Source organism: Pseudomonas sp. 14P_8.1_Bac3 (assembly GCF_025466085.1).
GTDB lineage: Bacteria > Pseudomonadota > Gammaproteobacteria > Pseudomonadales > Pseudomonadaceae > Aquipseudomonas.
Genome location: NZ_JANLOD010000004.1, coordinates 57,135 through 112,713, shown reverse-complemented (window position 1 = coordinate 112,713; position 55,579 = coordinate 57,135). Strand labels below are relative to the sequence as shown.

Genomic DNA, 55,579 nt, shown 5'->3' with positions numbered 1-55,579 from the left:
GTAGCGAAATTTCCGGGCGAGGTCGTTGGAAGTTTTCCTGCTACCCCACCAGCAACCCATCCCCTCGACCCACCACCGCCAGACTGTCAATCACATGCACGCTATATCCCGGCACGTTCTTCGCGTGATGCTTGGCCTGGGAAGCCATTTCTGCCAACTGGCTGGCATCCAGCTGCGCGCAGGCCTGCGGATGCAAATGCACCACGCCGATCGACAGGGATAACAGCGGGAATTCCTGCCGTATTCCCTGGCGGTTTGAGGCGATAAAGCACCCGGCCTCAAGGTGTTCGCTGCGGTAAAAGCGCCGGCACTGGCTCTGGAAATCATCGAGTAATTGGTCCAAGCGCTTGCGCCAGTCGTCCGGCCCGAGCACCAGCAGGAAATCGTCCCCGCCGATATGGCCGACAAAGTCGCGGGACGGGTCGATGCGATCGTTCAGGCATTGCGCCAGGCACAGCAGGACTTCATCCCCGCGGCCGTAGCCGTAGATGTCGTTGAAGGGTTTGAAACTGTCGATGTCCACGTAGCAGATCACCGATTCCCGTTGCTGTTGCAGCAAGCGGGTCAGGCATTGCTGGATCGGCACGTTACCGGGCAGCAAGGTCAGCGGGTTGGCGTAGCGGGCTTGCTGGATCTTCAGTTCGGTAATCAGCTTCAGCACATCAATGACCCGGCCCAGGCCCAGGTAACCGCCGTTCAGGGTAATGATGAAGTCTTCCTCGATGCGTTGCCGGGCGCGGCTGGTGATGAGGCGGCTGACCTGCTGTAGCGATTGGCTCATCTCGACCGCAAGGAAGTCGTCATTCATCAGGCGGCTGATGGGTTTGCGGGCGAACAGGTCAGTGGCAAACGGCTTGAGCAACGCGTCCGAGAGCGAATGCCGATGAACGATGCCGCAGGGCTGGCCGTAGTGGTCGAGCACCGCCAGCGAGTTGAGGTTGGCCTGGCGACGGAAGGCTTCCAGGACGGTTGCCGTCGGCGTATCCCGAGCGACCGCGGGCTGATCATTGAGCAGAGCGCTGAGGTCGCAGCCTTCGTCGTTCAGCGCCACGGCGGAACTGTCCTGCTTGGGCATCAGGCTTCGCGCATCCCTCGGCGGATGTTCTTGCGGCCGGCACAGCAAATAACCCTGGACCAGATCGACGCCCATGTCGGTCAGCACCGCGAGTTCTTCCGGCAGCTCGATGCCTTCGGCAATTACCTGGGCCCGGGAGGCTTTGGCGATTTGCATGATCGATCCGACAAACTCGCGTTTCAGTGCGTCCTGATGGATGCCGTCGATGAAGTGCCGGTCGATTTTCACATAGTCAGGCCGCAGCTCCGACCAGAGGCGCAGGCTCGAATAACCGGCACCCAGATCATCCAGGGCAATGGAAAACCCCATCGCCCGATAGTGATGCAGGGCGTTCTGCAGCAGTTGGAAATCGTCAGTCGGCGTCTGTTCGGTGAGCTCGATGACGACCTGGCTGGGAGGAATGCCGAAATCCTGCAGCAATTGCAGGGTCCGACCCGGTTGGTGGGCCGCTTCGAGCAAAGATTCCGGTGACACGTTGAGAAAAAGTTTGCCCGGCAATTGCTGTTCGTTGAAACGCCGGCAGGCGCTTTCGCGGCAGGCAATTTCCAGCTCGTTGAGGCGGCCAGCCTGACGGGCCACGGCGAACAGGGCGATAGGCGAGTGCAGGGGGCTGTTGGAGGGGCCGCGACTGAGGGCTTCATAGCCGATGATTCGTCGTTCAGAAAGCGAAATGATGGGCTGGAACAGGCTGTGCAAACCGCTTTGAGTCAGTATTGAACTCAACGCACTCAGCTGTTCGGTAGTGGTCATGGCGATCTCTGGCGATAAAAAAAGGACCGGGAGCACTCTCGGCTAAAGAGGTGATCCCAATCCTTTATTTCACGACAGAATGATGACTGTTTGATGACGCTCCGGAGAGCGCCAGCATTAAATCGCTATCACCTTGCGTGCCACAACCTAGTGCTTGGCCACCGCAGTGTTGAGCTTCAGGTAGTCCAACAGAATCCGACCCGTCTCGCTCAAGTAAGCATCGTCTTCCGGTTTGGTCTTGTCTGGCTCGGCCGCGAGGGCGTCTTCGTCTTCTTTCTTCAGCTCTTTGAGCGGCTCTTCGCCTTTGGCCTTGCGACGGATGTTTTCCATCGCCAGTTGCTTGGCTTCGATATCGGCGTGCTGCGCACGACGATCCGCTTCATTGAGGCTGACGGTTTTTTCCGCCATCAGCTTTTGCGCCAGGGCCAGTTTGTCGCGGATGAACACGAACTCCGCATCCTTGGCCGTGCGCACGTCATGCTCGGATTTGAGCTGGGCGATGTACGGTTTGAACGGATCGACCGCAGGCTTGATCGCCGCCTTGATGGTGTCCCACGGCATGGCTTCCGGCAGGGCACTTTCGCCGATTTCCTTGGTGTCGATGATCGACGGGTAATCGATGTCCGGCAGTACGCCCTGATGCTGGGTGCTCTGGCCGGAAACCCGGTAGAACTTGGCCAGGGTCAGTTTCAGTTCGCCATGGTTCAGCGGCTGGATGGTCTGCACGGTGCCTTTGCCGAAGGTCTGGCCGCCGATGATCAGCGCACGATGATAGTCCTGCATGGCGCCGGCGAAAATTTCCGACGCCGAGGCGGACAAGCGGTTGACCAGCAACGCCATCGGGCCCTTGTAGAACGCACCCGGGTTTTCATCTTCCAGCACATCGACACGGCCATCGGCGTTACGCACCAGCACGGTCGGACCTTTGTCGATGAACAGACTGGTCAGTTCGGTGGCTTCCTGCAGGGAGCCGCCGCCGTTGTTGCGCAAGTCGATGACCACGCCGTCGACCTTGTCTTTCTGCAATTCGGTCAGCAATTTCTTGACGTCGCGAGTGGTGCTCTTGTAGTCCGGATCGCCAGCGCGGAACGCCTTGAAGTCCAGGTAGAAGGCCGGGATCTCGATGATGCCGAGCTTGTAGTCCTTGCCATCCTGTTTCAGGTTGAGGACCGACTTTTTCACTGCCTGATCTTCAAGCTTCACCGCTTCGCGGGTGATCGGAACGATCTTGCTGGTCTGGTCATTCGGCGCATTGCTGGCCGGGATGACTTCCAGGCGCACCACGGTGCCTTTCGGACCACGGATCAGTTTGACCACTTCGTCCAGACGCCAGCCGACCACGTCGACCATCTCTTTGTTGTCCTGGGCCACGCCAATGATCTTGTCGGCGGGCGCGACCAGCTTGGTCTTGTCGGCCGGGCCGGCAGGCACCAGACGCACGACTTTCACTTGATCGTTGTCGCTCTGCAACACGGCGCCGATGCCCTCGAGGGAAAGGCTCATGTTGATATCGAAGTTCTCCGCATTATCCGGCGACAGATAATTGGTGTGCGGGTCGTAGGACATGGCGAAGGTGTTGATGTACGCCTGGAAGATGTCTTCCGGACGGGTCTGGTCCAGGCGCGCGAGCTGATTCTTGTAACGCTTGGTCAGCGTTTCCTGAATCTGCTTGGGCTCCTTGCCAGCAATCTTCATCCGCAGCACTTCGTCCTTGACGCGTTTGCGCCACAGGTCGTCAAGTTCTGCGGTGGATTTGAGCCAAGGGGCGTCCTTGCGGTCGATCAGCAAGGTTTCCTTGGTGGTGAAGTCCATCTTGTCGACGCCTTTGTCCAGCTCCGCAAGGGCAAAGTCCAGACGCGCCTTGACGCGATCCAGATAGCGCTTGTAGATGGTGAACCCGGCGTTCAGGTCGCCGCTTTTGAGGAAGTCGTCAAACTGGGTTTTCCACTTGTCGAATTCGGCAATGTCGCTGGCCATGAAGTAGCTGCGCGACGGATCCAGCAGCTTGAGGTAGCTGTCGTAGATGATCACGGAGCGCGCGTCATCGAGCGGCGGCTTGCTGTAGTGGTGGCGTTTGAGCAACTCGACGACATTCAGACTGGCGATCACTTCGTCACGATCAGGCTGAAGCTTGTCCCAACTATTGGCTGCGAACGTATTGCTCGACATCGGCATCAGGCCGATACCAATAAATAGGGCGAGGGCGGTGCTGGGGAACAGATGCTTCATGCTGATTCGACGCGGGGACAATTGATAACGCATATTAGGCCGTCTTTGAAGTCGCCGGTTCCACAAGGGCCGGTCGCATAATGCAAAAAGCCCGGCGCTACAGCTACGGGCTCAGTCCAGACTCACTATGGAGGCACTGTGAAAGCAATGCAAGGCGTGGAAGGTCAAGTGGAGTGGCTTGAAGAGCCCAGTCCTACATGTGACGTAGGGCAAGTTCGCATTCGCGTGTCGGCAGCGGGCCTCAATCGCGCCGATTTGTTACAGAAAGCAGGTCTTTATCCGCCACCACCGGGGGCCAGTCAGGTGCTCGGTCTAGAGTGTTCGGGGGTGATCAGCGAGGTCGGTCCGGGCACGTCCTGGCAGGTCGGGGACCGGGTCTGTGCCTTGCTGGCCGGGGGCGGCATGGCCGAAGAGGTGGTTGTCGACGGACGGCATGTGCTGCCGGTGCCCGAAGGATTGTCCCTGATCGAGGCGGCAGCGCTACCGGAAGTCTATGCGACTGTTTGGCTGAATTTGTATCAATTGGCTGCGCTCAAACCGGGTGAGAAAGTTCTTCTGCATGCCGGAGCAAGTGGAATCGGTTCAGCTGCCATTCAGCTGTGCAAGGCGTTCGGTAACCCGTGCTGGGTCAGCGTCGGTTCTGCCGAGCGTCTGGCTTACTGCGAAGCCCTGGGCGCCCAGGGTGGCGTGGTTCGAAGTGGCGACCTGGACAGCTTGAGCGACCTGGGGCCGTTCGATGTGATTCTTGACCCGGTCGGCGGCAACTACGCCGAACTGAACTTGAAGCTGCTGGCTCGCGATGGCCGTTGGGTGCTGATCGGCTTGATGGGTGGCCGTGAGGCCAGGCTGGATCTGGCCCAGGTGCTGGCCAAGCGCGTGCAAGTGCTGGGCTCGACCTTGCGCAGTCGCAACGATCAGTTCAAGGCAGATTTGTTCAGTGATCTGAGCCAGCATGTCTGGCCGCTGTTTGCCGAAGGACGACTGAGCCCGCAAGTGGCCAGGACATTTGCGATCAAGGACGCCGAAGCGGCGTTTGCCGAGTTGGCGAGCAACAAGGTGGCGGGGAAGGTGGTGTTGGTGATTGATCCTGGCTTGATCTGAAAACACTGAGCGAGTGGGAGCGGGCTTGCTCGCGAAAGCGGTGTGTCAGTCAACCACGTGTTGAATGAAAGTCCGCTTTCGCGAGCAAGCCCGCTCCCACAGGGTGAATGTGTTTATTTCCAGATATGGATCGGCCAGCCGGCTTTTTCAGCCTGCTCGCGCAACACCGGATCCGGATTCACCACGTGTGGGAAATCGACCTTCAACAACAGCGGCAAATCGTTGAGCGAGTCCGAGTAGAAACTGGCGCCTTCGAGGTTTTCTTCTTCCGCGTCCAGCCACTCCAGCAGGCGCGTGATCTTGCCTTCGCGGTAGGTCAATGTGCCGACCGTGTTGCCGCTGTAAACCCCATGTACCACTTCCAGTTCGATGCCGAGAATCTCGTCGATGCCCAGTCGGTCGGCGATCGGCCTGACCAGGTGCGTACCCGACGCGGAGATCACCAGGATCCGGTCGCCTGCCTTGCGATGGGCGGCGATGGCTTTGGTGGCGTCGCTGAAGATGATTGGCTCGATGAAATCTTCCACCCACGGCCCGACCAAATGCTCGACCTCTTCGGGCGTGCGTCCGATCATCGGTTCGAGGCTGAAGGTCATGTAGTCCTCCATGCGCAGCTTGCCGTGGCTGTAGGCGTCCATCAGTTCGTTGTTCTGCCGCATGAACGACTCGGGATCGACCCAGCCCAGGCGGCCCATCTGCTCGCTCCAGAGGGTGGCGCAGTCGCCGTGGATCAGGGTTTCGTCCAGATCAAAAATTGCCAGGGCCATCAGTGCAGTTCTCTCTTCAACATCAGCAAAGGCATCAGGCTACCTCACACAGGGCCGTCGGATCGATGGAAAGCGCCAGACGCTGACCATCGGGATGCAAATCGGCCGCCGAGCGGTTAAGCACATCGACCACCAGTTCCACGCCACGGGCCTCGACCCGGTATCGAATTACGTTGCCCAGCAGGCTGTGGCTGCGCACCTGTGCATCCAACTCGCCATCAAGGCTCAGCTCGATGGCCTCGGGGCGAATGGCGATGCGATGGGTGACCGGGCGTTGCAACAGTTTCGTCGCGCTGTCGGCATCCAGCAGGTTGTAGTTGCCGATGAAGCCGGCAGCGAACACATCCACCGGCGCTGTGTACAGGGTTTCGGCGTCGCCGCTTTGTACGATCTTTCCCTGATTCATCAGGAAAATCCGGTCAGACATGGTCAGGGCTTCTTCCTGATCGTGTGTGACGAAGATCGTGGTCAGGCCGAGCTCGCGCTGGATCTGACGGATCTGTTCGCGCAAGTGTTTGCGAATCCGTGCATCGAGGGCCGATAACGGCTCATCCAGCAACAACAGCCGAGGCCGGGTGACCAGAGAGCGGGCGAGGGCGACACGCTGGCACTGGCCGCCGGACATCTGATGCGGATAACGGCCGGCGAAGTCATTGAGCTCCACCAGTCTCAGTACTTCGGCGACGCGCTTCTGGCTGTCGTCGCTGTTGACCTTTTGCATGCGCAAGCCAAACGCGACGTTCTGTTCGACGGTCATGTTGGGGAACAATGCGTAGCTCTGGAACACCATGCCAATTCCGCGTTTTTGCGGACTTAACGGCACGATATCGACACCATCCAGCAAAATCTTCCCGCCATCGACCGAAGTCAGCCCGGCGATGCAACGCAGCAACGTGGACTTGCCGCAACCGGACGGCCCCAGGAGGGTGACAAACTCACCTTTCTGAATTTCGCAGTTGATGTCGCTGAACACCGTGGTGCCCGCGTAATTTTTCTGCAGGTGTTGGACGCTGACATAGCTCATTCGCTTTTGTCCTTGTTCAAGATATTGGCCGCCCAGGTCAGAACCAGCACAAAGAAGAAGTAGGAAATCACCAGCGCACTGGTGAAATGGCCGCTGCTGTTACGCATGTTGTTGAGGTAGACCTGCAGGGTTTCGTAGCGGGTGCCGACGAGGATGTTGGCGAACACGAACTCGCCGAACAGGAACGAGAACGACAGCAACAGCGCCACCATCAAGCCTTTGCGCAGGTTCGGCAGCACCACCAGGATCGCCGCTTGCCAGGTGCTGGCGCCGAGCAGTTGGGCCGCGTCCATCAAGTCCCGCAAGTTGATCGCTTGCAGGTTGTTGGTGATCGCCCGGTACATGAACGGCAGCGCCACGGTGAAATAGCAGCCGATCAGAATCCACGGCGTGCCGACCATCGCGAACGGCCCTGAACCGTACAGTTGCAACAGCCCCACCGAAGACACCACCGGCGGGACCGCGAAGGGCAGCAGGATCAGGATGTTCATCAGTGCATCGAGTTTCGGGAAGTGGTAATGGACCACGAACAGCAGCGGCAGAATCAGCACCACCGAGAGCATCAGCGAGCCGACGCAGACCAGCAGCGATTGACCGAATGCATGGAGAAAGCGCGGATCGCTCCACAGCGCCACGTACCATTTGATCGTGAAGCCGCTGGGCAGAATGGTTGCCGACCAACTGCTGGCGATCGAATAGATCAGCGTGCCGAGCAGGGGCAGCAACAGGATGGCGAACAGCAGATAAACCACGACACGGTGATAGACACCGACCGGGCCCAGATCAGCGCGAGACATGGTAGCTCCTCTTCAACAGCAACTGATGCACGACGGTCACCAAAGTCATCAACGCCACCAGCACCACGGCCAGCGCACTGGCCAGGTTCGGGTCCAGGGAAATGTCGCCGGACACCATCGCCGCAATACGGATCGGTAGCACGTTGAAGTTACCGGTGGTCAGGGCGTACACCGTGGCGTAGGCGCCGAGGGCGTTGGCCAGCAGGATCACGAATGTGCCGAGCAGCGCCGGGGTCAGCACCGGCAGGCCGATGTGTCGCCAGAACTGCCAGCCGCTGGCGCCGAGCAGCTCGGCGGACTCGCGCCAGTCTTCACGCAGGGCGTCGAAGGCGGGGTAGAGCAGCAGCACGCCGAGGGGAATCTGAAAGTAGGTGTAAAGGATGATCAGCCCGGTTTTCGAGTACAGGTTGAAATCCTGAATGATCCCGGCCTGCTTCAACATGATGGTGAAGCTGCCGTTGAAACCCAGCAGGATGATGAACGCGAAGGCCAGGGGTACGCCGGCGAAGTTGCTGGTCATGTTGGCGAAGGCGTTGACGAAGTTGCGTAGTTTCGAGTCGACCCGGCGCAGGGAGTAAGCGCCGAGCACGGCGATGATGATGCCGAACACGCTCGACCAGAAGCTGATCTCGAGGCTGTACTGGATCGCCTGCAGATAGAACTTCGAGCTGAAGATTTTGGTGAAGTTGGCCAGGCCCCAGCCGTCCTCTTCCGATTGCAGACTGTTGATCATCACCCACACCAGCGGGGCAATTTCGAACACGATAAAAAACAGGGTGAAGGGCACCAGGCACAGCGCCGCCAGCCATTTTCCGCGGGTCATGGCATTCACTTGAGCAGCTCCCGGCACACGGGTTTGTCGTGGGCCACGCCCAGCAATTCGCAGACAGTGCCGCAGATTTCCGTCTGTTTCGGTGCGGCGTTTGCGTTGAAACTGAAGGCGTCGCCGAAGACGAACAGCGGCACTTCGCGTTCTTCCGGCAGCAGGCCATTGTGCGAGCGGTCGTTGTTCATGCCATGGTCGGCGGTCACCAGGACCTGATAGCCGGCGTCGAGCCAGCCTTGCAGGTAGTCGGCCAGGTAAATGTCTGCGAAACGCGCACTGTTGCGGTATTGCGGGGTGTCCAGGCCGTGCTTGTGCCCGGCGTCGTCGATGTTCATCGGGTGGATCAGCAGAAAGTTCGGCGCATGGCGCAAGCGCAGGCTTTCGGCGTCAGCCAACAGGTGCGAGTCGGGGTAGTGATCGCTCCAGTAGAAATGGCCGTGCTGGATCGGCAGTTCGGGGTTGTCGGTGTGACGATCCCGGGACGCCACGAAGGGCGAGCGGTTGTACAGCTCACTGACCCAGTGATAAGCCGCCGCGGCCGTTTTCAGCCCGGCGTCGGTGGCGTAGTGATAGATGCTGCGCTGATTGGACAGGCGCGAGACGTCGTTATGGACGATGCCGCTGTCGATTGGCGTGACACCGGTGAGGATGCATTCGTAAAGCGGTCGGGACAGGGCCGGCAACTCGCACTCCAGTTTGTAGAGCGCTGCGCGTCCTGCGCCGACGTACGCTTGCAAGTGCCCCATGGCGTGGCGCGCGACTTCGTAATTGAGGCCGTCGAGCACGACAAGGATGACGTTGTGCTTCATAGGGCAAACACTCCGCGAAGATAGAAAGCCGGAATTCAACAAAGCTCCACTGTGGGAGCGAGCCTGCTCGCGATAAGGGACCTTCAGTCAACAAATGTGTTGAATTTCAGTTCGCTATCGCGAGCAGGCTCGCTCCCAAAGGGATTTGCATCAGCCCTGGGGGCGTGTCACTTCATCTCGACGATGACTTCTTCGTTCCACTTCTGTGGCAGGGCCTTGGAAGTCTTCTCCCAAGCGTCTGCGTCCTTGATTGGCGTCACGCCCTTGTACTGCTCGTTTGGCAGCAGTTTGGCCTTGACGTCATCTGGCAGCGTCACGTGCTCGGCGCGGATCGGACGGGCGTTGCCGCGCGCCAGATTGATCTGGCCGGCGTCGCTGAAGATGTATTCGCGGGTCAGCTTGGCGGCGTTAGGGTTCTTGGCGTATTTGTTGATGATGGTGGTGTAGCCGGAAATCACCGAACCGTCCGATGGAATCAGCACGGTGTAGTCATCGGGATTGGCCATTTTTGCCCTGTAGCTCAGGCCGTTGAAATCCCAGACCACGCCGACTTCGATTTCACCCTTTTCCATCGTGGCGATGGTCGGGTTGGCCATGGACAGGCGACCTTGTTTGGCGATGTCTGCAAACAGTAACAGTGCAGGCTGCAGGTTTTTCTCGTCACCGCCGTTTGCGTAAGCCGCAGCGAGTACGCCGTTTGCGGCTTGGGCCGCCGTGCTCACGTCGCCGATCGAGACCTTGTATTTACCGGTTTTGAGGTCAGCCCATTTGGTCGGCGCTTCCGAACCGTGCAGCAGCTTTTTGTTGATGATGAACGCGATGGTGCCGGTGTAGGCCAGCGCCCAGTTGCCGTCCTTGTCCTTCGCCCAGGCAGGTACCTGATCCCAGGTGCTTGGTTTGTACGGTTGCACCACGCCTTGTTTGACCGCAATCGGGCCGAAGGCCGCGCCGACGTCGCCGATGTCGGCGCTGGCGTTGTCTTTTTCAGCGGCGAACTTGGCGATTTCCTGTGCCGAGCTCATGTCAGTGTCGATGTGTTTCAGGCCGTAGGTCTTGGCCAGGTCTTCCCAGGTGCCTTTCCAGTTGGCCCAGTCATCGGGCATGCCGACGCTATTGACCGCGCCTTCCGCTTTCGCAGCGGCTTCCAGGGTTTTCAAATCATCAGCGGCCATGGCGGCGGTACACAAGGCAATGGTCGAGCCTAACAGTGATGCCAGGAAAAGCTTTTTCATTCCGAAGCTCCTTTGGGCGTTTTCAACGCTGCGATTGCGGTGGTGTTGGTCTAGGTCAGCAATACCTGAGCCAATTTAAGTGGCCTGGATGACATTTTGATGTCGCCCTCCGGTCGCTCGCTATTTTTTATAGCGAAACGCTCAGGGTTCGAGATAAGCGTAGACCATGGCTAAAGACCTGAAACGAAAGGACTTGGCCGTCAAATTGCAGCGTTTTCAAGCAACCGTTCAGCGGCTTTGTCATCTGCCAGTCATAAGCAGTGCCTAGGCTTGCAGAAAGTTGATGGCGCCGATTTGAATGTCGGTTCCGCCCCGAAACAGTGCTGGTCTAGTCCAGATAGGTAACGTTGATGCGCGTCGAGACAACCAAGGCGGTGACAGCCATCGGACAGGTGCTTCAGGAGCAGCTCGATCATGGGCTGTTGGCGCCCGGCAGCAAGTTACCGGCCGAGCGCAAGCTCAGTGAGTTGTTTGGTACCACGCGTATCACGGTGCGTGAAGCGTTGTTGCAGTTGGAGGCACAGGGGCAGATTTATCGCGAGGAGCGCCGGGGATGGTTCGTGTCGCCACCGCGGCTGGCCTACAACCTGATGCAGCGCAGTCATTTTCACGCGATGGTTGCCGCGCAGGGGCGTGCAGCGTCTACCGAGGTGATTTCGGCACGGTTGCAGCCGGCGTCGGCAGCAGTGTGTGCCTGGTTGCAGTTGCCTGCTTTGTCGAGCGTGATTCAGATCTGCCGGGCGCGACGGATTGATGAGCGGCTGGTGTTGTACGTCGAGCATTACCTCAACCCGCAGTACTTCCCGGGAATTCTGGAGTTCGATCTGAATCAGTCGATTACCGAGCTGTACGCGCGGCACTACGACTTGCATTACGGCCGGGTGCGCTTTGAAATCGTGCCGACGGCGCTTTCGGTCGATGCCGCGGCGGCGTTACGGGTATCGGTCGGGAGCCCGGGATTGCGCATCGCCCGGGTTAATTACGATCAACACGAGCGGTTGATCGACTGTGACCTGGAATTTTGGCGGCACGATGCAATTCACGTCGGTGTCGACGTGGTCTGAACGTCCCGCCGCAGGTCTCTGATTAGCCGAAGCGGTAAATGTCCATGCCTAGGGCGCCCATGGTGAACCCTTTATGGCTTACGCTGAAGCGCCCGCCGGCCCCCCGCGCAAAGTACAACGGCAACAAGTGTTCATCGCTCGGATGGTTGCGCACCGCGTTCGGTGCTTGCTGACGGTAGTCGTGCAAAGCGGTTTCATCGTCGGCCTCAAGCTTTTCGATCATCCAATCGCGAAATTCCCTGGCCCACGGCTCGACGCTTTCCGGGCCGGCGTGCCAGTCCAGTTCGCGCAGGTTATGGGTGATGCTGCCGGAACCGATCAGCAGCACGCCTTGTTCGCGCAGAGTGCTCAAGGCATGACCGACGCGAGTCTGCAGGGCGGGGCCACCACGTGTCGGCAGCGAGACTTGCACCACCGGGATATCGGCTTGCGGGTACATCAACGACAACGGCACCCAGACCCCGTGGTCGAACGGGCGTTTGCTGTCGATACGTGCGGGCAGGTCACTGCTCATCAGCAGTTCGACGACCGTGTTGGCCAGCTGTGGATCGCCGGCGGCCGGGTATTGCACCTCGAACAGCGCCTTGGGAAAGCCACCGAAGTCATGCCAGGTTTCCGGCCGGGGATTGCCGCTGACCAGCAATTCATTGCTTTCCCAGTGCGCGGAAACGATCACGATGGCCTTGGGTTTCGGCAATTCGGCAGCGATGCGCGCCAGGGCCGGCCCGCTGGCACCGGGTTCCAGCGCCAGCATGGGGGAGCCATGGGATATATACAGGCTGGGGAACATGAAGGAGCTCCTGAGAGTAAGATGGCTCCATCTTCAGTCAGATCATTGATCTAAATCTAATATAAGTTTTAGCGTGTTTTGATCGAATTTTCGGAGATATTTATGCAGCCGGAGTTTTGGCACAAGCGGTGGCAGTCGAATCAGATCGGCTTCCATCTGCCTGAAGTGAACCCTTATCTGCAACGTTTCTGGCCGCAATTAGCGCTGGAAGAGGGCGCGCGCGTACTGGTGCCGTTGTGTGGGAAGAGTCTTGATTTGTTGTGGCTGGCGCACAAAGGCCACGAAGTTCTTGGGATCGAGCTGTCGGAGAAGGCCATTGAAGACTTCTTCGATGAGCATCAGTTTGACCCTGATGTCAGTGAGCAAGGGCCGTTCAAGGTCTACCGCGCCGGATCAATCGAGTTGTGGTGTGGTGATTTCTTCGAGTTGACTGCCGGCGATGTGGCCGATTGTGCGGGCCTGTACGACCGGGCTGCACTGATCGCGCTTCCGCCCGCCATGCGCGAACACTATGCCGCTCATCTGAACCGTATTCTGCCAAAGGAGGCGCTGGGGCTGTTGATCACCCTGGATTACGACCAAGCGCAAAAGGATGGACCGCCGTTTGCCGTGCTTGATGATGAGGTGCAGCGGTTGTTCGGGGCGGTATGGTCGTTGAAGGTTCTGGAAGACCAGGATGTGCTGGGTGAGAGCTGGAAGTTTATCGAGAGTGGAGTTACCCGGTTGGAAGAACGGGTTTATCGCGTTTCCAGTCGGTAGGTTTGGGTGGTTTTGCCAGCACCTTCGCGAGCAAGCCAACAATCAATCAGACAAAAAAAGGCCCGCATCACTGCGGGCCTTCTTTTTTAGTCCAGAGCCTCTCAGCCCCGACGACGCAATGCGTCGATACGCTCTTCCAGCGGCGGGTGGCTCATGAACATACGGGCGAACCCTTGTTTGATGCCACCGTTGATGCCAAACGCGTTCAAGGTGTCCGGCATGTGCACGGGTAACCCTTGTTCCGCACGCAGGCGTTGCAGGGCGCCGATCATGGCGCTGGTGCCGGCCAGGCGTGCACCGGCTTCGTCGGCGCGGAATTCGCGTTTACGCGAGAACCACATGACGATGGCACTGGCCAGAATGCCCAGGACCAGTTCGGCGAAGATGGTCGCCACGTAGTAGGCGATGCCCTGGCCTTCCTCGTTCTTGAAGATCACCTTGTCGACAAAATTGCCGATGATCCGCGCGAAGAACATGACGAAGGTGTTCACCACGCCCTGAATCAGCGCCAGGGTGACCATGTCGCCATTGGCAACGTGACCGATTTCGTGGGCCAGAACGGCTTTCACTTCATCCGGCGAGAAGCGTTCGAGCAAGCCCTGGCTGACCGCGACCAGTGCATCGTTCTTGTTCCAGCCGGTGGCGAAGGCGTTCGCCTCGTAGGCCGGGAAAATCCCGACTTCCGGCATCTTGATCCCGGCTTCGCGGGACAGTTGCTCGACCGTTTGCAGCAGCCATTGCTCGTGACGTGTGCGCGGCTGGGTGATGATCTGGGTGCTCGTGCTCATCTTCGCCATCCACTTGGAGATGAACAGCGAGAACAGCGAACCGGCAAAACCAAAGACCGCACAGAAAATCAGCAGCTGATTGAGGTTGAGGTCAACCCCGTTGGCCGCCATGAACCCGTTGAAGCCGAAAAGGCTCAGGGTGATGCTGGCAATCAGCACGACCGCCAGGTTAGTGGCCAAAAACAGCAGGATGCGCATCATGGTTGTAGAAATCTCCTTTTGCTAAAGATGTAGCGTACTGCGGGGTATATAAGGTGCTGCACCGGGCTATTCAACCGGGTGACTATTTCAAACTGTGTCCTACAGCCAGAGTCTAGCCGCTTGCAGGGCATTTCTGACGGCGACAGGGCGACATGTTTGTCAGGCCATTCGCGTTGCCGGCCCCGCCGCTGTTAGACGCGAGCCGATAACGTGTCTTCGGTCAGTGACAGAAACCGCAAAAGAGGGCAGGGCACAAAGATGTGTTGCTGAATTAATCCTCGTGCGACTTTGCGGAAAAAGTCGCACGCAGGCAGGCCGCTTACTGACGATAGGACTTGAGGAAGTTGCCGATGCGGCCGATGGCCATGTCCAGGTCATCGACGCGAGGCAGGGTCACCACGCGGAAGTGGTCTGGCCATGGCCAGTTGAAGGCCGTGCCTTGCACCACCAGCAGCTTTTCCGAGAGCAGCAGATCGAGCACGAATTTCTCGTCGTTATGGATCGGGCAGACTTTCGGGTCGATGCGCGGGAATGCATACAGCGCACCCATCGGCTTGACGCAGCTGACGCCGGGAATGTCGTTGAGCAGTTCCCAGGTGCGGTTGCGCTGCTCCAGCAGGCGACCTTGCGGCAGCACCAGGTCATTGATGCTCTGGTAGCCGCCGAGGGCGGTCTGGATCGCGTGCTGGCTCGGCACGTTGGCACACAGGCGCATGTTGGCCAGCATGTCGATGCCTTCGATGTAGCTTTGCGCGTGCTGTTTCGGACCGGAAATGGCGATCCAGCCGGAACGGAAACCGGCCACGCGATAGGACTTGGACAGGCCGTTGAAGGTCAGGCAAAGCAAGTCCGGCGCCAGCGAGGCGGTGCAAATGTGTACGGCATCGTCGTACAGAATCTTGTCGTAGATCTCGTCGGAAAAAACCACGAGGTTGTGCTGACGGGCCAGTTCCAGCATGCCCAGCAACACTTCTTTCGAATACACCGCACCCGTCGGGTTGTTCGGGTTGATGATCACCAGCGCTTTGGTGTTCGGGGTGATCTTGGCCTTGATGTCGGCCAGGTCCGGCCACCAGTTGGCCTGCTCGTCGCACAGGTAATGCACCGGATTGCCACCCGAGAGGCTCACCGCGGCGGTCCACAGTGGATAGTCGGGGGCCGGCACCAGCACTTCGTCGCCATTGTTGAGCAGGGCCTGCATCGACATCACGATCAGCTCGGAGACGCCGTTACCCAGGTAAATGTCTTCAATGCCGACGCCTTCTACCTGCTTTTGCTGGTAATACTGCATGACGGCTTTTCGCGCGCTGAACAAACCTTTGGAGTCGCTATAGCCTTGGGCCGTTGGCAGGTTGCGGATGACGTCCTGGAGGATTTCATCCGGCGCTTCGAAACCAAAGGGCGCCGGGTTGCCGATGTTCAGCTTGAGGATGCGATGGCCTTCCTCTTCCAGGCGTTTGGCGTGCTTGAGCACCGGGCCGCGAATGTCGTAGCAGACGTTGGCGAGCTTGTTCGATTTGCTGACCTGCATGGCGATGTGTTCCCGAAAATGAACGATCCAGGCGGCGATTGACCTACCGTACTGGGAATCCTGCGTATTCACACAGGCCTGACGCCTTGAGATGCGGCACCCATAAATCCGTTTGAATGCGCGTGGTCTGGCTGCCAGACTGGCGTTTGACGAGGCGCAATCATACGTGCCGCCCGATCCGTGGAAAAGGTACAGATCGGGCTTTTTCAGCTGCTGAGGTGTGATGATGGAAAAGTTGGAAAAAACCCTGGAAGAATGGCGCGCGATGCTCGATCCGGAGCAGTACAACGTTTGCCGCCTCAAGGGCACCGAACGGCCGTTTTCCGGTAAATACAACGACAGCAAGGTCGACGGTGCCTACCACTGCATCTGCTGCAACGAGCCGTTGTTTGACTCGAAGACCAAATTTGATTCCGGCTGCGGCTGGCCGAGCTTCTATGCCCCGATCGGCGAAAGCGCCATGGTCGAAATCCGTGACGTCAGCCACGGCATGATCCGGACGGAAGTGGTCTGCGCCAAGTGCGACGCGCACCTGGGCCACGTGTTCCCGGACGGTCCGCCGCCGACTGGCCTGCGCTATTGCATCAATTCGGTGTGCCTGGACCTGGTGCCGCGCGCGTAATGCGACCTCTGTAGGCGCACGGCTTGCCAGCGAAAGCGACCTCCAGGATGTTCTCGCCGGCAAGCCGTGCTCCTACGGAGGGGTGTCTTTCGCAATTTAAATTGCACGCAATTCAATTGCACTCTATTTTGTATAGCCACCCTCACGTTGAGATCGAACCATGAGCGATAACCTGCTGAGCATCCCTTGCACCACCATCAAGGGCGAGCAAAAGACCCTGGCTGATTTCGCCGGCAAAGCCGTGCTGGTGGTCAACACCGCCAGCAAGTGTGGTTTCACCCCGCAATACAAGGGCCTTGAAGAACTGTGGCAGACCTACAAGGACCAAGGCCTGGTGGTGCTCGGTTTTCCCTGCAACCAGTTCGGCAAACAAGAGCCGGGCAATGAAGGGGCGATTTCCGAGTTCTGCGAGCTGAACTATGGCGTCAGCTTCCCGCTGTTCAAGAAGATCGACGTCAATGGCGCCGGTGCCCATCCGTTGTTCGTGCAGTTGAAAAAGCGTGCACCGGGCGTGCTGGGTTCCCAGGGCATCAAGTGGAACTTCACCAAGTTCCTGATCGGCAAGGACGGCCAGTTGGTCAAGCGCTTCGCTCCTGCGACGAAACCGCAAGACCTGAGCCGCGAGATCGAAGCCCTGCTGAAATGAACACCTTGTCCGTCGATTCCCTGAAACTGGACAGCCAGCTGTGCTTCAAGCTGTACGCTGCATCGCGGGCGGTGATCCGCGCCTACAAGCCAATGCTCGACCAGCTCGGCCTGACGTACCCGCAATACCTGGCGATGCTGGTGTTGTGGGAATGGCAGGACGCGGCGCCGGAGCAACCGACGGTCAAGGCCTTGGGCGAGCGCCTGGCGCTGGACTCCGGCACCTTGACGCCGTTGCTGAAGCGACTGGAGCAATTGCAACTGGTGCAGCGTCAGCGTTCGGCGCGGGATGAGCGTGAAGTGCACCTGAGTCTGTCGCCCACCGGCAAGGCATTGCGCGACCAGGTCGGGCCGCTCAAGGCCCGGCTGTTGTGCGACAGCGGCGTCGATCTGAATCAGCTCAACGACCTGCGTGACGGCCTCGATCACCTGCTGGGACAAATCAAGGCACTGTCGTAGCCGGCATCCACACGTCCAGCAGCGCGGCCAGTTCTTCCCGTCGGAACGGTTTGGCCAGGTAATCGCTCATGCCCGCCGCACGGCAACGTTCGCGCTCTTCGGACATGGCGTTGGCGGTCAGTGCGACGATGGGCAATTGCGGCCAGCGCCCGCTGCGACGGATTTGCCGACTGGCTTCGTAGCCGTCCATCACCGGCATGTTGCAGTCCATCAGTACCAGGTCGAACTCACTGTGTTCCAATTGATCCAGCGCTTCGCCGCCGTGGGCCGCGACAATCACCTCGCAGCCGAGTTTTCCCAGCATGCCCTTGGCCACCAACTGATTCACCGGATTGTCCTCAACCAGCAGCACCCGCCCACGCCGCTGGGGTGAAAGGGCCTCGAGCCGGGCGTCGTTGAGGGTGTTGATTTCCGGTTGCAGGATTCGCCGCAAGGTTTGATACAGCGCATTTCGCGCCAGAGGGCGTGCCTGCTGTTGCAGTGGCGCCAGGGCGATGGCCTCTTCGCTGGGCATGAAACTGCCATAGGCGGTCACCAGTAGAATCGGCGCGCTGCAGTTGGGCCGCAGGCCGAACAGGCATTCGGGGCAATCGGTGATCACCATGTCAGGCTTCAGGCCGATCAGCGACTCATCGATCGAGCGCTGCTGATAATCCAGTCCCCAGCCCGGCAACAGACTCTTCAACAATTCAGCCAGGCCACTGCTGGCCGCGGTGATCGCGATGACCTTGCCGCACAACGTCGCCGGGAGCAGTGCGCGCGTGTGGCACGGCAGCGGCAGATCGGCGCGGAACTGACTGCCGAAACCTGCTTCCGAGCTGATGGTGAGGCGCCCCTGCATGGCTTCGCAGAGGTTGTAGGTCAGCGCCAGCCCCAGTCCGGTGCCGCCGAATTGCCGGGTAATGCCGGCGCCGGCCTGGGTAAAGGGCTGGAAAATCTTGACCTGGGCGTCCTGGGCTATACCGATGCCGGTGTCGCAGACTTCGATTCTGACGCCGTCCTGAAATGTCGACAGCCGCACATCGACCCGACCAAATCGAGTGAATTTGAGCGCGTTGGACAACAGGTTGCTGACGATCTGCCGCACGCGCGTCGGATCGCCGAGCACCAGGGCCGGAAAGGCCGGGTCGATCAGGCACGTCAGTTCGACGCTGGGGGCGGCGTTCTGTGACAGCAGGTTGGCGGTGTCCTCGACCAGTGAGCCGAGGTCGAACGGAATGTGTTCGAGTTCGAGCTGGCCGGCATCGAATTTCGACAGGTCGAGAATATCGTTGAGCAATTCCACCAGCACTTTGCCCGAGTCGTGGGCGATGGAGAGCTGTTGCTGTTGCTCGGCGTTGAGCGGGCCGTCGAGAGACAGCGCGATCATCCCCAGCAAGCCATTGAGCGGCGTGCGGATTTCGTGGCTCATGTTGGCGAGAAAGGCCGAGCGCGCTTCGGCCATGTCCAGGGCAGTGCTGCGCGCGACTTCCAGTTCCTGGTTGGACTGGCTGAGTCGGGTGTTGATTGCCTTGAGTTCGGCCGTGCGCGCCGAAACGATGTTTTCCAGTTGCCCGAGGTAATCGGTCAGGCGGTTTTCGGCGTTGCGCCGCTGCTGGATTTCGGTGGCGATGTTTTCGAACTGCTGGTTCGCCACCTTGACCAGCACCCCTATTTCATCGTTCTCATGGCCGGCCGGGTATTCCAGCCAGGTGGGTTCGACGCTGCGTGGATCTCGGCTGCTGAGTTCGCGAATGACGCGCACCAAGGGTTTGGTCAGCATCACGTAGAACAGCGCCAACAGGATGCCGGTCAGGATCAGGCTGCGGGCGAAGCCGTTGAGCAGGGTGACTTCGGCCCGTCTCAGGAAGCGGCTGCCGAAGGAGTAGGTGTCGACGTCCAGCCGCAAGGTGCCAAGGGATTCATTCGGCAGGTGATCCAGATACAAACGGTCTTCGAACGCCCGTTCGGCGCCGAACAGGAAGTCGCTGATGAACCGGTAGCCGCTCTGCATGCCGGGGCGCTTGACGCTGGCCAGCACCGAACCGTTGTTGTCGGTCAGTTGTGCGCCGATAATCGCCGGCGAGCGCAGCAGGCCGAGTGTCAGTTCCTGGGCGAGTTCGGCGTCGATGTTGTAGGCAATGCGGGAGGCAGGGTTATGGCTGATTTCCAGTAGAGACTGGATTTCCCGGTTGATGGAGGCGTCTTCGCTGGCATAATCGATGCCTATTTGCAGCAGGCTGAGCAGCGTGCCCAGAATAAAACCGACCAGCACGGTAAGCCGGGCTTGCTTGTAGGACAGCCGGTTGGTGAACTTGATATCCATGGGGTGTCGAACCACTTCCGTTTCCCTTCGCTGCTCAAGCATAGTCGATCATGGGTGGATACCGATGTTCTCGCCAGCCCTTGTGCAACAAGGGATGACCCAGGTACCGAACGCCCAGTTTCGTCGCTGTAGCGCCATCATTACTGTGAATGTGTCCGAGGAGAAGACGTGGATTCCCGATTGAATGCTTTTCTTGAGCGCGCCGATGCCGTTCTGGCCCGTATCGAACCGCTGCTGCCCGCACCTCGGCAGGCCATCGACTGGACGCAATGCCTGGCTGCCCGTTGGCAACGCGAAGGCCGCAGCGGGTTTCTGTTGCCGCTGGAAGTCAGCCTCGACATGCGCTTGTCCGACCTGATCGGCGTCGACCGGCAACTGGAGCAGTTGGGGCGCAATACCCAACAATTCATCGACGGCATGCCCGCCAACCATGCGTTGCTCTGGGGATCCCGCGGCACCGGTAAATCGTCGCTGGTGCGCGCCTTGCTGGCCGAGCATGCGAAAGCCGGCCTGCGGCTGATCGAGATCGAACGCGATCACCTGGCGGATTTGCCGCGGGTGGTCGAACAGATCGCCAAGCTGCCCCAGCGTTTCGTACTGTTCTGCGATGACCTGTCGTTCGAGTCAGGCGAAGGCGACTACCGTGTGCTCAAGAGCGTGCTGGATGGCTCCCTTGAGCAGGCGCCGGATAACGTTTTGCTGTACGCCACCTCCAACCGCCGCCATCTGGTGCCGGAGAAGGAAAGCGATAACGAAAACTGGAAACGGGTCGACGGCGAACTGCACCCCAGCGAGGCCGTGGAAGACAAGATCGCGCTGTCGGACCGTTTCGGCCTGTGGCTGTCGTTCTATCCGTTTACCCAGGAGCATTTCCTCAACGTGGTCGAGCACTGGGTCGGTCAGTTGGCCGACAAGGCCGGCCTCAAATGGCAGCGTGATGAAGAACTGGACATCCTCGCGGTGCGCTGGGCCACTGGCCGCGGTAATCGCAATGGGCGTTGCGCCTATCAATTTGCCCGCTATTGGGTTGGGCTGAAGCTGCTGGAGCACAAGGCATGATCGATTTACAACAGAGCGGCCAGGGCCTCGAAGGCTACGGCATGCTGCACGCGCAACTGGAATCGTTGCTGGCGGACGAGCGTGATTTCATCGCCAACGCTGCGCAGTTTTCGGCGTTTTTGTACAACCAGCTCGATGACCTGAATTGGGCCGGTTTCTACCTCAATCGCAACGAAGAGCTGGTATTGGGGCCGTTTCAGGGGCAGATCGCCTGCGTGCGCATCCCCTTCGGGCGTGGCGTGTGCGGAACGGCGGCGGCGACGTTGCAAACACAATTGGTTGAAGACGTACATGCTTTCCCTGGCCATATCGCCTGCGACAGCGCGTCGAACAGCGAGCTGGTCGTGCCACTGGTCAAGGACGGCCGTCTGATTGGCGTGCTGGACCTCGACAGCCCGAAACTCGCGCGGTTTACCGCTGATGATCAAGCGGGCATCGAAAAACTGGCGGCGATTTTCCTGCGCCTGACCGACTGCTGATCACGCCCGCAATCCTGCCTTAATCAGCAGGCCGGCGGGGTCCACCGCGTCGATCTGCTGCGGTTCGAGGAATCGATCGGCGTACTGCCGGTAGATTCCGGCGCTGATGAACAGGCCGAACAACTCCGGGTCAATGTGGGCGTCACGGCACATGGTGGCCATGATGCCCAGTGCTTCACTCAACGACTTGGCTTTCTTGTAGGGGCGGTCGGCGGCGGTCAGCGCTTCGAAAATGTCGGCAATCGCCATCATCCGGGCCGGCAGGCTCATCTCTTCGCGCTTCAGCTGTTTGGGGTAACCGGTGCCGTCCATTTTTTCGTGGTGGCCGCCGGCGATTTCCGCGACGTTTTTGAGGTGGCCGGGGAAGGGCAGATGACTGAGCATCAGGATCGTCTGCACCATGTGGTGGTTGATGATGTAACGCTCTTCGCGGGTCAGGGTGCCTCGGGTGATGCTCAGGTTGTAGAGCTCGCCACGGTTGTATTTGTAGCGGGGCACGTCGAGCTTGAAACCCCAGGGATTGTCCCCCGGCATCAGTTCGGCCTCGGCGTGTTCGAGCAAATGCTCGGGTTTATCCGCCAGCAATGCTTCGCTGACTGGAAGAGTCGGTGCCGGTGTTCGCGCCTGGCGTCGGTTCTCTTCCCAGGAAACCCCCAGGCGGTCGTCGAGGGTTCGGGTCCAGGTACGTTGCGCCAGGCTGCGCAGGCGCTGCAGATCCGCTTCCGCCATTGCTTCACCGCCCAGATTGCAGCGGGCAACAAACGCGAAATCATCGTCCAGCCCCGTCAGGCTGGCATTGCGCAGTTCCGCCAGATGTTGCTCGTCACCACCGAGGGCGACGGCCTGCCAATAACTGATCCAGGCATCGCGCTTGAGCACTTCGAAACGGGTACGGATTTCGTGAATGCGGTCGTTCAGTGTTTCCAGCTTGGTGGCTTTATCGACCACGTATTCCGGGGTGGTGACCTTGCCGCAGTCGTGCAGCCACGCCGCGATGTGTAGCGCTTCCCACTCGTCCTCGGTGGGCTGATAACTGCTGAAGGCGGGATCCTGACTCGCCGCCGCAGCCTGGGCGATCATCAGCGTCAGCGCCGGCACCCGCTGACAGTGGCCGCCGGTGTAGGGACTCTTGGCATCAATTGCACCGGCGAGCAACTGAATGAAGGCGTCCAGTAGCTGTTTCTGTTTGGCTTGCAGGCGCTGACTTTCAATGGTCACGGCGGCAGCGCCGGAGACGGCCTGAAGGAAGGCTATGCGGTCGGGTCGCAGCTTCTCCAGGTCACTCTGATCGCCGCTGTCCGCCAGCAGAAGGATCAGCAGGCCCACGGTTTCGTTGTGGCGATTGTGCAGACGGATACCAATCAGATGCACCCGCGGACATTCCATCGCCGACAGCACTTGCTGTAAGTCTCCCGCTTGTTCGAATCCAAGGCTGGTGACCACGTTGTCTTGATTCGACAGTTGCAGCAGCCATGCCGGGCTTTGTGGATCCTGAGGCTTGTGGCCGAGAACGTTGAAGGCCGGCAAAGCCTGGAGGCCGCCGTTGATGACCAGACCGTGGGGTTCCAGACGATCACCCTCGTTTTCCCGCAGGTAGAGCAGGCCGGCCTGGGCTTGGCCGATTTTAACGGTCTCCAGCAACACCCGCTCCAGCAGGGAAGGGAAGCGGGTCTCGGCGCTTAAGCTGTCGGTGATCTGGAAAAAACTCGCCAGGGTCTCTTTCATGCGGGTCATCGATACGCTCAGTTGATCGACCTCGAGCACCGGAGAGCGGCGGGACGCCGGTAAGTTGAAGTTGAAACTGCGAATGGCATCGGCTTCCTGCACCAGCGTGCGCAAGGGCTTGACCAGAATTCGCGAGGTCAACCAGCCCAGCGGAAGGCATAACAGCAATGTGGCCAACGTAATCAAAGCACCTTGCCAACGCATGCGATAGGCATCGGCGAGCAATTCATCTTCCGGCACCAGCAGCGCCAGTTGCAGTCCCTGAGGGCCACCCTCCGTCATATGGCTGCGGGCCACGATCCATTGGCGACCTGCGGCCTCCAGCCGATTGCCGGCGGGGGGATTGTTGAGCAGCGCGCCGAGGCCGGGGCTCAGGTCGGCCGCCTTGCTCAAGCGCACAGTCTGGTCGTCAACGATCAGCTTGCTGCTGTCGGGGTAGGCGATGGCATTGCCCTCGGCATCGAACAGCACGATGTCGGTACCGGGCGTGACGACATGTTTGGCCAGCGTCGCGGACAGTTCGGCCAGGGTCAGGTCGGCCCCCATGACGGCGTGTGCATCGCTGCGGCGAGCCAGCGTGGTGCCGACATTATGCGTGGAGAAAAACAGGTAGGGCTCGGTGGTGATCTGATCGCTGTCGCGGCGCGCACTGGAGAACCAGGCGCGTGTCCGCGGATCGTAGGCGTCGTTCGGGTTGTCCTGACGGCTGATGAGGTTCAGGTCCTGATCGAAAAATAGTGACTGCGAGTGCATCTGGTCACTGCCGTCTCGCTCAATGCTCCACACCTGATAAGCCGCGGCCTCCGGTGCTTTGAGCTGGGTCTTCAGGGCGGGGGTCCGCAAGGGGCGGACCATGAAGAAATCACCGCCGTCGTAACCCACGTACAACGAAGCGAGGTCGGGATTATCCTTGAGCGACTGGCTGAAGGGTTTGAGTAACGTCAGGCGTTGTTCCAGGGTGGCCGCCTGCGCCGCCGGGTTGGACACCAGCAGGCTCAGCAGATGACGGATGGGCTCATAAGTGGCCTGCAGGTCCAGCCGGACGTCCTGCTCGATTCGCGCGAAGAGCTTTTCACTGCTGGAAAGAATGATTTGTGTGGTTTGCCGATAGTTGAAAATGCCCAGGACCACGCCGGTCAGCAGCAACAGCAGGGTGAACATCACGCTGATATGCACGTGCAGGGGAAACCGCCGTTGATCCGGGCGCAGTGGGCTATGCATAGCTGGGTCTCCATGATGTTTAACACACTGCTGAGCGATCTAGCATAGTTAAGGCTCCGCCATTCTGCTGTTGGCGTTTTGCGCAATTTGTTGCTGCAACGCTTGCTCCAGATCGAGCATCGCCTGCTCCAGGGCTTTACTGCATTTCGCCACTTCGTCCCTGCGCACCACTTCGCGACAGGCCTGTTCGAGCGCCTCGCAGCTTTCGATCAAGCGGCTGGCCTGGACAATCCTTGCCGCGCCTTTGATTTTATGGGCGATATCGAGAAATGACCGCGGGTCGTCTGACCGGGATAACCCTTGCAGCGTTTGCCGGTCCAGGCGATTGCTGGTGAGCAGTTCGGTCAGCAATCGCAGGTCCATGGCTGGATTGCCCCCCGTCAACAAGTGCAACCCTGCCAGGCTGAAGGCGGGATCGCGCTCGGTCGGCTTGATGCCGGCCACCCATTGACTCAAGGCGGTCAGGGGCAGTGGCTTGAACAGGCAATCGTCCATCCCCGCCTGTCTGCAGCGTTGTAATTCTTCCGGCTGGGCGTTGGCGGTAAAACCCAGGACGGTACAGCGCGGATTCCGGGATTGCCGTTCATCCTCGCGGATGGCGCGGGCGAGTTCGTAGCCATTCATCACCGGCATGTTGCAGTCGACAATCACCAGATCGAACCGCCCGTTTTTCCACGCCTGCAGTCCGGCCTCGCCGTCTTCGGCGACACTGAAGCGGTGGCCGAGGAATTCCAACTGCTGACACATCAGCAAGCGATTGGCCGGATGATCATCGACCACCAGAATGTTCAAGGGGGCAGTGGTCGTCTGGATGACCGTTTCGGTAGTTGGCGGCACCTGCTCCACGGGCAGGGTGGGCAGCAGCAGGGAAACCAGAACCTGGGTGCCGACGCCCGGCTGACTGCCCAGTCGCAGGCTGCCACCCATCATTTCGCACAGGCTTCGGCTGATCACCAGGCCCAGTCCGGCGCCACCTCTGCCCGATTGTCCCGTCGCATCGGCCTGGGCAAAAGGCTCGAACAGCCGGCGTTGATCCTGTTCGCTGATGCCGATGCCGCTGTCCTCAACCTGCAAAAGCATTCGCACATGCTCGGGTTCCGCCGTCGCCAACAACTCGACGGTGATACTGACCTGGCCCTGTTCGGTGAATTTGATGGCGTTGCTGACCAGGTTCGACAGCACCTGTTTGAAGCGCATCGGGTCCAGCAAGACGTCGATCGCTGGGTTGGCCGGGTTCAGCTCCAGCAGCAGTTCGAGGTTTTTTTGCCGCGCCAGCCCCTCGAAGATCCGCACGACTGACGCAACGATTTCACTCGGGTTCACCCGCTCCGGGCTGAGGCTCAGGCGCCCGGACTCAATTCGCGCAATGTCGAGGATGTCACCGATCAGTTCCAGCAGATCCTTGGCGGAGTTGTACGCGACGTCGATGGCCGGACGGTCCGGATGGTCGCTTTCGATGCGCTTCAGGGTCAGTTCGAGCATGCCGATGACCGCATTCATCGGTGTGCGGATCTCATGGCTCATGGTTGCCAGGAATGTGCTTTTGGCGCGGTTGGCTTCATCGGCGCGCTCCTTCGCACAGCGCAGCTCTTCGAACAGTTGTCGCCGCTCGGTCAATTGATCGTTCAGTGCGCGCTCGGCCGCCTGGCGCTGTTTGATCTGGCGACGCATGTAGGCATTCCAGGCCGCGGACAGGAGCAGCAACACGCCGGCCCCGATCACAATCTGGTAGAACAGGCGCTGGTAGTTGCGCCAGGTGCTTTGCGAGGACGCTGAATAGCCGCGCCAGCGGCTGTTGATGATGCCCAGTTCTTCCGGAGCGATGCTCAACAGGGCTTTGTTGAGGATGGCATTCAGCTCTTTGGCGTCGTGCCCGGTCGCCAGGGAAAATGCAGCCTGGCGGGTGCCGATGGTGGTGCGAATCTGCAGGGTGCGTTCGAAGAATCGCGATGAAATGAAGTAGTTGGCGATCACCAGTGAACTCACTGCGCCGTCAGCCTTGCCTTCGGCGAGCAACTCCACGGCGCTGAACGCATCCGGTGTTTCGATCAGCTTGATCCGCGGGAACTCGCGGCGCAGGTAATCCACCAGCGGGCTGCCTTGGGCAATTGTCAGGCGCTTGCCCTCCAACTGCTCAAGGTTGGCGGGGCTGTCGGCGGCTTTGCGCGTCACCAGCACGAAGGAGTTTTGCAGGTAGGGACGGGTGAAGTTCAGCAGTGTTTCCCGTTCGTCGCTGGGGACCAGGGCGGCGATCACGTCGGCTTTGTTGTCCTTGATCTGCTCGATCATGTCGTCATTGCTGCGGCTGCGACGGATGTCGAAGCGCAGGCCGGTGCGCAACCTGATGAGTTCGAGGAGGTCTGCTGTCACCCCGCGAAAATTGCCATCGCTGTCAAAAAAAGTCATTGGCGCAAAGGCCTCGTTGACCACCACGCGCACCACCGGGTGTTGTGCCAGCCAGTGTTCCTCAGGGTCGGTGAGTTGTAGCTTCTGGTCGGTGAGCAGAATGTCGCTGCCTGCACTCCAGTGCTCGGCGATGTTTTGCCGTTCGGTGGCGGGAATGGCCATGAGCATAGCGTTGATGATCCCGAGCAATTCCGGGTTCTGCTTGTGCACGGCGAAGCTGAATCCGTGGGCTTCGTGTTTGCCGAAGTTGGCCATGCGGATGTTGTTCAGGTAACCCTTGTTGATCATGTAGTGGGTGGAGATGGTGTCGCCGAGGAAGACGTCGGCCTGGTCGAATGCCACGGCATTGATCGCGTTCTGGTAGGACGGATAGGAAGTAATGATTGCCTTGGGGTACAGGGCCCTGACTTCCTCCAGTGGCAGGTAGTGATACACCATGCTGAGGCGCAAGCCGGCAAGCCCATCGGTCAGGGACCGGGTTTCTCCTTCCCGCGTTACCAGTACCGGTTGATCCACGGCGTAAGGTGCAGACAGCATGATGTCGGCGTTGTGAGCCTCGAACCCGTTGGCAGTGCCGAGCAGATCAACCTCGCCTTTTTCCAGTGCCTTGATCGCCGCCCCGCGGGAGGCGAAGCGCTGGACCTTGACCGGCAAACCGAGGGTCTGGCCGAGGATGCCAGCGTAGTCGGCGGTGAAACCTTCGTAGTCCTTGCCGCTGACTGTCAGGTCGAAAGGGGGATAGTCCGGGGCCGACGTGCCGAGGATCAGTTCGCGTTTACTTGCGAGCCATTGCCGCTGAGAGGCGTCCAGTTGAACGTCCAGGTGCCTGATCGTCGAGCGACTGAGCAAAGTGAAGGGGTCGCTGGCAATGTGCGCAGCAGGCACCGATGTGCTCAGGCATAAGCCTGCAGCGATGAATATCAGATAGTCCCTTATGCGACGCGGCATCCTTTGGCTCACACCAGTGCGTTACGTTTTGCCATTTCGATAAGTTCAACCAGAGACTTGGCCTTGAGCTTCTGCATGAGCCGTTTTTTGTAGGTGCTGACTGTCTTGTTGCTCAGGAACATGCCTTTGGCAATTTCCTTGTTGGTACGGCCTTGAGCGAACAGTTGCAACACCATCAGCTCTCTATCGTTGACGGACTTGAACAGCTCCAGCTCGGCGTAACGCACGTCATCACCACGAACAGGATTCAAGGCCTGGCTGGGGAAGTAGTTGTAACCCGACAATACGGCTTTGATGGCGCTGACCAGTTCACTCAGGTCTTCCTGTTTGCAGACATAGCCTGAGGCCCCGGACTGCATGCAGCGAATACCGAACAGGGTCGGACATTGTGCCGTTAGTACCAGTGTTTTTAGCGGCGTACTCATTGCGTTGAAGCGCGCGAGAACTTCGAGACCGTCCAGTTTTGGAATGCTGATATCGAGAATGACCAGGTCAGGCATGCATTCACGAACCATTTGCATGGCATCAACCCCATTATCGGATTCGCCGACAACTTTGTAGCCTTCGTGCTCCAGCAGCATTCGGACGGCCAGGCGGATGACAGGGTGATCGTCGACAATAAAAACGGAGTTCATAATCAAATCCCATGCGAGCTTAAATAAAGCGCGCACCTTAGCTCAGATAGTTGATGGGCCGCATGAACTGACGGACTCCAAGCAGCAATATAGGAATAGTCCTACAAGGGAAAAAGAATGGGACTACGAATCAACTAGGTTTGCATGAGGATGGCAAAACTTGTTGGGGCGATAATCGGTGTTTGAGCGTCTTAATTAAGAAATGTCTAGTTGTATTTAAGTGAGTTATATAAAGGGGTGTTTTTATATTTGAATGGAGTTCAATAGTTTTCTGAATTCCGATTGTTTCAGTGGCTTTATTAAATAGCCGAGTAGAGGCAATCCATGTGCGTTCGCGGTCTTCTCAAGCCCGTCAAGTTCTGTACAGGTCAGGCTACTTAACAGGATTGCCTTTCGAATCATCCCGCGATGACTGGCGAACTTGACCAGATCGAGTCCGGGAGGTCAGGCAAACATTGATCGCACAACAGAATGTCGAACGGTTGTACCGCCGTCAGCATTTGTTGCAAAGCATCTTGGGCGCTGCCTGAGGTGGTCAGTTGCGTGAAACCGTAACTTTCAAGCAGGTACTGAGTCGCCCTTAGTTGAAAGGGATGGTCCTCCACCAGCAGGATGCGCAAATCGTCTTCTAACTTGGGATTGCTCACGCTTCAACTCTCATACAGAGGGGCGCCTCATTATTTCGCGATAATGGACATCAATCGATCAGTTTGCTCGGCGGGAGGTGTAGGGCAATTCGCAGAACGGTGAATGCACTTGGACGTTAAGGGGCTGATCAGCCATTCCAGACGGCTTTATGACTGATCAACCGGTTTCAATCAACGGCTCGAACGGCCCGTCATCTCCAGCGCCATTTCGCTGGCATAGCTGTCGGTCATTCCCGCGATGAAGTCAATCATGCGCAGGAACGAGGTGTGTAGCGGACCGTGGGGATCTGGCGCGCTGTTGCCCAGCAGATCGAGGACGCGACGGCTCTTGAAGGAGGGCGTGCGACCGTTGTGCTGTTCCAGCGCAGCGCCGCAGAAGGCGTTCAGGAGGATTTCCAGAGTGGTGTAGGCGCCGATTTCATGCAGGGTCTTGCGCTTGTCCTGGAAGATTTTTTTACGCGCCATGTCTTTGGCATTCAGTACGCAGCGCTTGGCGGGGCCGTGCATGTGTTCCACCAGGTCTCCTGGCAGTGTGCCGGCCAGCAACGCATCCTGTTGCTCGACAAAAGCGCGGGCCGCGGCGTTGGTCAGGTGCTCGATGGCTTTGCCGCGCAGAATTGCCAGTTTGCGTCGTCGCGAATCCAGCGGGCCAAGCTGACGATAGGTTTCCGGCAGGTCGTCGCCCACCAGGTCGAGCAACAGCGACTCGACTTCGGCGTACTCCAGCAGCTCCATTTCCAGGCCATCTTCGAGATCGATCAGCGCGTAGCAGATGTCATCGGCGGCCTCCATCAGGTACACCAGCGGATGACGCGCCCAGCGTTGTTCTTCCAGTTGCGGCAGGCCGAGCTTATGGGCGATCTGCTCCAGCAGCGGCAGTTCACTCTGGTAGCAGCCGAACTTGTGTTTCTTGTAACCCAGTGAATCGGCGTGCTTGGCCGTCCACGGGTACTTCAGATAGGTGCCGAGCGTGGCGTAGGTCAGCCGGGTGCCGCCATCGAACTGGTGATATTCCAGCTGGGTAAGCACCCGGAAGCCCTGGGCATTGCCTTCGAAATTGAGAAAGTCATTGCGTTCGACTTCGCTCATCGCGTCCAGCCAGCCACGGCCGGCGGCTTGCTGGAACCAGTGGCGGATCGCGTCTTCGCCGGAGTGCCCGAAAGGCGGGTTGCCAATGTCGTGAGCCAGGCAAGCCGATTGCACCACCATGCCGAGGTCGCTGGGTTCGCACCAGTCGGGCAGGGCGCCGCGGATGGTTTCGCCGACGCGCATGCCCAGCGAGCGGCCGACGCAACTGACTTCCAGCGAGTGGGTCAGGCGCGTGTGGATGTGATCATTGCTGGAAACCGGGTGGACCTGGGTTTTTCGCCCGAGGCGGCGAAAAGCTCCGGAGAAAATGATGCGGTCGTGGTCTTTGTGGAAAGGGCTGCGGCCGAGTTCTTCCGGGCTGTGCAGCGGCTTTCCGAGGCGTTCGCGGGTGAGCAGGGTTTGCCAATCCAAGGCTGGTTCTCTCCGTCAGGTGACTGAGCGCCTAGCTTCCCGTTTCGCACCGGTGCCTGCAAGCGGAACTACAACCCCGCAGCGTCTATATCGATGAGCAGCAGCCGCTCGCCGTTGTTGAAAAACTGTCCGGCGGTGAGGCAGTACTGGTTGCTGGTGGCATCACGGTAAGTGCTGGAAAGCGTCAGTCGGCGCTCATCCCAGCCCTCGGCCAGGAGGTGATAGAAGTACGGGCGCCATGACCAGTTGTGCCCGAGGTAGCGATCGTCGGCTTCCCAGCCGTTGTTGCGCCATTCCAGGTTCGGGGTCAGTTGCGTGCCGTGGCGGTCACACTGATAAAAGCGCAACAGCCAGGGAAAGGCATCCAGCTGGGGCAAAGCACTGAGCGGCGCGTGCGCCTGGGCCCAGGTTTGCAGGATCGTCATCAGCTCGCAGAGTTGCTGGCGCATGATCATCAGCCGGCCACGTTCGGCCAGTTTCTGTTGAACATAGCGCTGACGCAGCTGGGCGAAGCGCTCGACAAATGCGTCGGTGGCAAAGAAGTCCACTTGCGCACGGGCGAACAGAAAACCCTGCACGTAGCGAGAGCCGCATTCCAGGGCGAAATTCAGTTGCGCTTCAGTCTCCACCCCTTCGGCAATGATCCAGCAGCCGGTTTTTTCCGCCATTTGCGCGAGCGCCTTGACCACGTCGCTGCTGGGACCGCCCAACGCGGCGGCCTGGAACAGCCGCATATCCAGCTTGAGAATGTCCGGTTGCAGGGCGAGTACGCGATCGAGTTGCGAATAGCCGGCGCCGAAGTCATCGATGGCGATGCGCGCTCCCGCTTGCCGATAACGCGCCACCACATCTGCCAGTCGATGGATGTCGCCGCCCAGTTCGGTGATCTCGAAAACAATGCGCCGAGGGTCGACGCCATGCCGGCTCAATTGCTTGAGGCTGGGCAGCGACTGGTCCGGGCGCAGGCGATTGATCCAGCGCGGCGACATGTTCAGGCTGAGAAACCAGTCAGCGGGCGCTTCGTGCAAACGGCTCAGGGCGTTGTCGCGGATTTGCCGATCCAGCCGACGCAGGGCGATGGCAGGTGTTCTCGGGTCGGCAAACAGCGGTCCTACGGAGATCAGTTGCCCGTCGGCCTGACGCAGTCGGCCCAATGCCTCGACGCCCGCGATACGGCCGGTGGCGGTATCGATGAACGGCTGAAAGCAGGCGAGCGGTTGCCCGTCGATCACGAAGCCTCCTTAGTAGATCTTGTTTTTGAATGAAGCCTGTTGACCGGATAGGCGCGCAAGTATGAACCTCTCGATAAAGAGGTTCATACCGCTGATGTTGCAAGAATGCAGCCAGATAGTGGCTTAGTGCTTCGGCGCAGAGCCTTGCATGACCAATTTGATCAAAGGCCCCAGGGTGGTGCCGAGGCGTAACAGTCGAGTCAGGCTGCTCGCGCCGCCACTTTTGGCACCTTTGCCGGTTAGAAAACCCAGCAGTGTCACGGCTGCCATGCCCCAGAGCGGAGCATGCTTGATGCCGAAACCGTCATGCAGGTTTTGCGTCATTCCGCGCACCCGGTGCAAGGGTTGCAGCAACTGCGTGGATTCCTGGCGAATTTCCTGGCGATGCATTTCCATGCGCAGGCGAATCAACGCCTTGCGCATTTCCGCGCGCGAACTGTTGTTGGGCAATACAGGCAGGCTCATGGCAGCAGGCGCTCCCGATCATTGGCCAGTTCTTCCAGGGTGCCATGGAAGGGCGAGGACTCATCGAAAATCGCCGCTCTCAGGCGCATCCCGCAGAAGATGCAGGCGAGAGTGTAGAAGACGCAAAGCCCGATGATGGCGGGCAGGCGATAGGTGTCCCAGAACAGGATCAGCACCAGCGTCGACAAACCCACCAGCAATAGCAAGGCAAACACCAGCGCCAGGCCTGCGAACAGCAACAGGCTGACGGTGCGGGCTTTTTGTTCCTGCAATTCGATGCCGAACAGTTCGACATGGCTGTGCAGCAAACCAAGGAATGCGGCACCCAGGCGCCGCGGTGAGGAGCTTGGGCCCGTCGCGGACGAGCCGGATTCGCCGATCGCCATAATCAGCGCCGGGTTGCCAGCAGACCAATCAGAAAGCCCACGCCAGCGGCGATACCGACCGATTGCCATGGATTGCTCTGTACATAGTCTTCGGTAGCGGTCACGGCGGCTTTGCCGCGTTCGCGCAGGGAGTCTTCGGTCAGTTTCAAGGTTTCGCGTGCACGCAGCAGACTGTCATGGATTTGTTCGCGCAACTCGTCCGCCTGATCGCCTGCCAGAGTGGCCGTGTGTTCCAGCAACCGTTCGGTGTCGCTGACGAGTGTTTGAAAATCGTTCATCAGGATTTCTTGAGCAGTCTTTGCCTTGATGCTGGCCATTGGTGGATCTCCGTAAGTGGCTTCTGTTGCGTTCGAGTATGAGCCTTGCGCGAAGGTTCACTACAAATCACTGGTACAACTTTTGCTACGTCGTGGTGCGCCATGCCACGTGGTTGTGCTGTTGCTGTGCATAAATCGAGCAAAACCTTAACTCAAATAATGAAAACCCGCGCAAAGGTTTCCGCCTTGTGCGCCAAAGCGGACCAGCAGGACCGGAGTGCCGATCCCGAGAGGTTTCAACTTGGTGCATGAATGCCCTGCGCGAACTGCTTTGGTGCTTTTTTAGCCTTCAGGTCTGCCAACTCCATGGAAAATCTGCAAAGCGCTGTGGACAGTCTGGTCCATAGCTCCAATACGTTGTTTATCCTGATCGGTGCGGTCATGGTTCTGGCCATGCACGCCGGTTTTGCCTTTCTCGAAGTCGGTACGGTTCGACAAAAGAACCAGGTCAACGCCTTGTCGAAGATCCTCAGCGACTTCGCCATTTCAACCCTGGCCTACTTCTTTATAGGCTATTGGATTTCCTACGGGGTGACCTTTCTGCAACCGGCGGCGATGATCAACGCCGATCACGGTTATAGCCTGGTGAAGTTTTTCTTTCTGCTGACGTTCGCCGCGGCAATCCCGGCGATCATTTCCGGCGGCATCGCCGAGCGTGCGCGGTTCGTGCCGCAATTGTGCGCCACGGCGTTGATCGTGGCGTTCATCTATCCGTTTTTCGAAGGCATGGTCTGGAACGGTAACTTTGGCCTGCAAGCCTGGTTGCTGGCGCGCTTTGGCGCTGCTTTCCATGATTTCGCCGGCTCGGTGGTGGTTCATGCCATGGGCGGTTGGCTGGCACTGGCCGCGGTGTTGTTGCTCGGGCCACGACAGGGTCGCTACCGAGACGGAAAGCTGGTGGCGTTCGCCCCCTCGAGCATTCCGTTTCTGGCGCTGGGCTCGTGGATTCTGATCGTCGGCTGGTTTGGCTTCAACGTGATGAGTGCGCAAACCTTGCAGGGCGTCAGCGGGCTGGTGGCGGTGAACTCGCTGATGGCCATGGTCGGCGGCACCGTCGCGGCGCTGATTGTCGGACGTAACGACCCGGGCTTCCTCCATAACGGCCCGCTGGCCGGGCTGGTGGCGATCTGCGCCGGTTCCGATCTGATGCACCCGATGGGTGCACTGGTGACAGGCGCCATCGCCGGGGCGCTGTTTGTCTGGTGCTTCACCGCGGCCCAGGGCAAATGGCGCATCGATGACGTCCTGGGCGTCTGGCCATTGCATGGTCTGTGCGGTGTCTGGGGCGGCATCGCCTGCGGCATCTTTGGCCAGACTGCATTGGGCGGTCTTGGCGGTGTAAGCCTGATCAGCCAGTTGATCGGGACTGCGCTGGGCGTCATCGTCGCGTTGGCCGGTGGTTTCGCGGTCTATGGCACGATCAAGGCCCTGCATGGCCTGCGCCTGAGCCAGGAAGAAGAGTATTACGGCGCGGATCTGTCGGTGCACAAGATCGGCGCCGTCAGCCAGGATTGAATGCCTTTCTTCATGACAGGCGCCGGGGAAAGCCCTCGCGCCTGACTCAGGAGTTGGCCGAACTCTCTTGAGTTCCCTCGCTGAAAGGGCCGCTTTGGGCAGTGGCTCGACTGCTCCTGATCGCGGGCCTAGAATGAACGCCTACTTTGCCGGGTCCTGTGCTCATGCCTCCTGAATGCCAGCTGTTCGGTACCCTCGGGTGCCATCTTTGTGAAGTTGCCGAAGAAGAACTGATGCCCTTGGTAGAGCACGGTTTAATGGTGGAGTTGGTCGACATCGCGGAAAACGAAGACTGGGTCGAAGACTACGGTTTGCGTATTCCGGTGCTGCGTCGTCTTGACACTGGCGCCGAACTGGATTGGCCGTTCGATGCCGAACAGGTGGTGGCGTTTCTGCGCTGATTTCGACGGTGTTCTGATCCCATCCGTCGCGGCCCTCGTTCCGTTCATTGGCGAAATCCGGTTATTCGGTTACTGTATGTGCATACAGTTGCTCGGATTGCCTGTCATGTCTACCCATTGCGGGTGTGGGCGGGCGATCCCGGAAGTCAGAGGGATGAATCTTGGTCAATGTCGAACAATTGAAGAACAGCGTTAACCGGATGGCGGTGGACGTGGTGCGTGAGGCCGTTGCCGAATTGCGTCTGGATGGCCTGGTCACGGAAGGGAAAACGCCGTTCAACAAGCTGCATTTCAACACCTGCTTTGCCGAGATCGAAGCGCTATTCCAGCGTGCGGGTTATCACCGGCAGCTGGATGTCGTGGGTTATCAGGGGTTGCTGTATGCCCTTTACGACCCGGGGCGCTGGGAAGCGGTCGATGTGCTGCGCTGGCTCAAGGAGTTCACCGAGGCGGCGGGGCGCACTCAGCCGATTCCGGCCTGAGGATTCTCCGCTAGGTTCGATTCGTCCTCTGCTGGATAATGCCGTCCTGTATTGAGGGTTAGAGCGTCGGTATGTCCACTTCACCTTTTTCCGCTGCGCATAGCCAGGCGAGCACACTCTACTTGCCGCCGGGGCCTTGGCAGACCGTGCTCGATTGCCTGTGTGAGCACTTCGGCGCCATCAGTCGTGAACAATGGCTGGACAGAATTGCCCGTGGTCGTGTTCTCGACGGGCAGGGTGTACCTATTGCCCTCGATCTTGCTTACAAGGAAGGTTTGCGAATTCACTATTTCCGGGAAGTACCGGACGAAAAACCGATTCCGGTGACCGAGTCGATCCTGTATGCCGACGAGCACCTGGTGGTGGCGGACAAACCGCATTTCCTGCCCGTGACACCGGCGGGCGAGTATGTCGAGCAGACATTGCTGCGACGGCTGATCCGTCGCCTGGATAATCCGCATCTCGTGCCTTTGCATCGCATTGACCGGCATACGGCGGGGCTGGTCCTGTTTTCCGCCAACCCTCAGAGCCGTTCCGCTTATCAGTCGTTGTTTCCTACGCGGCAGATCGAAAAACGCTACGAAGCGATTGCCCGGGCATTGCCAGAGCTGACCTTTCCGCTGGTTCACAGGAGTCGGCTCATCGACGGCGAACCCTTCTTTCGCATGCAGGAAGGACCAGGCGCCAGCAATACCGAGACGGCGGTCGAGGTCCGGGAGAAGAACGGTGATCTCTGGCGCTACGCGCTGTACCCGGTGACGGGCAAGAAGCATCAGCTGCGGGTGCACATGACGGCATTGGGCGCCAGTATCTGCAATGACCCGTTCTACCCGCACGTGCTCAAAGATGTCGAAGACGACTACGCCAAACCCTTGAAGCTGCTCGCTCAGGGGCTGCGGTTTGTGGACCCGGTGACCGGCGCGCAAAGAGACTTTCAAAGCCGCATCAGGCTGCAGTGGTGATGGCTGATCTTCGGCTGGAGTGGCTCCGCTCTCAGGGCGGGCACGCTTCCTACAGGGGAGTTATGAAGTCCTGTTTTCCGGACATGAAAAAGCCCGCTTAGAAGCGGGCTTTTGTGCATCCGGTGTCGCCGCAAGAATTACAACTCTTTAACGGTACGAACCTGATCCTTGTTGACGCGGGTTTCTTTGCCGTCCAGTTGTTCGAACTCGTAGAAACCAGATTCGTCGTCATATTTTGGTGTGTCGACGGCCTGGATTTCGCGACCGTCATTCAAGGTGATCACCGTCGGCGATGCGCAACCGGCAAGGGTCGCGAGGCCCAGTGCGAGCATGAAAGTGGCGAGGGTCCGTTGAGTCATGAGTGTGTCTCCGAATAAGAATTCTTTTGGTTACTGAGCGTGAGACGTATACAACGTGCGCAAGTTCCTTGGCTAGTGTCAATCTGACACGGTCTTTTGAGTGCTCAACAGTTCCGGGGTATTCAGGTTGGCCAGCCGAGGATCGTGGTCAGGGCACTGCAGCGCCGTTGCTCCGAGATTACGCATGATGCGCCCCGGGCTGCGTTCGTCGGCATGCCAGGCACTGTCGAATGCGTCGCGCAGCGCCACGGGGATGATGCAGAGCAAGGGTTCCCAATGCTCGCCATGACGCAGCATCAAGGGCTTGTCCGGATGCGCGCTGGCGGTTTCGCGCATGCTGTGGAGCAGCGCGGTATCGATGCGTGGCACATCGCAGGGCAAGACCATCAGATAGTGATGGCGAGCGACCTTCAGACCTGCACGAATACCGGCCAGCGGTCCCGGAAAGTCACCTTCGTCGTCATGCACCAGCCGGTCGGCGTAGTGCGCATATTTTTCCAGATTCCTGTTGCAGGAGATGATCAGGTCATCGCTCAGCGGTCGGGTCTTGCGATGAAGATGCGCGATCAGTGGTTCTCCGTGCCACTCGATCAACCCTTTGTCCTGGCCGCCCATGCGTTGGCCGCGACCACCGGCCAGGAGCAGAATGGAGCAGGGGGGCAATGGCGTGTTCGAGGTCATGGCAAGTCTCCATGGGGGCGGCAAAAAAAGGGGGCGCTGTGATATAACACCGGGCTGTTTCCCCTACAACTGGACGAGCCTATGAAAGCCAAGGCTGATGTACCTTTCGCGCCGCTCAATATCGCGGTGCTGACGGTCAGCGACACCCGTACCCTGGAAACTGACACCTCAGGCCAGGTCTTCGTCGACCGCTTGAAAGCGGCGGGTCATAACCTGGCCTCCCGGGTTCTGCTAAAAGATGACCTCTACAAAATTCGCGCGCAAGTCGCCAACTGGATTGCCGAGGATGTCGTACAGGTTGTACTGATTACCGGTGGCACCGGCTTCACTGGCCGCGACAGCACGCCTGAAGCGGTGAGTTGCCTGCTGGACAAGCAAGTCGACGGCTTTGGTGAGCTGTTCCGCCAGATATCGGTGGCGGATATTGGCACCTCCACTGTTCAATCCCGGGCGCTGGCCGGTCTCGCCAATGGCACGCTGGTGTGCTGCCTGCCCGGCTCGACCAACGCTGTGCGCACCGGTTGGGACGGCATTCTTGCCGAGCAACTGGACTCCCGGCACCGCCCGTGCAATTTCGTCCCTCACCTGAAACAGGCGGCACCCTGTGAATCCCGCGAGTAAGCCAGGCAGGACAGGCGGCCTGATGGCTGTCGAGGTGGCACTGGCACGCTTGCTCGAAATGGCCGAAGCCGCGCCGATAACCGACTGTGAACGCTTACCGTTGGCGCAGACCCAGGGCCGTGTACTGGCCGAGGATCTGGTTTCGACCCTGGACCTGCCACCATGGCCCAACAGCGCCATGGACGGTTACGCCTTGCGCGTGGCCGACTGGACGGGAGAACCGTTGGCGGTCAGCCAGAAGATTTTTGCAGGCAATGCTCCGGAGCCCTTGAAGCCCGGCACGTGCGCGCGAATCTTCACCGGAGCGCCTGTTCCTGCCGGTGCCGACTGTGTCGAGATGCAGGAAAACGCCGAGGTCCTGACCGATGAGCGAGTCCGCTTCATCGAAGCCCTGACGCCTGGACAGAACATCCGTCCACAAGGTCAGGAAACCACCGTCGGTGAGATGATTCTGGCGAGCGGTACCCGCCTTGGGCCGATCGAACAGGGTCTGGCTGCCTCGTTGGGATGCGCGGAACTGGACGTGATCCGCAAGGTTCGCGTTGCGGTGCTCTCCACCGGTGACGAGCTGGTAGAACCGGGTCAGGCGCTGGGGCCAGGCCAGATCTACAACAGCAATCGCGTGCTGCTGTGCAGCTGGTTGCAGCGCTTGGGTTGTGAGGTGATCGACGCCGGGATTCTTCCCGATAACCTTGAGACGACTCGCGCCCGGCTTGGCGAATTGAAAGGTGTCGACCTGATCCTGTCGACCGGTGGCGTATCGGTGGGTGAGGCTGATTTCCTGGGCATTGCCCTGCGGGAAGAGGGCGAGCTCACGTTGTGGAAACTTGCGATCAAGCCGGGTAAACCCCTGACAGTCGGGCATTTTCGTGGAGTTCCGGTGATCGGATTGCCCGGTAATCCGGCGTCGACCCTGGTGACTTTCGCCTTGTTGGCGAGGCCTTATCTCTTGCGCCGCCAGGGTGTAAAAGAGCTCCAGCCCTTGAAGGTCCAGGTGCCGGCCGGGTTTGCCTGGCCAAAAGCAGGCAATCGACGCGAGTACCTTCGAGGACGCCTGGAGAAGGGCCGGGCAATCATCTACAAGAACCAAAGCTCGGGCGTGCTGCGCAGTGCTGCGTGGGCCGATGGTCTGGTGGAAGTGCTGGAGGATCGCACGCTGGTGGAGGGGGAGAGTGTCAGCTTCATCCCGCTGAGCGAACTCCTGGGCTGATCCGTGTCCGCGCTCACACCCAACCCGGCTCATCGAGCCGGGTTTTTGCGTTTATAGCGGCCTGTCATCGAGCGAGAAGGGTCACCAACTGATCGAAGCGGCTGTTGGCTATCCATCCCAGGAGGCCGAGGACCACGGCGGTACCACCGGCCGAGTAGGCGAGTCTGTGTTTGATGGATTTGACGTCACCCCGGACTTCTTCCATGCCCCTGCGGATGTATTTGAGGTGCGTTTCGAGTTCAAGGACGCGAGGTTCCATATCAACTTCTCCAGTGGGTGTTGCTTTGTTGTTCAGTTCTGCTCGATAGACCGCCCGCCGTTCGGCGAGTGGCGCGACCGGCGCGCTCGTTAACCTGGTGTCATGGCTCTGCATGGTACGTCCCTGTAATTGCTGCTGATGACCTTTAAAAACCTGATCGCCAAGTTGTACCAATCACCCTTGCGGGTCAATTGAGCCGATTCATCACGTTTTGTAAGAAAAAATCCCACTGTGTAGGACGTCGTTTCCGTTCGAGTTGAAATAATTCATATTTTTCCCGACTTTTATGGGGCGTGATGAGGTCACATTTGCCATACGGAATTCAAATAGGGAGTGACCGCAATGGGCGAACGAAAGGCACTGTTGATTCTGCACGGCAAACAGGCGCTCAACGAAGAGGTCCGCGCGGCCGTCCAGGACAGACGGGCAATGGGCTGGGAGTTGGCCGTTCGCCTGACCTGGGAGGCCGGCGACGCGCAGCGGTGCGTGGATGAAGCGCTGACGGCAGGCTATACGCGAATCATTGCCGGTGGCGGTGATGGGACGTTACGGGATATTGCCGAGGCCATGGCCGCGCATTCGGCGCAGGCCAGTCTGGTGCTGATGCCGCTGGGGACCGCCAATGATTTTGCCCGCGCTGCCGGCGTGCCGCTGGAGCCTGCACGAGCCCTGGATCTCTTGGATGTTGAGCCGCGTGCCATCGATCTCGGCGAGGTCGGCGGGCAGGTGTTCCTGAACATGGCCACGGGCGGCTTTGGCAGCCAGGTCACCGCGAACACTTCGGAAGACTTGAAAAAAGTGCTGGGTGGCGCCGCTTACCTGTTCACCGGTCTGTCACGCTTCAGTGAGTTGCACGCGGCCTATGGCGAATTGCATGGCCCGGATTTTCAGTGGAGCGGCGAGCTGTTGGCATTGGGCATCGGCAATGGCCGGCAGGCGGGCGGTGGCCACATGTTATGCCCGCAGGCACTGGCGGATGACGGCCTGCTGGATATCAGCATTCTGCCTGCGCCGCAGGAACTGGTCGGAACGTTGAGGAACCTGCTTTCCGATGGCTTCGGCATCGACAGCATGTTTGTGCGTGCGCGCTTGCCCTGGGTCGAGATCAAGGTGTCGGAAGGTCTTTACATCAACCTCGATGGCGAGCCGCTGGAAGGTGACAGCCTGCGCTTCTCGGCGCGTCCGGCGGCGTTGCGGGTGCACTTGCCCGAGCACTCACCGTTGCTGAGCGTTCCAGTCGCGATCAATCGTCCAGGCTGATGATCTGCTCACGCACGGCGAACAGCACCAAACCGGCGACGTCGTAGATCTGCAGGCGTTTCATGACCTGCGAGCGGTGGGTTTCAACGGTCTTGATGCTCAGGCCGAGGCCGTTGGCGATTTCCCGGGTGGATTTGCCGCGCACGATCAGCCGCAGGATTTCCAGCTGGCGCGCCGTCAGGTTGTGGGAGTCGGCCGGTTCCGACGCGTGCTTCTGGTTGCGGGTCAGCGCCTGAGTGATGACTGTATGGGCGATCGCGGGGCTCAGGTAGCGCTCGTTATTGCGCAAGGCATGCAGGGCATGTTCGAGTTCAGTGGCCGTGGTGTCCTTGAGCAGGTAGCCGTGGGCGCCGGACTCCAGCGCCTGCATTATCATCGCCGGGTCGGTGTGCATCGACAGGATCAACACTTTGCTGTGCGGGCGTACGCGTTTGAGACGCTGCAACGCCTCAAGACCACCGGTTTCCCTCATGGAAATGTCCAGCAGCACAATGTCCGGCGACAGCCGCTCGACCATCTCGAGCAACTGCGAGCCGTCATTGGCCTCGCCGATTACCGCGTAGCCGGGGATATCCAGCACCAAAGCGCGCACGCCAGCCCTGATCAGCGAGTGGTCATCCACCAGAAGTAAGTTACAAGTCAATGCAAAACCTTATCCGTACTGGCCCGCTCCAGCGCACGTGGCGCCCACGGGAAGAGAGCTTCGATTTGAGTGCCTTGGCCCGGCTCGCTGGTCACCCGCAGCGTGCCGCCCAATTGGTCGATCCGTTCCGACATCCCGGCCATCCCACGTTGCCCTTCGCGGCCCGGATCGGACGCCGGTGCGAAACCCCGGCCGTCGTCGCTGATCAACAGTGCCAGGCCCAGCGGCAGGCGTTGCAGGCGAACCAACAGGTTTTTCGCTTCGGCGTGACGCAAGATATTGGTCACCGCTTCCTGCGTAATGCGGAACGCCGCCACGGCCATTTCTTCCGGTATGCCGGTGAGGCGTGAGTGGCATTCCAGGCTCCAGTGCACCGACGTATTGGCCAGTGTCTTGAGCAGGTGCGCACGCAGACTGGCTTCCAGCCCGAGGCTGGTCAGTTGCCGGGGGTTGAGGATGGCCGATACATCGCGAACTTTGGTCAGGGTTTCTTCGAGTGTGTCGCAGAGCACCGTGCATTGCTCTTGCAACTCTTCGGGCATCCGGCGCCTGAGCCAATCACTTTGAAGTTTTGCCGCGGTCAGCAATTGGCCGATATCGTCATGCAGTTCCCGACTGAGGCGGTGGCGTTCGTTTTCCTGAACCTTCAATAACCGGTCGGCCAGCTCCTGGGGTTCGAACTTTATCGACGTGCGCGAGAGGGAATGCTGAACCCAGACGCATGCCAGCGCTGCGATGCTAAGCAGCAGCAAACTCAACGGCAGGGGAGTGGACAGGGCATAGGTTGCCAGGCTGCCAAACGCCGAACAGGTACACAGCAATAGCGTGAACCGGCGCGCGTTTTCTCGGAAAGGTGGCCACGTGGTGATTGACTTGAGGCTGGCGTACATAGCGGATGGAGCCAATGGATGTTCGCTGCGGGCAGACCCGAAGGGTCCGTGTCTGATTCACACTGCCATTAATTGACGTCAACTAATGGTCGCCATAATAGCACTTAAGATACCGTTGGTCGCGTTCGGTATATAGACCTGTACAGGCAGGAATTCAGGGGGCTGGACGTTAGTTCCACAATGGAAAAAAGTATGCCCGAAGAAGGGTATAGCGAACTGTCGTTGACAGGTATGAAGTATCCAATTGCGACATGAGCGCGCTCAAATCGACAGTGGCGTCATGACAATAAGACTACGAACACCGCAAAGTTGAATTATGCCTGGCGCTCTGAAGCTCTAGAGTAAGAAACGAGCCTGAACGGTTTTGAATTAGCCGGTGGATGAAACTGGCTTTGTCCGACCTGAAACGCAAAGGCTTCGATCAGGGAGGTCTGTTCGCTGTCATCCAGGCCGAGTTGGCCGGTGGTCTGATCGATCAGCTCGAGCTGCCACGCCATCAGGGTGAAGCAATCTTTCAATGCGTTGAGCGCCTGCTCATGCAGGTCCACATGCTGCTGAGCATGATTCAGCAGGCCATGGATATGCAGTGAAAACTCCGAAACGGCCACCAACGCCAAGGCGTCCGCCTTGCTGGCGAGCCTGAGCAGGGTGCTCATCATGCAGTCGATGGCATCCTTGTCATTGCTGATCAGCTGCAAATGACTCAGGCATTCCTCGGATTTGGCCAGGAGTGTTTCAGCCTCGACGAGAAACTCCGGGAGCCGCTGGGCCCACTCTTTACGGTCGCTAGGCATGTTTATCTCCACAACGTCATGTCGAATGAGGGAATGTCGTGTGTGCCCGTGAGGACGATCGGAGTCCCGGCGTTGCCGTGCCAAGGTGAGATCGCACTCCGGCTGGCGCGGAGGCAGGCTGGGGAGTTCGTGAGGGTGGATGGCCACTGACCTGCGATCGCACACAAAAGCCTGACTCCATTCATGCAATGAGAATGGCGTCACATTAATGGCTATTGGATATTGCGAATATCAGGTTGGTCCTGATTGTTGCTAGGGGAATCCCTTACGCACAGGAACTTAACGCGCAAACCGTGGTCGCGCAGCAGAGATTGAAGCAGATGAATCGAGTGGCCAGTAAAACATGATGTTAATGTGACATCAATGCCTGAGCGTGGCATTTTGTGCGGGGGTCAAGCTCCGGCAAGAACAGCCGATAACTCCTTTTAGTGAATTTCATCAGAACCAAGCCCAGGAGTCATTGATGGCCGGCATTCTCGACACGGTAGACCAACGCACGCAACTGGTGGGTGAGAATCGCCTGGAAATTCTCATGTTTCGGCTCGCAGGGCGGCAATTGTTCGCGATTAACGTATTCAAAGTGCAGGAAGTGTTGCAACTGCCGAAGCTGACCCTGATGCCCCAGCGCCACCCGTTTGTCTGCGGCGTGGTCAACCTGCGTGGCCAGACGTTGCCGGTGATTGACCTGTCCCAGGCGATTGGCATGCGCCCGCTGGTGCCCAGCCCGACTAGTACGATCATCGTCACTGAATACAACCGCTCGGTGCAGGCGTTCCTGGTCGGTGGCGTGGACCGTATCGTCAACATGAACTGGGAAGCCATCCTGCCGCCGCCGACCAGTGCCGGCCGCCAGCATTACCTGACCGCGATCAGCAAAGTCGACGATCAACTGGTGGAAATCATCGACGTCGAAAAAGTCCTGGCTGAAATCGTCCCGTACAGCGCCAAGGTCTCTCGCGAAAAGCTCGACGATCCGGTGCTGGAACGCGCCCGTGGCCGCGAAGTGCTGCTGGTGGATGACTCCAACGTGGCACTGTCGCAACTGCGCGACACCCTCGGCCAGTTGGGGGTGAAAATGCACATCGCCAGCGACGGCCTGAAAGCGCTGAACATGCTCAAGAGCTGGGCCGACACCGGCGTCAACATGACCGACAAACTGCTGATGGTCTTCACCGACGCAGAAATGCCGGAAATGGACGGCTATCGCCTGACCACCGAGATTCGTAACGATCCGCGTCTGCGGGGTCTCTATGTGGTGTTGCATACGTCGCTGTCCGGCAGCTTTAACGACTCGATGGTCAAGAAGGTCGGCTGCGACAACTTCCTCTCCAAATTCCAGCCGGACAAACTGGTCGAAGTGGTGCGCCAGCGCCTGATGCTCGACGCAGTGCCGGCCTGATAACACCACAATTTGCTTGTGGCAGCGGGCTTGCTCGCGAAGGCTGATTAACATTCAACATTGATGTCGACTGTTGCACCGCCTTCGCCAGCGAGCCCGCTCCCGCAAAAGTGCACATGGAGCGTTTTTCAGTCTTTGATTCAGCGATCAAGCTCGTATAGGGTGGCATTTTTACCCACCAGGGAGCTGTCCATGCTGCGTCTGAGCGCGCTTTATCGTTTTCCGTTGAAATCCTGCAAGGCCGAGCCTTTGCAACAGATCAGCCTCGACAAGCTGGGTCTGGACGGCGATCGACGCTGGATGCTGGTGGACGAGGCCAGCGGGCGCTTCCTGACTCAGCGCGTCGTGGGCAAGATGAGTCAATTGTCGGCGTTGTGGAATGCCCGCGGCGGCTTGACCCTCAGTGGTCCGGGGCAGTCGGCAATCGAGGTTGCCATGCCCGCCAGCAGCGCTGACCTGCGCGGCGTCACCATTTTCAGCGACAGTCTGCGTGTGCCCGATGCCGGCGATGAGGCCGGTGCCTGGGTCAGCGAATTCATCGGCAAGCCGACGCGACTGGTGCACATCCCACTGGACCGTGCGCGCACTACCCAGGCCGGCTACGGCAAGGACGATGACAAGGTGGCCTTCGCTGATGGTTTTCCGCTGTTGCTGATTGGTCAGGCGTCTCTGGAGGATTTGTCGCACAAGGTTGGCCGTTCGCTGGAAATGCTGCGCTTTCGACCGAATTTGGTCATCGAGGGCAGCGAGGCGTACGCCGAAGATGGCTGGAAGCGTATCCGCATCGGCGACGTCGAGTTCCGCGTGGTCAAGCCCTGTTCGCGCTGCATCCTGACCACAATCGACCCGCAGACCGGGCTGCGCAGCGAAGACCGTGAACCCCTCGCAACCCTGCAGAAATACCGGGCTCGGGAAGACGGTGCGATGTTCGGCCAGAACCTGGTCAATGACGGTAATGGCCGACTCGAAGTCGGCATGCCGGTCACCGTGCTGGAGTAAACGCCCCAGTATGAAAAATGCCCGTGTCCAAGGACACGGGCATTTTTTTAGGCGATGAAAACCCGCGGTGTCAGCCGCGGTATTCGCACAGGTACGCGGTGTCGACGGCCACTTTCAGCTGGAACTTGCTGTTGGCAGGTACGTTGAACTGGCTGCCGGCTTCGAAGGTTTCCCAGTCGGTGCTGTCAGGCAGTTTGACGGTCAGGGCGCCGGTCACCACGTGCATGATTTCACGCTGGCTGGTACCGAATTCGTATTCGCCCGGAGCCATGACGCCGATGGTCGCCGGACCTTCAGCGGTGCCAAAGGCGATCGACTTGACGGTGCCGTCGAAGTACTCGTTGACTTTAAACATGGGCGATTCCTCGAAAAGGACTAAAAAGGGCCGGCCAGTATGCACAAGGCCCTCGGCGGCGTCATCTCTCTAGAACGGCAGAACCAGCGGTAACAGGCGTGCTGTATTACGCGCATCCTCCAGCGCCCGGTGCTGCTGGCCACTGAACTGCATGCCCGCCAGTTGCAGCGCACCATTTAGCCCCAGCGGGCGTTCCAGCCTGCGGGCCTTGGCAAAGCGCTGCTTGAGGTTCATGTGCGGTACGCGGCTCAGTTCGCTGTCGAGTTGCAGGTGCTGCCATTCCTGAAGCAGTTGTTGGCGATCGTAATCGCCCCAACTGGCCCAGCCTTCAAGGCGTGAGTGATGTTGCCCGAGCCAGCGTTCGAAGGCCGGCCAGACCTCGGTCAATGGCAGCGCTGTGTCGATATTGGCTTGGGTGATGTGGGTCAGTTCCCGGCAAAACGGCGTGAGCAGAGGCCGACGCAACGGCCGCACGAAGCGCTGAAAGTGATCCAGCTCACGACCCTGGCGGTCCACCAGCGTCGCGCCGATTTCGATGATTTCCATTTCCGTGACCGGCCAGCCGCCTTCATCAGTGGTGGCTTCCAGATCAATGACCAGCCAGTGAGGCATTGCAGGGTTCCTGATATCCGCGTCCTGATAGGGCTTGAGCGTAGCCAAACCCGGCGGATCCGCCTAGCGGGTTATTCGACCTCCAACAAAATCTGACGATTTTTCACCTGATCGCCGACCCGGACCTGCAAGCGTTTGAGCACGCCGTCGATGCCTGACTTCAGCGGATGCTCCATTTTCATGGCTTCCAGCACCACCAGCAGTTGACCCTTGCGGACCGGACTGCCTTCAGCGACCAGCACGTCGACGATCGCGCCGTCCATCGGTGCCTTCAGCGTGCCGGAGCTGACGCTGGCCTGGCTACTGACCAGCGCCTGGGTGCGATTCTCCAGCCGCAAGCTGCCGGGCCGGGTGAACAGCCAGAGTTGCCCGGTTTCGAGGCGGTAAGCATGCCGCTGGCGAACGCCATCGATTTCCAGGAGGGCCCAGCGCCCGTCGCATTCGATGACGTTCAGTTCGAGGTCCTGTGCCGCGACTTGAATCCGGTACAGTTCGCCCGGCAGTGCGCTGAATTGCACCGGCCAGTCCCGATCCTCCACACCGATGCGGTATTGCAGCGGCGCACTGGCGTTGTTGCGCCACCCGGCCAACGCGCGGGGATGAGCCTGCGCCGACGCTTGATAGAAAAGCGCCGCCGCAATTGCCAGTTCTGCGGCGCTGGGCACATGAGCCTGAAGGCAGGCAGGGTCGGCGAAATGGGTGGGAATGAACCCGGTGCTGAAGTCGCCGCTGATGAACTGCGGATGTTCCAGCAGATTGGCGAGCAAGCGTTGATTGCTCGGCAGGCCCAGCAGCACGCTGTCCTGCACCGCCCGCAGCAATTTGCGCCGGGCCTCCTCGCGGCTCGCGCCGTGGGCGATGATCTTTCCCAGCATCGGGTCATAGAACGGGCTGACGTGTTGCTCTTCAAGCAGCCCGTGGTCAATGCGTACGCCGTTCTGCAACGCGGGCTCCCAGGCGGTAATGCGCCCGGTTTGCGGGAGAAATCCCTGAGTCGGGTCTTCGGCATACAGACGCACTTCCATGGCGTGACCGTTGAGCTGCACCTGATCCTGACGCAGGGGTAACGGCCATCCTTCGGCAACGCGCAGTTGCCATGCCACCAGGTCCAGCCCGGTGATCAGTTCGGTAACGGGATGTTCCACCTGCAACCGGGTGTTCATTTCCAGAAAATAAAATTGCCCGTGGGCATCCAGCAGAAACTCCACGGTGCCGGCGCCTACATAGTTCACCGCGCGCCCGGCCTTGAGCGCCGCTTCGCCCATGGCTTGGCGCAATGGCGCGGTCATGACCGGGCAGGGCGCTTCCTCGATGACTTTCTGGTGGCGACGCTGGATCGAACAATCGCGCTCGCCGAGGTAGATCAGGTTGCCCTGTTGGTCACCGAACAGTTGAACTTCGACGTGCCGTGGATCGATCAATGCCTGTTCAAGGATCAGCTCATCGTTGCCAAAGCCATGCAGCGCTTCGGAGCGTGCGGTGCGGAGTTGCGCGAGCAACTGCGTCGCATCGTGCACCAGGCGCATGCCGCGTCCGCCACCGCCGGCACTGGCCTTGATCATCAATGGAAAACCGATGCGTTCGGCTTCGCGGCTGAGCGTCGCGTCATCCTGCTCGGCACCCTGATAGCCTTTGATGCAGGGCACGCCGGCGTCGAGCATGGCGAGTTTTGACAGGCGTTTACTGCCCATCAACTCGATGGCGTCGGGGCTGGGGCCGATGAAGGTCAGGCCGGCCTGCTGGCAGGCGCGGGCGAATTCGGCGTTTTCCGAGAGGAAGCCGTAGCCGGGATGGATCGCGTCGGCGCCCGTGCGCCGGGCTGCGTCGAGGATGGCCGGGATGTTCAGGTAGGACTGCTGCACCGGCGCCGGGCCGATGTTGACGGCTTCGTCGGCCATCCGGACGTGCAGGGCATTGGCGTCGGCATCGCTGAAGAGGGCGACGGTCCGGTAGCCCAGGCCCTGGGCGGTGCGCTGGATGCGGCAGGCGATTTCACCGCGGTTGGCGATCAGGATTTTTTTCAGGGTGGGCATGGCGGGGTTCCCCAGGTTTTTGCAGTAAATGTGAGGGCCTCTTCGTGAGCAAGCCCGCCCCACCATTGGAATGTATTCCCGGTAGGAGCCGGCTTGCTGGCGATGTTTTCAAGGCGCCCATCCCGGTTTGCGTTTCTGCACAAAAGCCATCGTCCCCTCAATCCCTTCCGCCCCGGTCACCGCTTCGCCAAACCACTGTGCGGCCTCATCCAGCGACGCATCCGACACCTGCCCGGCGCTTTTCAGCAACAGCTGTTTGGTCCGTGCATTTGCCTCCGGCGCGCAGCACAGCACATGCGCGAGGATTTCATCGAGACGCTCGGCCAGCGCTTGCGCGTCATGCTCGACAAAATGCACCAGGCCCATGCGCCGCGCCTGGGTGCCATCGAACCGGGCCGCCGTCAGGGCCAGTCGTCGTGCGAGGGTCAGACCGATGCACTGGACCACGAAGGGGGCGATCTGCGCGGGCAACACGCCGAGGCTGGTTTCCGGCAGGCCGAATTGCGCTTGATGATCCGCCAGGGCGACATCGCTGACACACGCCAGGCCCAAGCCTCCACCGAGCACCGCGCCTTGCAGCACGGTGATCACCACTTGGGGTGCGTGTTGCACGTCTTGCAGGAGTGCGCCGAAGGCCCGGTTCAAGTCGCGATAGGCGTCCGCTCCCTGAGCGCGGGCGCTGGCCATGTCCTTGATGTCGCCACCGGCGCAGAAATGCCCGCCGGCACCGCCAATGACCAGGGCCCGAATCCCCCGATCGTCGCGCACCGCCGCCAGCACCGAACGCAACTCGGCGACCATGTGCAAGCTCATGGCATTGCGGCTTTCCGGGCGGTTGAGGGTGACGTGCAGCACGCCGTTATGGGGTTCGAGCAACAGCGTCTGGCACAGCGGCAGGCTGCTCATTGCTTTTTCCCTGGCAGGATGCCCATGAGTTTGCAGATGATCCCCAGCATGATTTCATCGGCACCGCCGCCGATCGAGACCAGCCGCACATCGCGGTAGGCACGGGCCACCGGGTTGTCCCACATGAAGCCCATGCCGCCCCAATATTGCAGGCAGCTGTCGCTGACCTCGCGGCCCAGTCGCCCGGCCTTGAGCTTGGCCATCGATGCCAGGCGCGTGACGTCCTGACCCTTGATGTATTGCTCGGTGGCCTGATAGACCAGCGCCCGCAGGCATTCGATTTCGGTTTGCAACTCGGCGAGGCGGAAGTGGATGACCTGGTTGTCGATCAGCGCATTGCCGAAGGTCTTGCGCTCCTTGCAATACTCGATGGTGCTGTCGACGCAATACTCCAGACCCTTGATCATGTTCGCCGCGCCGAACAGCCGTTCCTCCTGGAACTGCAGCATCTGCATCATGAACCCCGCGCCTTCGTGGCCGATGCGGTTGCGCTGCGGTACGCGCACATTGTCGAAAAACACCTGGGCAGTTTCCGAGCTGCGCATGCCGAGCTTGTCCAGGTGCGAACTGAGGGTGATGCCCGGCGTGCTCATCGGCACCATGATCAGCGACTTGTTGATGTGCGGTTTGTCGTCCGAAGTATTGGCCAGCAGGCAGATGAAATCGGCGCTCGGCGAGTTGGTGATCCACATCTTGCTACCGTTGATCACGTAGTCGTCGCCATCCTTGCGCGCCGTGGTCTTCAGACCGGCGACGTCGGAACCGGCGCCGACTTCGGACACGCCGATGCAACCGACCTGCTCGCCGGTGATCGCCGGGCGCAGGAATTCTTCGCGCAATTCATCGGAGCCGAAGCGCGCCAGCGCCGGGGTGCACATGTCGGTCTGCACGCCGATGGACATCGGGATCCCGCCGCAATGGATGGTGCCGAACTCTTCGGCGGCGACGATCGAATAGCTGTAGTCGAGCCCCATGCCGCCGAATTTTTCCGGTTTGGAAATCCCCAGCAAACCGAGGTCGCCGGCCTTGCGAAAGATTTCATGGATGGGGAAACGCTCGGCCTTTTCCCATTCATCGACGTGCGGGTTGATCTGGTGATCGACGAATTGGCGGACGGTGCGGCGCAGTGCTTCGTGTTCCTGGGTGAAGATCATTTTTATTGTTCTCCTGGAGCCGGTTCAGAACCGGGCTACGCCAAAGCTGTTGGGTTGCAGCGGCCGCATGTCCGCCTCATGACAAATGTCCAGCAAGTACCCCAGCAGGGTCCGGGTGTCCCGTGGGTCGATCAGGCCGTCGTCCCACAGGCTGGCGCTGCCGTACAGCGCGGTGGACTGGCTGTCGAGTTTTTGCGCGGTGACCTGCTCCAGCATGTCGAGCATTTTCGGGTCGGGCACCAGGCCGTCCTTCAGTTGCTTGGCCTCGGTGACGATGCGCAGCACCTTGCCAGCCTGGGCACCGCCCATCACCGCCGTGCGGCTGTTGGGCCAGGCGAAGATGAAGCGCGGGTCGAGGCCGCGACCACACATGGCATAGTTGCCGGCGCCATAGGAGCCGCCGACGACGATGGTCAGTTTCGGCACCCGCGCATTGGCCACCGCCTGGATCATCTTGGCGCCGTGCTTGATCACGCCTTGTTGTTCCGACTCGGTGCCGACCATGAAGCCGGTGGTGTTGTGGAAGAACAGCAGCGGCGTGCGGCTCTGGTCACACAGCTGAATGAACTGCGCCGCCTTGCTCGCGCCTTTGGGCGTGATCGGGCCGTTGTTGCCGATGAAGCCACAGGCACGGCCCTCGATCTGCAGGTGACCACAAACGGTCTGTTGATCGAACTCGCTTTTGAACTCGAGGAAGCTGGAACCGTCGGCGATCCGCGCGATGATTTCGCGAACGTCGTAGGGCTTTTTCGGATCGTCGGGAATCAGTCCGAGCAGTTCGTCGATCGGGTAAAGCGGTGCGTCCCAGCGACGTTCGGGCAGCCACTGCAGTTGGTCGTTCCACGACAACACACTGACAATCTCCCGGACCTGACGCACGCCATCAGCATCGTTCTCGGCCAGGTATTCAGCGGTGCCCGCAGTTTGCGCGTGCATCTCGGCGCCGCCGAGTTCTTCATCGGTGGCGACTTCGCCTGTGGCGGCCTTGAGCAATGGCGGGCCGGCGAGAAACAACTTGGCCTTGCCGCGCACCACCACCACGTAATCCGACAACCCCGGCTGATACGCACCGCCCGCCGTGGCCGAGCCGTGGACCACGGTGATCTGCGGCAACCCCATCGCCGACATCCGTGCCTGATTGGCAAAACTGCGCGCGCCTTCGACGAAAATCTCCGCCGCATAATTGAGGTTGGCGCCACCACTTTCGGCGAGGGTGATCACCGGCAGTTTGTTTTCCATGGCGATCTGTTGCAGGCGCAGGGACTTTTTCAGGCCGCTGGGGGAAATCGTCCCGCCCTTGATTGCACTGTTGTTGGCGACCACCAGGACGCGCGCGCCGGACACGTAGCCAATCCCCGCGATCAAGCCGCCGCCCGCCGCGCTGCCGTCCTTGTCGTCGTGCAATTTATAGCCGGCCAGGCTGGCCAGTTCGAGAAACGGCGCGCCGGGGTCGAGCAACAGGTTGAGGCGTTCACGGGGCAGCAACTGCCCGCGCTTGTCGAACTTCGGTTTGGCCTCGGCGGCTTTGTTCAGCAGGTTTTGTTCGAGCTGGCGGACGTGCTCGATGGCGGCCAGCATCGCTGCGCGGTTGCGGGCGAACGGCCCACTGAGCGGGTCGATGTGCGACTGGATCACCGGCATGGTTTATTCCCTGTCCTTGTTGAGCACGTCCGGCCTGAGTACTTCTGGCAAGTCGGCGCGATGGAAACCGTTGTACGACGCGCTGTTCGTCGCCTTGTGGATCGGCCACGCCCGGCCGCCAAGGCTGGCAGCGCCGTCGATGCGCAGAGTGCTGCCGCTGACGAAGGCCGCCGCCGGGCTGAGCAGGAACACGATCGCCGCGCTGACTTCCGATTCGGTACCGATGCGCTTCAGCGGCACGTGTTCGCGCAAGGTCGGAATCACCGCTTTGAACGCGCCTTCGTAAGTGTCCATGCCGCTGGAGGCAATCCAGCCCGGCGCCACCGCATTGACCCGCACGCCGGCGTAACCCCATTCGAATGCCGCGGTCTTGGTCAGGTTGTCCATGCCCGAGCGTGCCGCCCCCGAGTGGCCCATGCCGGGCATGCCGCCCCACATGTCGGCGAGCATGTTGACGATGGCGCCGCCATGCTTGCTCATGGATTGATTGAACACTTCCCGGGCCATCAGGAAACCGCCCACCAGGTTGGTGCGCATCACGGTTTCGAAACCTTTCTGATTGATTGAGGCCAGTGCCGACGGGTATTGCCCGCCAGCGTTGTTGACCAGCCCGTGAATCGGGCCGTGCTGGCGGATCAGTTCGCTGACCAGGTACTTCACGGCTTCTTCATCGCGAATGTCGCAGGTCTGCCAGTCGGCCTTGCCGCCATCTTCGGCAATCTCCGCCGCCACGGTTTTCAGTTTGTCGGCCTTGCGCCCGACCAGCAGCACATGGGCGCCGAGGGCCGCGAGTTCATGGGCGGTGCAGCGGCCGATGCCGCTGCCGCCGCCGGTAACGATGATGGTTTGACCGGCAAACAAATCGGCTTTGAAAATCGAATCGTAGGCCACGGCGGCAGTCCTCTAGTTGACCTGGTCGGCGATGCTTTGCGGCACCGGAATCTGGATGTCCAGCAGCTGTTGGGCGAAGGCTTTGCCTTGCGGGTCGATGCGCAGGCTGGCCATGCCGCCACCGCCCAAGGCATTTTCCAGCAGGAAATTCAGGCTGTGGGTCGCTGGCAGGTACCAGCGCTCGACGCGTCCGTGGATCGGATCGAGCACATGGCTCATCCAGTCGACGAGCACTTCCGGGGTCAGGGCCTCGGCAATCCACGGCAGGTACTCCGGCTCGCGGGCCATGACGCCGATGTTGCTGTGGTTGCCCTTGTCGCCGGAGCGTGCGACCGCGAGTTTGATCAACGCCACGCTGGCGTCGGCGCGGCCCGTGGGTTTGGGTGGGTCAAAGGGTACCGGCAGGTCCGCAGTGGCTAGCGTATCGAGGGCGGGCAGGGGGCACGGGTGACGCTGGCCGTCGAGGTCGATTTCCAGTGTGCAGGCGGTTTTGTCGATCAGGAACGAGAACAGGCGGATCAGCGGGTACACGGTCGGACGGCCGCCGACGATCCCGGTCAGCCCCGGCGCCATGCCGGTGGCGGCCTGGGCAATTTCTCGGGAGAACACGACCAGCGCTTGTTTGTTCGGGTGGCGCACGGCGAGTTTGATCACCACTTCGCGGGTGTCGTGGCGCAGGGCGTGGGGGCCGTAGGTCGCCTCGCTGCCCAGCAGCTCGATGTTCACTTCGCTGTAGGGTGCCCAGCCGCGCTGGCTGAAGATTTCGGCGGTCTTGTTGATGATCGCGTCGCTGACCCGGCGCGCCTTGTCGACCGCATCGATCCCGGCGATCAGGCAACTGGCGGTGCAGCGGAAGCCATCCGGGAAGGTCGCGCTGACCTTGTACTGATCAGTGGGCGGCAGGCCTTTTGCGCCATGCACTCGCACCGCATTCTTGCCCTGTTGTTGCAGTTTGACCTGAGTGAAATCGCAGATGACATCCGGCAACAGATACGCCTGCGGGTCGCCGATTTCATAGAGCATCTGTTCGCCAACGGTGAGCGGCGTGACCAGGCCACCGGAGCCTTGCGGCTTGCTGACAATGAACTGGCTGTCGGTGCTGACCTCGACGATGGGGAAACCGATGTGTTCGTAGTCGGGCACGTCGCGCCAGTCGGTGAAGTTGCCGCCGGTGCACTGGGCGCCGCATTCGATGATGTGGCCGGCGAGGGCGGCTTGGGCAAGTTTGTCGTAGTCGTGCCAGGACCAGCCGAATTCATGCACCAGTGCCGCGCTGACCACGGCGCTGTCGACCACGCGCCCGGTGATCACGATGTCCGCCCCCAGGCGCAGGGCTTCGACAATGCCGGGTGCGCCCAGGTAGGCGTTGGTGGACACGCACCTCGGCGGCAAAGGGGCCCCGCTGAACATCTCGTGCAGGCCCAGTGTGCTCAGCTGTTCGAACTGCGGTTGCAAATCATCGCCCAGCAGCACGGCGATCTTCAGGTCCACGCCGGCCTGATCGCACGCCGCTCGTAGCGCCGCAGCGCAGGCCTGGGGATTGATACCGCCGGCGTTGCTGATGACACGGATGTTCTGTTCCGCCAGTTGCTCCAGCAGCGGGCTGAGGACGTCGATGAAGTCGCTGGCATACCCGGCCTGGGGATCTTTCATTCGCGCGCCAGCCATGATCGACATCGTGATTTCTGCCAGATAATCGAACACCAGGTAATCCAGGCGCCCGCCTTCCACCAGTTGCGCGGCGGCGGTCGAGGTGTCGCCCCAGAAGGCGCTGGCGCAACCGATGCGAACAGTTTCAGGCACAGCCCTTTCCATAGCCACCTCCCACGAACGTGCATCGAGACTACCAAGCAAGCGCTTGGTTTGTAAATGCCTGGGCTATCTTCTGCCCGAGCGCTTGCTTGGTTGCCTTCGCCAGCTTAAATTGCCCGCGCAACCCCGCTGTTTTTAGCGGTGTATTCGACTGTAGGAGAGAACGGGTGGACGAGCAAAAAGCCCTGAGGGTCATGCGTGAACTGGTCGACAGCGGCCAGTTGACCGACCCTGACAGCGCCCGCGGCAAACTGCTGCAAGTGGCGGCTCATCTGTTTCGCAATAAAGGCTTCGAGCGCACCACGGTACGCGATCTGGCCGGCGCCGTGGGCATTCAGTCGGGGAGCATTTTCCACCACTTCAAAAGCAAGGACGAGATCCTCCGGGCGGTCATGGAGGAAACCATTCGCTACAACACCGCCCTGATGCGCGCCGCCATGGCCGAGGCCGGCAGCGTGCGCGAGCGGGTGCTGGCGCTGATCCGCTGTGAATTGCAGTCGATCATGGGCGGCAGCGGCGAGGCCATGGCGGTGCTGGTGTATGAATGGCGTTCGCTGTCCGACGAGGGGCAGGCCAAGGTCCTGGCGCTGCGCGACATCTATGAAGACCTCTGGCTGCAGGTGCTGGGCGAGGCGAAAGAGGCCGGTTTCATTCGCGGTGACGTGTTCATCACGCGGCGCTTTTTGACCGGTGCACTGTCCTGGACCACCACCTGGTTTCGCGCGGGTGGCAGCCTCAGCCTCGACCAATTGGCCGATGAGGCGTTGATTCTGGTGCTGGAAGAAAAACAATAGGTTGCGCAGGGCCGCTGGAAACTGGCTAAGTGGCCGAAACCGCCTAGCTTGAATGGATTGATGCGTATTTTTTGGGGAGTGGGTTGTTTTGAAGTCTTCGCCAATTCGGATG

The 55,579-nt window shown here is 59.9% G+C and carries 53 protein-coding genes and 1 pseudogene (1 of these 54 running past the window's edge); 19 read left to right on the top strand and 35 right to left on the bottom strand.

Annotated features, from left to right (window positions below; genetic code table 11):
• Nucleotides 1–40: 40 nt before the first annotated feature.
• Complete coding sequence (locus tag NTD84_RS01200) at nucleotides 41–1,825, bottom strand: bifunctional diguanylate cyclase/phosphodiesterase (protein WP_262162914.1); 1,785 nt, start codon at nucleotides 1,823–1,825, stop codon at nucleotides 41–43.
• A 147-nt stretch (nucleotides 1,826–1,972) separates the two neighbouring features.
• Complete coding sequence (locus NTD84_RS01195; protein ID WP_262162912.1) at nucleotides 1,973–4,054, bottom strand: carboxy terminal-processing peptidase; 2,082 nt, start codon at nucleotides 4,052–4,054, stop codon at nucleotides 1,973–1,975.
• A gap of 138 nt (nucleotides 4,055–4,192) precedes the next feature.
• Here NTD84_RS01195 and NTD84_RS01190 point away from each other — a divergent pair, with 138 nt between their 5' ends.
• Nucleotides 4,193–5,155 carry a zinc-binding dehydrogenase gene (locus NTD84_RS01190; protein ID WP_262162911.1) on the top strand — a complete coding sequence of 321 codons (963 nt, stop codon included), beginning with the start codon at nucleotides 4,193–4,195 and terminating at the stop codon, nucleotides 5,153–5,155.
• Between the two features lie 113 nt (nucleotides 5,156–5,268).
• Here the strand turns inward: NTD84_RS01190 and NTD84_RS01185 are convergent, their stop codons facing one another.
• From NTD84_RS01185 to NTD84_RS01160, 6 genes are all read right to left on the bottom strand, one after another.
• The gene (locus NTD84_RS01185; protein ID WP_262162910.1) at nucleotides 5,269–5,922 is read right to left on the bottom strand and encodes an HAD family hydrolase; all 654 of its coding nucleotides are present in this window, start codon (nucleotides 5,920–5,922) and stop codon (nucleotides 5,269–5,271) included.
• A 34-nt stretch (nucleotides 5,923–5,956) separates the two neighbouring features.
• Nucleotides 5,957–6,946, bottom strand: a complete 990-nt coding sequence (locus NTD84_RS01180) for an ABC transporter ATP-binding protein (RefSeq protein ID WP_262162908.1) — start codon at nucleotides 6,944–6,946, stop codon at nucleotides 5,957–5,959.
• Nucleotides 6,943–7,743: an ABC transporter permease gene (locus NTD84_RS01175; RefSeq protein ID WP_262162905.1), complete on the bottom strand. Its 801-nt coding sequence runs from the start codon at nucleotides 7,741–7,743 to the stop codon at nucleotides 6,943–6,945. Before NTD84_RS01175 ends, NTD84_RS01180 begins: the two co-directional genes overlap by 4 nt.
• Complete coding sequence (locus NTD84_RS01170; RefSeq protein ID WP_262162903.1) at nucleotides 7,730–8,566, bottom strand: ABC transporter permease; 837 nt, start codon at nucleotides 8,564–8,566, stop codon at nucleotides 7,730–7,732. Before NTD84_RS01170 ends, NTD84_RS01175 begins: the two co-directional genes overlap by 14 nt.
• Nucleotides 8,567–8,571: 5 nt before the next feature.
• On the bottom strand, nucleotides 8,572–9,378 hold the full coding sequence (locus NTD84_RS01165; protein WP_262162901.1) for an alkaline phosphatase family protein: 807 nt from the start codon (nucleotides 9,376–9,378) through the stop codon (nucleotides 8,572–8,574).
• Nucleotides 9,379–9,545: 167 nt separating this feature from the next.
• On the bottom strand, nucleotides 9,546–10,610 hold the full coding sequence (locus tag NTD84_RS01160; protein WP_262162899.1) for an ABC transporter substrate-binding protein: 1,065 nt from the start codon (nucleotides 10,608–10,610) through the stop codon (nucleotides 9,546–9,548).
• Between the two features lie 350 nt (nucleotides 10,611–10,960).
• On the opposite strand from NTD84_RS01160, the gene NTD84_RS01155 reads away from it, so the two are divergent.
• The gene (locus NTD84_RS01155) at nucleotides 10,961–11,674 is read left to right on the top strand and encodes a UTRA domain-containing protein (protein ID WP_262162898.1); all 714 of its coding nucleotides are present in this window, start codon (nucleotides 10,961–10,963) and stop codon (nucleotides 11,672–11,674) included.
• Nucleotides 11,675–11,696: 22 nt separating this feature from the next.
• Here NTD84_RS01155 and NTD84_RS01150 read toward each other — a convergent pair whose 3' ends face one another.
• Entirely contained in the window at nucleotides 11,697–12,464 is a 768-nt protein-coding gene (locus NTD84_RS01150; protein ID WP_262162897.1) for a DODA-type extradiol aromatic ring-opening family dioxygenase, read from the bottom strand.
• 102 nt (nucleotides 12,465–12,566) lie between these two features.
• On the opposite strand from NTD84_RS01150, the gene NTD84_RS01145 reads away from it, so the two are divergent.
• Nucleotides 12,567–13,223 carry a thiopurine S-methyltransferase gene (locus tag NTD84_RS01145; RefSeq protein WP_262162896.1) on the top strand — a complete coding sequence of 219 codons (657 nt, stop codon included), beginning with the start codon at nucleotides 12,567–12,569 and terminating at the stop codon, nucleotides 13,221–13,223.
• Between the two features lie 101 nt (nucleotides 13,224–13,324).
• Here the strand turns inward: NTD84_RS01145 and htpX are convergent, their stop codons facing one another.
• Together htpX and NTD84_RS01135 are read right to left on the bottom strand one after the other, a co-directional pair.
• Complete coding sequence (htpX, locus tag NTD84_RS01140) at nucleotides 13,325–14,212, bottom strand: protease HtpX (protein WP_262162894.1); 888 nt, start codon at nucleotides 14,210–14,212, stop codon at nucleotides 13,325–13,327.
• Between the two features lie 319 nt (nucleotides 14,213–14,531).
• Entirely contained in the window at nucleotides 14,532–15,743 is a 1,212-nt protein-coding gene (locus NTD84_RS01135; RefSeq protein WP_034151309.1) for a pyridoxal phosphate-dependent aminotransferase, read from the bottom strand.
• 226 nt (nucleotides 15,744–15,969) lie between these two features.
• On the opposite strand from NTD84_RS01135, the gene msrB reads away from it, so the two are divergent.
• From msrB to NTD84_RS01120, 3 genes are all read left to right on the top strand, one after another.
• Nucleotides 15,970–16,365 (top strand): peptide-methionine (R)-S-oxide reductase MsrB, encoded by a 396-nt coding sequence (msrB, locus tag NTD84_RS01130; protein ID WP_262162891.1) that lies wholly within the window; start codon nucleotides 15,970–15,972, stop codon nucleotides 16,363–16,365.
• A gap of 160 nt (nucleotides 16,366–16,525) precedes the next feature.
• Entirely contained in the window at nucleotides 16,526–17,011 is a 486-nt protein-coding gene (locus NTD84_RS01125; protein WP_047527203.1) for a glutathione peroxidase, read from the top strand.
• The gene (locus NTD84_RS01120) at nucleotides 17,008–17,469 is read left to right on the top strand and encodes a MarR family winged helix-turn-helix transcriptional regulator (RefSeq protein ID WP_262162886.1); all 462 of its coding nucleotides are present in this window, start codon (nucleotides 17,008–17,010) and stop codon (nucleotides 17,467–17,469) included. The genes NTD84_RS01125 and NTD84_RS01120 overlap by 4 nt, the downstream gene beginning before the upstream one ends.
• On the opposite strand, the gene NTD84_RS01115 is transcribed toward NTD84_RS01120, so the two are convergent.
• Entirely contained in the window at nucleotides 17,453–19,774 is a 2,322-nt protein-coding gene (locus NTD84_RS01115; protein WP_262162884.1) for a response regulator, read from the bottom strand. The genes NTD84_RS01120 and NTD84_RS01115 overlap by 17 nt on opposite strands.
• A 168-nt stretch (nucleotides 19,775–19,942) precedes the next feature.
• Between NTD84_RS01115 and NTD84_RS01110 the strand changes: the two genes are divergently transcribed.
• On the top strand, nucleotides 19,943–20,833 hold the full coding sequence (locus tag NTD84_RS01110) for an ATP-binding protein (protein WP_262162883.1): 891 nt from the start codon (nucleotides 19,943–19,945) through the stop codon (nucleotides 20,831–20,833).
• On the top strand, nucleotides 20,830–21,312 hold the full coding sequence (locus NTD84_RS01105; RefSeq protein WP_017337388.1) for a GAF domain-containing protein: 483 nt from the start codon (nucleotides 20,830–20,832) through the stop codon (nucleotides 21,310–21,312). Before NTD84_RS01110 ends, NTD84_RS01105 begins: the two co-directional genes overlap by 4 nt.
• On the opposite strand, the gene NTD84_RS01100 is transcribed toward NTD84_RS01105, so the two are convergent.
• The 9 genes and pseudogenes from NTD84_RS01100 to NTD84_RS01060 form a co-directional block, all read right to left on the bottom strand.
• Nucleotides 21,313–24,258: an HD domain-containing phosphohydrolase gene (locus tag NTD84_RS01100; protein WP_262162882.1), complete on the bottom strand. Its 2,946-nt coding sequence runs from the start codon at nucleotides 24,256–24,258 to the stop codon at nucleotides 21,313–21,315.
• Nucleotides 24,259–24,306: 48 nt separating this feature from the next.
• Nucleotides 24,307–27,612, bottom strand: coding sequence for a transporter substrate-binding domain-containing protein (locus NTD84_RS01095; protein WP_262162881.1), 3,306 nt, complete (start codon nucleotides 27,610–27,612; stop codon nucleotides 24,307–24,309).
• Between the two features lie 8 nt (nucleotides 27,613–27,620).
• Nucleotides 27,621–28,247: a response regulator transcription factor gene (locus NTD84_RS01090; RefSeq protein WP_253430281.1), complete on the bottom strand. Its 627-nt coding sequence runs from the start codon at nucleotides 28,245–28,247 to the stop codon at nucleotides 27,621–27,623.
• Nucleotides 28,248–28,490: 243 nt separating this feature from the next.
• A pseudogene (locus NTD84_RS01085) lies at nucleotides 28,491–28,894 on the bottom strand (response regulator).
• 171 nt (nucleotides 28,895–29,065) lie between these two features.
• Nucleotides 29,066–30,394 (bottom strand): deoxyguanosinetriphosphate triphosphohydrolase, encoded by a 1,329-nt coding sequence (locus tag NTD84_RS01080; RefSeq protein ID WP_262162879.1) that lies wholly within the window; start codon nucleotides 30,392–30,394, stop codon nucleotides 29,066–29,068.
• Nucleotides 30,395–30,462: 68 nt separating this feature from the next.
• Entirely contained in the window at nucleotides 30,463–31,626 is a 1,164-nt protein-coding gene (locus NTD84_RS01075; protein WP_262162878.1) for an EAL domain-containing protein, read from the bottom strand.
• Nucleotides 31,627–31,749: 123 nt separating this feature from the next.
• Nucleotides 31,750–32,091 (bottom strand): hypothetical protein, encoded by a 342-nt coding sequence (locus tag NTD84_RS01070; protein WP_262162877.1) that lies wholly within the window; start codon nucleotides 32,089–32,091, stop codon nucleotides 31,750–31,752.
• Nucleotides 32,088–32,477, bottom strand: coding sequence for a phage holin family protein (locus NTD84_RS01065; protein WP_214377568.1), 390 nt, complete (start codon nucleotides 32,475–32,477; stop codon nucleotides 32,088–32,090). The genes NTD84_RS01070 and NTD84_RS01065 overlap by 4 nt, the downstream gene beginning before the upstream one ends.
• A gap of 2 nt (nucleotides 32,478–32,479) precedes the next feature.
• Nucleotides 32,480–32,794 carry a YqjD family protein gene (locus NTD84_RS01060; protein ID WP_262162874.1) on the bottom strand — a complete coding sequence of 105 codons (315 nt, stop codon included), beginning with the start codon at nucleotides 32,792–32,794 and terminating at the stop codon, nucleotides 32,480–32,482.
• Nucleotides 32,795–33,100: 306 nt separating this feature from the next.
• Between NTD84_RS01060 and NTD84_RS01055 the strand changes: the two genes are divergently transcribed.
• The 4 genes from NTD84_RS01055 to NTD84_RS01040 all read left to right on the top strand — a co-directional run bounded on the left by NTD84_RS01055 (nucleotide 33,101) and on the right by NTD84_RS01040 (nucleotide 36,154).
• A complete protein-coding gene (locus NTD84_RS01055) occupies nucleotides 33,101–34,309 on the top strand; it encodes an ammonium transporter (protein WP_262162872.1) in 1,209 nt (402 codons plus the stop codon).
• 164 nt (nucleotides 34,310–34,473) lie between these two features.
• Nucleotides 34,474–34,710, top strand: coding sequence for a glutaredoxin family protein (locus NTD84_RS01050; protein WP_262162870.1), 237 nt, complete (start codon nucleotides 34,474–34,476; stop codon nucleotides 34,708–34,710).
• Nucleotides 34,711–34,871: 161 nt separating this feature from the next.
• Nucleotides 34,872–35,192 (top strand): transcriptional regulator, encoded by a 321-nt coding sequence (locus NTD84_RS01045; protein WP_262162869.1) that lies wholly within the window; start codon nucleotides 34,872–34,874, stop codon nucleotides 35,190–35,192.
• Between the two features lie 71 nt (nucleotides 35,193–35,263).
• Nucleotides 35,264–36,154, top strand: coding sequence for a pseudouridine synthase (locus tag NTD84_RS01040; protein WP_262162868.1), 891 nt, complete (start codon nucleotides 35,264–35,266; stop codon nucleotides 36,152–36,154).
• 137 nt (nucleotides 36,155–36,291) lie between these two features.
• On the opposite strand, the gene NTD84_RS01035 is transcribed toward NTD84_RS01040, so the two are convergent.
• The gene (locus NTD84_RS01035; protein WP_262162867.1) at nucleotides 36,292–36,513 is read right to left on the bottom strand and encodes a YgdI/YgdR family lipoprotein; all 222 of its coding nucleotides are present in this window, start codon (nucleotides 36,511–36,513) and stop codon (nucleotides 36,292–36,294) included.
• A gap of 78 nt (nucleotides 36,514–36,591) precedes the next feature.
• Nucleotides 36,592–37,194, bottom strand: coding sequence for a molybdenum cofactor guanylyltransferase MobA (mobA, locus tag NTD84_RS01030; protein ID WP_262162863.1), 603 nt, complete (start codon nucleotides 37,192–37,194; stop codon nucleotides 36,592–36,594).
• An 81-nt stretch (nucleotides 37,195–37,275) separates the two neighbouring features.
• On the opposite strand from mobA, the gene moaB reads away from it, so the two are divergent.
• Nucleotides 37,276–37,815 carry a molybdenum cofactor biosynthesis protein B gene (gene moaB, locus NTD84_RS01025; protein ID WP_262162861.1) on the top strand — a complete coding sequence of 180 codons (540 nt, stop codon included), beginning with the start codon at nucleotides 37,276–37,278 and terminating at the stop codon, nucleotides 37,813–37,815.
• A 22-nt stretch (nucleotides 37,816–37,837) separates the two neighbouring features.
• Nucleotides 37,838–39,025, top strand: a complete 1,188-nt coding sequence (gene glp, locus NTD84_RS01020) for a gephyrin-like molybdotransferase Glp (protein ID WP_262162857.1) — start codon at nucleotides 37,838–37,840, stop codon at nucleotides 39,023–39,025.
• 64 nt (nucleotides 39,026–39,089) lie between these two features.
• Here glp and NTD84_RS01015 read toward each other — a convergent pair whose 3' ends face one another.
• Nucleotides 39,090–39,398 (bottom strand): hypothetical protein, encoded by a 309-nt coding sequence (locus NTD84_RS01015; protein WP_262162855.1) that lies wholly within the window; start codon nucleotides 39,396–39,398, stop codon nucleotides 39,090–39,092.
• Nucleotides 39,399–39,626: 228 nt separating this feature from the next.
• Between NTD84_RS01015 and yegS the strand changes: the two genes are divergently transcribed.
• Nucleotides 39,627–40,544, top strand: coding sequence for a lipid kinase YegS (gene yegS / locus NTD84_RS01010; RefSeq protein ID WP_262162853.1), 918 nt, complete (start codon nucleotides 39,627–39,629; stop codon nucleotides 40,542–40,544).
• Here yegS and NTD84_RS01005 read toward each other — a convergent pair.
• The 3 genes from NTD84_RS01005 to NTD84_RS00995 form a co-directional block, all read right to left on the bottom strand.
• Nucleotides 40,528–41,187 carry a response regulator transcription factor gene (locus tag NTD84_RS01005; RefSeq protein WP_262162851.1) on the bottom strand — a complete coding sequence of 220 codons (660 nt, stop codon included), beginning with the start codon at nucleotides 41,185–41,187 and terminating at the stop codon, nucleotides 40,528–40,530. The genes yegS and NTD84_RS01005 overlap by 17 nt on opposite strands.
• On the bottom strand, nucleotides 41,184–42,077 hold the full coding sequence (locus NTD84_RS01000) for a sensor histidine kinase (protein WP_262162923.1): 894 nt from the start codon (nucleotides 42,075–42,077) through the stop codon (nucleotides 41,184–41,186). The genes NTD84_RS01005 and NTD84_RS01000 overlap by 4 nt, the downstream gene beginning before the upstream one ends.
• A gap of 314 nt (nucleotides 42,078–42,391) precedes the next feature.
• A complete protein-coding gene (locus tag NTD84_RS00995; protein WP_262162850.1) occupies nucleotides 42,392–42,871 on the bottom strand; it encodes a hypothetical protein in 480 nt (159 codons plus the stop codon).
• Nucleotides 42,872–43,334: 463 nt separating this feature from the next.
• Here NTD84_RS00995 and NTD84_RS00990 point away from each other — a divergent pair, with 463 nt between their 5' ends.
• Nucleotides 43,335–44,270 (top strand): chemotaxis protein CheV, encoded by a 936-nt coding sequence (locus tag NTD84_RS00990; protein WP_262162848.1) that lies wholly within the window; start codon nucleotides 43,335–43,337, stop codon nucleotides 44,268–44,270.
• A gap of 192 nt (nucleotides 44,271–44,462) precedes the next feature.
• Nucleotides 44,463–45,269 carry an MOSC domain-containing protein gene (locus NTD84_RS00985; RefSeq protein ID WP_262162846.1) on the top strand — a complete coding sequence of 269 codons (807 nt, stop codon included), beginning with the start codon at nucleotides 44,463–44,465 and terminating at the stop codon, nucleotides 45,267–45,269.
• Nucleotides 45,270–45,339: 70 nt separating this feature from the next.
• Here the strand turns inward: NTD84_RS00985 and NTD84_RS00980 are convergent, their stop codons facing one another.
• From NTD84_RS00980 to NTD84_RS00945, 8 genes are all read right to left on the bottom strand, one after another.
• The gene (locus NTD84_RS00980; protein ID WP_017339983.1) at nucleotides 45,340–45,624 is read right to left on the bottom strand and encodes a pyrimidine/purine nucleoside phosphorylase; all 285 of its coding nucleotides are present in this window, start codon (nucleotides 45,622–45,624) and stop codon (nucleotides 45,340–45,342) included.
• A gap of 69 nt (nucleotides 45,625–45,693) precedes the next feature.
• Nucleotides 45,694–46,236: an exonuclease domain-containing protein gene (locus tag NTD84_RS00975; protein ID WP_262162841.1), complete on the bottom strand. Its 543-nt coding sequence runs from the start codon at nucleotides 46,234–46,236 to the stop codon at nucleotides 45,694–45,696.
• 71 nt (nucleotides 46,237–46,307) lie between these two features.
• The gene (locus NTD84_RS00970; RefSeq protein ID WP_262162840.1) at nucleotides 46,308–48,269 is read right to left on the bottom strand and encodes an acetyl/propionyl/methylcrotonyl-CoA carboxylase subunit alpha; all 1,962 of its coding nucleotides are present in this window, start codon (nucleotides 48,267–48,269) and stop codon (nucleotides 46,308–46,310) included.
• Between the two features lie 108 nt (nucleotides 48,270–48,377).
• Nucleotides 48,378–49,175 carry an enoyl-CoA hydratase/isomerase family protein gene (locus NTD84_RS00965; protein ID WP_262162839.1) on the bottom strand — a complete coding sequence of 266 codons (798 nt, stop codon included), beginning with the start codon at nucleotides 49,173–49,175 and terminating at the stop codon, nucleotides 48,378–48,380.
• Complete coding sequence (gene atuD / locus NTD84_RS00960; protein WP_262162838.1) at nucleotides 49,172–50,329, bottom strand: citronellyl-CoA dehydrogenase; 1,158 nt, start codon at nucleotides 50,327–50,329, stop codon at nucleotides 49,172–49,174. The genes NTD84_RS00965 and atuD overlap by 4 nt, the downstream gene beginning before the upstream one ends.
• 24 nt (nucleotides 50,330–50,353) lie before the next feature.
• Nucleotides 50,354–51,970 (bottom strand): geranyl-CoA carboxylase subunit beta, encoded by a 1,617-nt coding sequence (gene atuC, locus NTD84_RS00955; protein ID WP_262162837.1) that lies wholly within the window; start codon nucleotides 51,968–51,970, stop codon nucleotides 50,354–50,356.
• 3 nt (nucleotides 51,971–51,973) lie between these two features.
• The gene (locus tag NTD84_RS00950) at nucleotides 51,974–52,861 is read right to left on the bottom strand and encodes an SDR family oxidoreductase (RefSeq protein WP_262162836.1); all 888 of its coding nucleotides are present in this window, start codon (nucleotides 52,859–52,861) and stop codon (nucleotides 51,974–51,976) included.
• 12 nt (nucleotides 52,862–52,873) lie between these two features.
• A complete protein-coding gene (locus NTD84_RS00945) occupies nucleotides 52,874–54,664 on the bottom strand; it encodes an acyclic terpene utilization AtuA family protein (RefSeq protein ID WP_262162833.1) in 1,791 nt (596 codons plus the stop codon).
• Between the two features lie 176 nt (nucleotides 54,665–54,840).
• On the opposite strand from NTD84_RS00945, the gene NTD84_RS00940 reads away from it, so the two are divergent.
• Complete coding sequence (locus NTD84_RS00940) at nucleotides 54,841–55,467, top strand: TetR/AcrR family transcriptional regulator (RefSeq protein WP_262162831.1); 627 nt, start codon at nucleotides 54,841–54,843, stop codon at nucleotides 55,465–55,467.
• Between the two features lie 109 nt (nucleotides 55,468–55,576).
• Nucleotides 55,577–55,579 carry the 5' portion of a substrate-binding periplasmic protein gene (locus NTD84_RS00935; protein WP_262162829.1) on the top strand. The gene runs 768 nt beyond the window's last position, so only the first 3 of its 771 coding nucleotides appear in the window; the start codon lies at nucleotides 55,577–55,579; its stop codon lies off the right edge, out of view.

What these genes read in the sequence shown, in the direction of transcription:
- NTD84_RS01200 (WP_262162914.1), bottom strand. Translation starts at nt 1,825, where the DNA reads ATGACCACTACCGAACAGCTGAGTGCGTTGAGTTCAATACTGACTCAA.
- NTD84_RS01195 (WP_262162912.1), bottom strand. Translation starts at nt 4,054, where the DNA reads ATGAAGCATCTGTTCCCCAGCACCGCCCTCGCCCTATTTATTGGTATC.
- NTD84_RS01185 (WP_262162910.1), bottom strand. Translation starts at nt 5,922, where the DNA reads ATGGCCCTGGCAATTTTTGATCTGGACGAAACCCTGATCCACGGCGAC.
- NTD84_RS01180 (WP_262162908.1), bottom strand. Translation starts at nt 6,946, where the DNA reads ATGAGCTATGTCAGCGTCCAACACCTGCAGAAAAATTACGCGGGCACC.
- NTD84_RS01175 (WP_262162905.1), bottom strand. Translation starts at nt 7,743, where the DNA reads ATGTCTCGCGCTGATCTGGGCCCGGTCGGTGTCTATCACCGTGTCGTG.
- NTD84_RS01170 (WP_262162903.1), bottom strand. Translation starts at nt 8,566, where the DNA reads ATGACCCGCGGAAAATGGCTGGCGGCGCTGTGCCTGGTGCCCTTCACC.
- NTD84_RS01165 (WP_262162901.1), bottom strand. Translation starts at nt 9,378, where the DNA reads ATGAAGCACAACGTCATCCTTGTCGTGCTCGACGGCCTCAATTACGAA.
- NTD84_RS01160 (WP_262162899.1), bottom strand. Translation starts at nt 10,610, where the DNA reads ATGAAAAAGCTTTTCCTGGCATCACTGTTAGGCTCGACCATTGCCTTG.
- NTD84_RS01155 (WP_262162898.1), top strand. Translation starts at nt 10,961, where the DNA reads ATGCGCGTCGAGACAACCAAGGCGGTGACAGCCATCGGACAGGTGCTT.
- NTD84_RS01150 (WP_262162897.1), bottom strand. Translation starts at nt 12,464, where the DNA reads ATGTTCCCCAGCCTGTATATATCCCATGGCTCCCCCATGCTGGCGCTG.
- NTD84_RS01145 (WP_262162896.1), top strand. Translation starts at nt 12,567, where the DNA reads ATGCAGCCGGAGTTTTGGCACAAGCGGTGGCAGTCGAATCAGATCGGC.
- htpX (WP_262162894.1), bottom strand. Translation starts at nt 14,212, where the DNA reads ATGATGCGCATCCTGCTGTTTTTGGCCACTAACCTGGCGGTCGTGCTG.
- NTD84_RS01135 (WP_034151309.1), bottom strand. Translation starts at nt 15,743, where the DNA reads ATGCAGGTCAGCAAATCGAACAAGCTCGCCAACGTCTGCTACGACATT.
- msrB (WP_262162891.1), top strand. Translation starts at nt 15,970, where the DNA reads ATGGAAAAGTTGGAAAAAACCCTGGAAGAATGGCGCGCGATGCTCGAT.
- NTD84_RS01125 (WP_047527203.1), top strand. Translation starts at nt 16,526, where the DNA reads ATGAGCGATAACCTGCTGAGCATCCCTTGCACCACCATCAAGGGCGAG.
- NTD84_RS01120 (WP_262162886.1), top strand. Translation starts at nt 17,008, where the DNA reads ATGAACACCTTGTCCGTCGATTCCCTGAAACTGGACAGCCAGCTGTGC.
- NTD84_RS01115 (WP_262162884.1), bottom strand. Translation starts at nt 19,774, where the DNA reads ATGGATATCAAGTTCACCAACCGGCTGTCCTACAAGCAAGCCCGGCTT.
- NTD84_RS01105 (WP_017337388.1), top strand. Translation starts at nt 20,830, where the DNA reads ATGATCGATTTACAACAGAGCGGCCAGGGCCTCGAAGGCTACGGCATG.
- NTD84_RS01100 (WP_262162882.1), bottom strand. Translation starts at nt 24,258, where the DNA reads ATGCATAGCCCACTGCGCCCGGATCAACGGCGGTTTCCCCTGCACGTG.
- NTD84_RS01095 (WP_262162881.1), bottom strand. Translation starts at nt 27,612, where the DNA reads ATGCCGCGTCGCATAAGGGACTATCTGATATTCATCGCTGCAGGCTTA.
- NTD84_RS01090 (WP_253430281.1), bottom strand. Translation starts at nt 28,247, where the DNA reads ATGAACTCCGTTTTTATTGTCGACGATCACCCTGTCATCCGCCTGGCC.
- NTD84_RS01070 (WP_262162877.1), bottom strand. Translation starts at nt 32,091, where the DNA reads ATGAGCCTGCCTGTATTGCCCAACAACAGTTCGCGCGCGGAAATGCGC.
- NTD84_RS01065 (WP_214377568.1), bottom strand. Translation starts at nt 32,477, where the DNA reads ATGGCGATCGGCGAATCCGGCTCGTCCGCGACGGGCCCAAGCTCCTCA.
- NTD84_RS01060 (WP_262162874.1), bottom strand. Translation starts at nt 32,794, where the DNA reads ATGGCCAGCATCAAGGCAAAGACTGCTCAAGAAATCCTGATGAACGAT.
- NTD84_RS01055 (WP_262162872.1), top strand. Translation starts at nt 33,101, where the DNA reads ATGGAAAATCTGCAAAGCGCTGTGGACAGTCTGGTCCATAGCTCCAAT.
- NTD84_RS01050 (WP_262162870.1), top strand. Translation starts at nt 34,474, where the DNA reads ATGCCTCCTGAATGCCAGCTGTTCGGTACCCTCGGGTGCCATCTTTGT.
- NTD84_RS01040 (WP_262162868.1), top strand. Translation starts at nt 35,264, where the DNA reads ATGTCCACTTCACCTTTTTCCGCTGCGCATAGCCAGGCGAGCACACTC.
- NTD84_RS01035 (WP_262162867.1), bottom strand. Translation starts at nt 36,513, where the DNA reads ATGACTCAACGGACCCTCGCCACTTTCATGCTCGCACTGGGCCTCGCG.
- mobA (WP_262162863.1), bottom strand. Translation starts at nt 37,194, where the DNA reads ATGACCTCGAACACGCCATTGCCCCCCTGCTCCATTCTGCTCCTGGCC.
- moaB (WP_262162861.1), top strand. Translation starts at nt 37,276, where the DNA reads ATGAAAGCCAAGGCTGATGTACCTTTCGCGCCGCTCAATATCGCGGTG.
- glp (WP_262162857.1), top strand. Translation starts at nt 37,838, where the DNA reads ATGGCTGTCGAGGTGGCACTGGCACGCTTGCTCGAAATGGCCGAAGCC.
- NTD84_RS01015 (WP_262162855.1), bottom strand. Translation starts at nt 39,398, where the DNA reads ATGCAGAGCCATGACACCAGGTTAACGAGCGCGCCGGTCGCGCCACTC.
- yegS (WP_262162853.1), top strand. Translation starts at nt 39,627, where the DNA reads ATGGGCGAACGAAAGGCACTGTTGATTCTGCACGGCAAACAGGCGCTC.
- NTD84_RS01000 (WP_262162923.1), bottom strand. Translation starts at nt 42,077, where the DNA reads ATGTACGCCAGCCTCAAGTCAATCACCACGTGGCCACCTTTCCGAGAA.
- NTD84_RS00995 (WP_262162850.1), bottom strand. Translation starts at nt 42,871, where the DNA reads ATGCCTAGCGACCGTAAAGAGTGGGCCCAGCGGCTCCCGGAGTTTCTC.
- NTD84_RS00990 (WP_262162848.1), top strand. Translation starts at nt 43,335, where the DNA reads ATGGCCGGCATTCTCGACACGGTAGACCAACGCACGCAACTGGTGGGT.
- NTD84_RS00985 (WP_262162846.1), top strand. Translation starts at nt 44,463, where the DNA reads ATGCTGCGTCTGAGCGCGCTTTATCGTTTTCCGTTGAAATCCTGCAAG.
- NTD84_RS00980 (WP_017339983.1), bottom strand. Translation starts at nt 45,624, where the DNA reads ATGTTTAAAGTCAACGAGTACTTCGACGGCACCGTCAAGTCGATCGCC.
- NTD84_RS00975 (WP_262162841.1), bottom strand. Translation starts at nt 46,236, where the DNA reads ATGCCTCACTGGCTGGTCATTGATCTGGAAGCCACCACTGATGAAGGC.
- NTD84_RS00970 (WP_262162840.1), bottom strand. Translation starts at nt 48,269, where the DNA reads ATGCCCACCCTGAAAAAAATCCTGATCGCCAACCGCGGTGAAATCGCC.
- NTD84_RS00965 (WP_262162839.1), bottom strand. Translation starts at nt 49,175, where the DNA reads ATGAGCAGCCTGCCGCTGTGCCAGACGCTGTTGCTCGAACCCCATAAC.
- atuD (WP_262162838.1), bottom strand. Translation starts at nt 50,329, where the DNA reads ATGATCTTCACCCAGGAACACGAAGCACTGCGCCGCACCGTCCGCCAA.
- atuC (WP_262162837.1), bottom strand. Translation starts at nt 51,970, where the DNA reads ATGCCGGTGATCCAGTCGCACATCGACCCGCTCAGTGGGCCGTTCGCC.